48 protein-coding genes, 6 tRNA genes and 3 rRNA genes (1 of these 57 running past the window's edge) are annotated in these 57,671 nt (G+C 39.1%); 27 read left to right on the top strand and 30 right to left on the bottom strand.

Going from position 1 to position 57,671, the window contains the following annotated elements; translation table 11 throughout:
• The 4 genes from PWP26_RS03640 to hemA all read left to right on the top strand — a co-directional run.
• A protein-coding gene (locus PWP26_RS03640) for an ABC transporter permease (protein ID WP_301398964.1) crosses the window boundary here: on the top strand, positions 1 to 375 show its 3' portion. 741 nt of this gene lie to the left of the window's left edge; the window shows 375 of its 1,116 coding nt (coding positions 742-1,116); its start codon lies beyond the left edge, outside the window; it ends in the stop codon at positions 373 to 375.
• A 122-nt stretch (positions 376 to 497) separates the two neighbouring features.
• Positions 498 to 905 carry a universal stress protein gene (locus PWP26_RS03635; protein ID WP_301398963.1) on the top strand — a complete coding sequence of 136 codons (408 nt, stop codon included), beginning with the start codon at positions 498 to 500 and terminating at the stop codon, positions 903 to 905.
• A 9-nt stretch (positions 906 to 914) separates the two neighbouring features.
• Positions 915 to 1,742 carry an inner membrane protein YpjD gene (gene ccsA, locus PWP26_RS03630; protein ID WP_273010811.1) on the top strand — a complete coding sequence of 276 codons (828 nt, stop codon included), beginning with the start codon at positions 915 to 917 and terminating at the stop codon, positions 1,740 to 1,742.
• Positions 1,732 to 3,144: a glutamyl-tRNA reductase gene (hemA, locus tag PWP26_RS03625; protein WP_301398962.1), complete on the top strand. Its 1,413-nt coding sequence runs from the start codon at positions 1,732 to 1,734 to the stop codon at positions 3,142 to 3,144. Before ccsA ends, hemA begins: the two co-directional genes overlap by 11 nt.
• Before the next feature lie 3 nt (positions 3,145 to 3,147).
• Here hemA and PWP26_RS03620 read toward each other — a convergent pair whose 3' ends face one another.
• Positions 3,148 to 3,603 (bottom strand): single-stranded DNA-binding protein, encoded by a 456-nt coding sequence (locus PWP26_RS03620; protein ID WP_273010809.1) that lies wholly within the window; start codon positions 3,601 to 3,603, stop codon positions 3,148 to 3,150.
• Between the two features lie 91 nt (positions 3,604 to 3,694).
• Between PWP26_RS03620 and PWP26_RS03615 the strand changes: the two genes are divergently transcribed.
• Positions 3,695 to 4,453 carry an N-acyl homoserine lactonase family protein gene (locus PWP26_RS03615; protein WP_273010808.1) on the top strand — a complete coding sequence of 253 codons (759 nt, stop codon included), beginning with the start codon at positions 3,695 to 3,697 and terminating at the stop codon, positions 4,451 to 4,453.
• A gap of 27 nt (positions 4,454 to 4,480) precedes the next feature.
• Here the strand turns inward: PWP26_RS03615 and PWP26_RS03610 are convergent, their stop codons facing one another.
• Entirely contained in the window at positions 4,481 to 7,075 is a 2,595-nt protein-coding gene (locus tag PWP26_RS03610) for a calcium-translocating P-type ATPase, PMCA-type (protein WP_301398961.1), read from the bottom strand.
• 121 nt (positions 7,076 to 7,196) lie between these two features.
• On the opposite strand from PWP26_RS03610, the gene recA reads away from it, so the two are divergent.
• The 5 genes from recA to trpD are packed head-to-tail and all read left to right on the top strand — an operon-like array spanning position 7,197 to position 12,931.
• Positions 7,197 to 8,261, top strand: a complete 1,065-nt coding sequence (gene recA, locus PWP26_RS03605; protein WP_287568207.1) for a recombinase RecA — start codon at positions 7,197 to 7,199, stop codon at positions 8,259 to 8,261.
• Between the two features lie 23 nt (positions 8,262 to 8,284).
• Positions 8,285 to 9,289 (top strand): D-glycero-beta-D-manno-heptose-7-phosphate kinase, encoded by a 1,005-nt coding sequence (gene rfaE1 / locus PWP26_RS03600; RefSeq protein ID WP_287568205.1) that lies wholly within the window; start codon positions 8,285 to 8,287, stop codon positions 9,287 to 9,289.
• A gap of 10 nt (positions 9,290 to 9,299) precedes the next feature.
• Positions 9,300 to 10,580 carry a phosphopyruvate hydratase gene (eno, locus tag PWP26_RS03595; RefSeq protein WP_038062675.1) on the top strand — a complete coding sequence of 427 codons (1,281 nt, stop codon included), beginning with the start codon at positions 9,300 to 9,302 and terminating at the stop codon, positions 10,578 to 10,580.
• A 7-nt stretch (positions 10,581 to 10,587) separates the two neighbouring features.
• Positions 10,588 to 11,892 carry a TldD/PmbA family protein gene (locus tag PWP26_RS03590; protein WP_301398959.1) on the top strand — a complete coding sequence of 435 codons (1,305 nt, stop codon included), beginning with the start codon at positions 10,588 to 10,590 and terminating at the stop codon, positions 11,890 to 11,892.
• A 1-nt stretch (position 11,893) separates the two neighbouring features.
• The gene (gene trpD / locus PWP26_RS03585; protein ID WP_038062677.1) at positions 11,894 to 12,931 is read left to right on the top strand and encodes an anthranilate phosphoribosyltransferase; all 1,038 of its coding nucleotides are present in this window, start codon (positions 11,894 to 11,896) and stop codon (positions 12,929 to 12,931) included.
• A 9-nt stretch (positions 12,932 to 12,940) separates the two neighbouring features.
• Here the strand turns inward: trpD and PWP26_RS03580 are convergent.
• The 3 genes from PWP26_RS03580 to PWP26_RS03570 all read right to left on the bottom strand — a co-directional run bounded on the left by PWP26_RS03580 (position 12,941) and on the right by PWP26_RS03570 (position 13,229).
• A tRNA-Thr gene (locus PWP26_RS03580) sits at positions 12,941 to 13,013 on the bottom strand.
• Between the two features lie 35 nt (positions 13,014 to 13,048).
• A tRNA-Ser gene (locus PWP26_RS03575) sits at positions 13,049 to 13,139 on the bottom strand.
• Between the two features lie 18 nt (positions 13,140 to 13,157).
• Positions 13,158 to 13,229: transfer RNA gene (locus PWP26_RS03570), tRNA-Gln, on the bottom strand.
• A gap of 145 nt (positions 13,230 to 13,374) precedes the next feature.
• On the opposite strand from PWP26_RS03570, the gene PWP26_RS03565 reads away from it, so the two are divergent.
• Together PWP26_RS03565 and PWP26_RS03560 are read left to right on the top strand one after the other, a co-directional pair.
• Positions 13,375 to 13,572, top strand: a complete 198-nt coding sequence (locus PWP26_RS03565) for a rubredoxin (protein WP_022855202.1) — start codon at positions 13,375 to 13,377, stop codon at positions 13,570 to 13,572.
• A gap of 92 nt (positions 13,573 to 13,664) precedes the next feature.
• On the top strand, positions 13,665 to 14,042 hold the full coding sequence (locus PWP26_RS03560; RefSeq protein ID WP_273010536.1) for a CGGC domain-containing protein: 378 nt from the start codon (positions 13,665 to 13,667) through the stop codon (positions 14,040 to 14,042).
• 4 nt (positions 14,043 to 14,046) lie between these two features.
• Here the strand turns inward: PWP26_RS03560 and holB are convergent, their stop codons facing one another.
• From holB to pyrR, 14 genes are all read right to left on the bottom strand, one after another.
• Positions 14,047 to 14,994, bottom strand: coding sequence for a DNA polymerase III subunit delta' (gene holB / locus PWP26_RS03555; RefSeq protein WP_301398958.1), 948 nt, complete (start codon positions 14,992 to 14,994; stop codon positions 14,047 to 14,049).
• Positions 14,991 to 16,265, bottom strand: a complete 1,275-nt coding sequence (gene murA / locus PWP26_RS03550) for a UDP-N-acetylglucosamine 1-carboxyvinyltransferase (protein ID WP_038062681.1) — start codon at positions 16,263 to 16,265, stop codon at positions 14,991 to 14,993. Before murA ends, holB begins: the two co-directional genes overlap by 4 nt.
• Positions 16,253 to 17,086, bottom strand: coding sequence for a peptide chain release factor N(5)-glutamine methyltransferase (gene prmC, locus PWP26_RS03545; protein WP_051754550.1), 834 nt, complete (start codon positions 17,084 to 17,086; stop codon positions 16,253 to 16,255). The genes murA and prmC overlap by 13 nt, the downstream gene beginning before the upstream one ends.
• Positions 17,086 to 17,727, bottom strand: coding sequence for a methyltransferase (locus PWP26_RS03540; RefSeq protein WP_051754551.1), 642 nt, complete (start codon positions 17,725 to 17,727; stop codon positions 17,086 to 17,088). The genes prmC and PWP26_RS03540 overlap by 1 nt, the downstream gene beginning before the upstream one ends.
• A 30-nt stretch (positions 17,728 to 17,757) precedes the next feature.
• Positions 17,758 to 18,714, bottom strand: coding sequence for a magnesium transporter CorA family protein (locus PWP26_RS03535; protein WP_287568196.1), 957 nt, complete (start codon positions 18,712 to 18,714; stop codon positions 17,758 to 17,760).
• A 21-nt stretch (positions 18,715 to 18,735) separates the two neighbouring features.
• The gene (locus PWP26_RS03530) at positions 18,736 to 19,947 is read right to left on the bottom strand and encodes a type II secretion system F family protein (RefSeq protein ID WP_287568194.1); all 1,212 of its coding nucleotides are present in this window, start codon (positions 19,945 to 19,947) and stop codon (positions 18,736 to 18,738) included.
• Between the two features lie 28 nt (positions 19,948 to 19,975).
• Positions 19,976 to 21,445, bottom strand: coding sequence for an IMP dehydrogenase (gene guaB / locus PWP26_RS03525; protein ID WP_273010533.1), 1,470 nt, complete (start codon positions 21,443 to 21,445; stop codon positions 19,976 to 19,978).
• Between the two features lie 34 nt (positions 21,446 to 21,479).
• Entirely contained in the window at positions 21,480 to 22,676 is a 1,197-nt protein-coding gene (locus PWP26_RS03520; RefSeq protein WP_273019619.1) for an HU family DNA-binding protein, read from the bottom strand.
• Between the two features lie 11 nt (positions 22,677 to 22,687).
• Positions 22,688 to 23,551: a signal peptide peptidase SppA gene (gene sppA, locus PWP26_RS03515; protein ID WP_287568192.1), complete on the bottom strand. Its 864-nt coding sequence runs from the start codon at positions 23,549 to 23,551 to the stop codon at positions 22,688 to 22,690.
• Positions 23,552 to 23,561: 10 nt separating this feature from the next.
• Positions 23,562 to 25,253, bottom strand: a complete 1,692-nt coding sequence (locus PWP26_RS03510) for a S1 RNA-binding domain-containing protein (protein WP_301398957.1) — start codon at positions 25,251 to 25,253, stop codon at positions 23,562 to 23,564.
• Positions 25,254 to 25,321: 68 nt separating this feature from the next.
• Positions 25,322 to 26,845, bottom strand: a complete 1,524-nt coding sequence (locus tag PWP26_RS03505) for a sensor domain-containing diguanylate cyclase (protein WP_273018852.1) — start codon at positions 26,843 to 26,845, stop codon at positions 25,322 to 25,324.
• Between the two features lie 155 nt (positions 26,846 to 27,000).
• Positions 27,001 to 28,020: a hypothetical protein gene (locus tag PWP26_RS03500; RefSeq protein WP_301398956.1), complete on the bottom strand. Its 1,020-nt coding sequence runs from the start codon at positions 28,018 to 28,020 to the stop codon at positions 27,001 to 27,003.
• A gap of 3 nt (positions 28,021 to 28,023) precedes the next feature.
• Positions 28,024 to 29,334 carry a phosphomethylpyrimidine synthase ThiC gene (thiC, locus tag PWP26_RS03495; protein WP_273010529.1) on the bottom strand — a complete coding sequence of 437 codons (1,311 nt, stop codon included), beginning with the start codon at positions 29,332 to 29,334 and terminating at the stop codon, positions 28,024 to 28,026.
• A gap of 92 nt (positions 29,335 to 29,426) precedes the next feature.
• Entirely contained in the window at positions 29,427 to 29,990 is a 564-nt protein-coding gene (gene pyrR, locus PWP26_RS03490; RefSeq protein ID WP_038061471.1) for a bifunctional pyr operon transcriptional regulator/uracil phosphoribosyltransferase PyrR, read from the bottom strand.
• A 45-nt stretch (positions 29,991 to 30,035) separates the two neighbouring features.
• On the opposite strand from pyrR, the gene PWP26_RS03485 reads away from it, so the two are divergent.
• From PWP26_RS03485 to PWP26_RS03450, 8 genes are all read left to right on the top strand, one after another.
• On the top strand, positions 30,036 to 30,437 hold the full coding sequence (locus tag PWP26_RS03485; protein ID WP_028841522.1) for a thioesterase family protein: 402 nt from the start codon (positions 30,036 to 30,038) through the stop codon (positions 30,435 to 30,437).
• A 35-nt stretch (positions 30,438 to 30,472) separates the two neighbouring features.
• Complete coding sequence (gene ychF, locus PWP26_RS03480; protein ID WP_038061474.1) at positions 30,473 to 31,576, top strand: redox-regulated ATPase YchF; 1,104 nt, start codon at positions 30,473 to 30,475, stop codon at positions 31,574 to 31,576.
• 79 nt (positions 31,577 to 31,655) lie between these two features.
• A complete protein-coding gene (locus tag PWP26_RS03475) occupies positions 31,656 to 33,605 on the top strand; it encodes an amylo-alpha-1,6-glucosidase (RefSeq protein WP_038061477.1) in 1,950 nt (649 codons plus the stop codon).
• 31 nt (positions 33,606 to 33,636) lie between these two features.
• Positions 33,637 to 34,938: a glycosyltransferase family 4 protein gene (locus tag PWP26_RS03470; protein ID WP_287568179.1), complete on the top strand. Its 1,302-nt coding sequence runs from the start codon at positions 33,637 to 33,639 to the stop codon at positions 34,936 to 34,938.
• A 2-nt stretch (positions 34,939 to 34,940) separates the two neighbouring features.
• A complete protein-coding gene (locus PWP26_RS03465; RefSeq protein WP_301398955.1) occupies positions 34,941 to 36,143 on the top strand; it encodes a glycoside hydrolase family 57 protein in 1,203 nt (400 codons plus the stop codon).
• Between the two features lie 2 nt (positions 36,144 to 36,145).
• Positions 36,146 to 38,710: an alpha-glucan family phosphorylase gene (gene glgP, locus PWP26_RS03460; RefSeq protein WP_301398954.1), complete on the top strand. Its 2,565-nt coding sequence runs from the start codon at positions 36,146 to 36,148 to the stop codon at positions 38,708 to 38,710.
• Between the two features lie 52 nt (positions 38,711 to 38,762).
• Positions 38,763 to 39,374 (top strand): hypothetical protein, encoded by a 612-nt coding sequence (locus PWP26_RS03455; RefSeq protein WP_301398953.1) that lies wholly within the window; start codon positions 38,763 to 38,765, stop codon positions 39,372 to 39,374.
• Positions 39,375 to 39,423: 49 nt separating this feature from the next.
• A complete protein-coding gene (locus PWP26_RS03450) occupies positions 39,424 to 39,744 on the top strand; it encodes a YtxH domain-containing protein (RefSeq protein WP_287568171.1) in 321 nt (106 codons plus the stop codon).
• Positions 39,745 to 39,753: 9 nt separating this feature from the next.
• Here PWP26_RS03450 and PWP26_RS03445 read toward each other — a convergent pair whose 3' ends face one another.
• Complete coding sequence (locus PWP26_RS03445; RefSeq protein WP_038061489.1) at positions 39,754 to 40,557, bottom strand: NAD(+)/NADH kinase; 804 nt, start codon at positions 40,555 to 40,557, stop codon at positions 39,754 to 39,756.
• Between the two features lie 185 nt (positions 40,558 to 40,742).
• Here PWP26_RS03445 and PWP26_RS03440 point away from each other — a divergent pair.
• The 4 genes from PWP26_RS03440 to rsmD all read left to right on the top strand — a co-directional run bounded on the left by PWP26_RS03440 (position 40,743) and on the right by rsmD (position 42,742).
• Positions 40,743 to 40,816: transfer RNA gene (locus tag PWP26_RS03440), tRNA-Pro, on the top strand.
• 60 nt (positions 40,817 to 40,876) lie between these two features.
• On the top strand, positions 40,877 to 41,326 hold the full coding sequence (locus tag PWP26_RS03435; RefSeq protein ID WP_287568169.1) for an S-adenosylmethionine decarboxylase: 450 nt from the start codon (positions 40,877 to 40,879) through the stop codon (positions 41,324 to 41,326).
• A complete protein-coding gene (locus tag PWP26_RS03430; RefSeq protein WP_038061492.1) occupies positions 41,323 to 42,144 on the top strand; it encodes a spermine synthase in 822 nt (273 codons plus the stop codon). Before PWP26_RS03435 ends, PWP26_RS03430 begins: the two co-directional genes overlap by 4 nt.
• A 13-nt stretch (positions 42,145 to 42,157) precedes the next feature.
• On the top strand, positions 42,158 to 42,742 hold the full coding sequence (rsmD, locus tag PWP26_RS03425; RefSeq protein WP_051754556.1) for a 16S rRNA (guanine(966)-N(2))-methyltransferase RsmD: 585 nt from the start codon (positions 42,158 to 42,160) through the stop codon (positions 42,740 to 42,742).
• On the opposite strand, the gene PWP26_RS03420 is transcribed toward rsmD, so the two are convergent.
• From PWP26_RS03420 to PWP26_RS03405, 4 genes are read right to left on the bottom strand one after another with little or no spacing between them, the layout of a single operon-like run.
• Positions 42,714 to 43,433 carry a hypothetical protein gene (locus tag PWP26_RS03420; RefSeq protein WP_038061495.1) on the bottom strand — a complete coding sequence of 240 codons (720 nt, stop codon included), beginning with the start codon at positions 43,431 to 43,433 and terminating at the stop codon, positions 42,714 to 42,716. The two genes, rsmD and PWP26_RS03420, sit on opposite strands and share 29 nt — an antisense overlap.
• Before the next feature lie 11 nt (positions 43,434 to 43,444).
• Entirely contained in the window at positions 43,445 to 44,284 is an 840-nt protein-coding gene (locus PWP26_RS03415; RefSeq protein WP_038061498.1) for a fumarate hydratase, read from the bottom strand.
• Positions 44,277 to 45,224, bottom strand: a complete 948-nt coding sequence (locus PWP26_RS03410) for a glycoside hydrolase family 3 N-terminal domain-containing protein (RefSeq protein ID WP_038061501.1) — start codon at positions 45,222 to 45,224, stop codon at positions 44,277 to 44,279. The genes PWP26_RS03415 and PWP26_RS03410 overlap by 8 nt, the downstream gene beginning before the upstream one ends.
• 1 nt (position 45,225) lies before the next feature.
• On the bottom strand, positions 45,226 to 46,353 hold the full coding sequence (locus PWP26_RS03405) for a cysteine desulfurase family protein (RefSeq protein WP_038061504.1): 1,128 nt from the start codon (positions 46,351 to 46,353) through the stop codon (positions 45,226 to 45,228).
• Between the two features lie 105 nt (positions 46,354 to 46,458).
• Here PWP26_RS03405 and rgy point away from each other — a divergent pair, with 105 nt between their 5' ends.
• The 3 genes from rgy to PWP26_RS03390 all read left to right on the top strand — a co-directional run bounded on the left by rgy (position 46,459) and on the right by PWP26_RS03390 (position 51,680).
• Complete coding sequence (rgy, locus tag PWP26_RS03400; protein WP_301398952.1) at positions 46,459 to 49,959, top strand: reverse gyrase; 3,501 nt, start codon at positions 46,459 to 46,461, stop codon at positions 49,957 to 49,959.
• Between the two features lie 84 nt (positions 49,960 to 50,043).
• Entirely contained in the window at positions 50,044 to 50,946 is a 903-nt protein-coding gene (gene ccsB, locus PWP26_RS03395) for a c-type cytochrome biogenesis protein CcsB (protein WP_301398951.1), read from the top strand.
• A gap of 20 nt (positions 50,947 to 50,966) precedes the next feature.
• A complete protein-coding gene (locus PWP26_RS03390; protein ID WP_038061510.1) occupies positions 50,967 to 51,680 on the top strand; it encodes a CBS and ACT domain-containing protein in 714 nt (237 codons plus the stop codon).
• Here PWP26_RS03390 and PWP26_RS03385 read toward each other — a convergent pair.
• From PWP26_RS03385 to PWP26_RS03360, 6 genes are all read right to left on the bottom strand, one after another.
• A complete protein-coding gene (locus tag PWP26_RS03385; protein ID WP_287568162.1) occupies positions 51,666 to 53,546 on the bottom strand; it encodes a PBP1A family penicillin-binding protein in 1,881 nt (626 codons plus the stop codon). The genes PWP26_RS03390 and PWP26_RS03385 overlap by 15 nt on opposite strands.
• 93 nt (positions 53,547 to 53,639) lie before the next feature.
• Positions 53,640 to 53,756 (bottom strand): 5S ribosomal RNA (rrf, locus tag PWP26_RS03380).
• 60 nt (positions 53,757 to 53,816) lie between these two features.
• Positions 53,817 to 56,842: ribosomal RNA gene (locus PWP26_RS03375) — 23S ribosomal RNA — on the bottom strand.
• An 80-nt stretch (positions 56,843 to 56,922) separates the two neighbouring features.
• Positions 56,923 to 56,998: transfer RNA gene (locus PWP26_RS03370), tRNA-Ala, on the bottom strand.
• A 37-nt stretch (positions 56,999 to 57,035) separates the two neighbouring features.
• Positions 57,036 to 57,111 (bottom strand) — tRNA-Ile (locus PWP26_RS03365).
• Positions 57,112 to 57,196: 85 nt separating this feature from the next.
• Positions 57,197 to 57,671 (bottom strand): 16S ribosomal RNA (locus tag PWP26_RS03360); the annotation flags it as partial.

Below are 57,671 nucleotides of genomic sequence, written 5' to 3'. Positions count from 1 at the left end.
AAGGTCCCGATAAAAGGAAGTATCGTTCTATTTGTTGCGGTCACCTGTCTTTATGTGTTTGCCATGTCTTCCCTTGGGATAGCCATCGCAACGATAGTAAACAACCTCTCTCAGGCGATGATGGTAATCATAGTGATTCTCGTACCGATGCTTATGATTTCAGGAGCCTGGACTCCCCCAGAAGCTATGCACCCTGTGATCAGGTCTCTAAGCCTTTTTTCTCCGATGAGGTATTATTTAGAGTTTGGCTACGGGGTTTTACTTAAAGGGGTTGGGATAGAGTATCTCTGGAAAGACATCTTAGGGATTTCAGCCGTAGGAGGGGTAATCTTTCTTTTATCAGCCTTAAGATTTAGGAAAAGTTTTGCTAAATAAAGCTTTAAGTTTGATTAAAATAGTTTTTCGTGCTAAAATAATAAAAACCCTATTTTTAAATTTGATTAAAATAGTTTCTCGTGCTAAAATAATAAAAATCCTATCCTAAAGAGGAGGTAATTATGAAAATAGTGGTAGCTTACGACGGTTCAGCCGACGCTAAGGAAGGATTAAGGATGGCTCTTACTTTTCTAAAAGAGACCATAGATGAAATTATTCTTTTAAACGTGGTAAGAAAAAGAGAAGAAATGTCTAAGGAAGAAGAGGCCAAAGCTGTAGAAAAGGCTAAAGCTTTGCTAGAAGAGGTAGCTAAAGAGGTAAAAGACGGTTATAAAGTAAGACAGGAAGTATTGGTTGATTTTTCCATAGCTGAGGCTATCTTAAACTTTGTAGAACAAGAAGAACCTGACCTTTTGATAATGGGAGCAAGAGGGGTAAGACCTGACATCATCAGATATACCCTTGGTTCTACTGCTGCTAAAGTGGTTAACTTTGCTCCTTGTTCTATCTATATCGCTAAAAAAAAGTAATGCCGTTTAATGGGTGACCTACTTTTTGACCTGTATTTTTTGGTTTACTTTATTTCCTGGATAGGTTTTTATTTTTATTTTAAAACCCTTAAGAAAGAGGCGTTAAAATACGCCCAAATCGTCTTGGGTTTAGGTTTTTTTTTACACACCGTATTTTGGGGGATAAAAGCTTACGAGATAGCGATTTTAAAGGTCTTAACCTTTAAAGAAGTTTTAAACTTCTTAGCTTGGAGCCTTGTTTTAGTTTATTTCGGCTTTTCTTTTTTAAGCCAGGTAAAACTTTATACTGTAGGTTTTTTTATCCTCCCCTGGGTAATTGGCTGTCTTCTTTTAAGCTTTTTTTTATCCTCTGGTAAAGTTTCCCCCTTTTCCCCTTATTTTTATAACCTTTGGTTTCCTATACATGGAATTTCTGGCTTAATCTCCCATGCCTTTTTACTCTTTGGTCTCACCACTTCGATCATGTATATTTTGCAAGAACGAGAAATTAAAAAAAAATCTTTAGGTCTTTTTTATAAAAAACTTCCTCCTTTAGAGTATTTAGACCGGGCAAGTGAAATCTCCCTTTATCTTGGGTTTCTTTTTCTTTCTATCTCGATAATCACCGGGGCTGTATGGAGCAACTTTGTTTTTGGGGACTACTGGAGATGGTCTCCAAAGGAAGTGTTTTCTCTGGTGTTGTGGTTGCTTTATGCGGTGCTTATCCATCAAAGGGTAGTCATAGGCTGGAGAGGAAAAAGGTCTGCTAAGATGTTTATTTTAGGGTTCGGGATTTGGTTTTTAAGCTTCTTTGTGATAAACTTATTTACCAAGGGGTTTCATACTTATGGGTCTTGACCTTGAGATTACCATCCTTCTCGTAGGACTAAACCATAAAACCGCCCCGGTAGAAATAAGGGAAAAACTTTCTTTTAAAGATAGCTCAGTCTTTCCCCTTGAAAAGCTAAAAAACGAGGGATTAAGCTTTAAAGAAGCCTATTTTCTTTCTACCTGTAACAGGGTCGAGTTTTGCTTTGTGTTAGAAAAATCTCAAAAAGACTTTTTCTTATCTGAACTGTTTTCTTTTTTTGAAAAAGAGGTAAAGGTCACACAAAATGAGCTTAAAAAGTACTTTTATCAGTTAGAAAACGACGAGGCGGTAAAGCATCTTTTTGAGGTAGCCTGTGGTCTTGATTCTCTTGTTTTAGGAGAACCTCAAATTTTAGGACAGGTAAAAGAAGCGTATCAAAAAGCACTTTTTTATAAAACTTCAGGGATTGTGCTCAATCGTCTTTTGCACAGATGTTTTTTTGTTGCCAAAAGGGTTAGGACTGAAACCGGCATCGGAGGAGGCGCTGTCTCTATAAGCTATGCTGCCTGTGAACTTGCCAAAAAAATCCTCGGAAGCCTCAAACAAAAGGTGGTGTTACTGGTAGGTGCAGGAGAGATGGCAGAACTTGCCTGTATGCATTTTATCTCAGCCGGGATTAAAAAAGTTTTGATCGCCAACCGAACTATTTCTAAGGCTGTTGAGCTTGCTGACCGGTTTAAAGGAGAGGCTTACAGTTTGGAAGAACTGCCTTATGTACTTACCAAGGCAGATGTGGTTATTTCCTCTACAGGTGCCCCCTCTTTTGTAATTACTAAAAAGATGGTTGCCTCTATCTTAAAACTCAGAAAGTTCCGACCCCTTTTTATCATAGACATAGCTGTTCCAAGAGATGTAGAACCTGAGGTTAATCAGTTGGAAAACGTCTATGTCTACAACATAGATGACCTAAAAGAGGTGGTAGAGGAAAACTTCCAAGAACGTAAAAAAGAAGCCTTAAGGGCAAAGGTTATCATCGAAGAAGAGGTTTTTAAGTTTAAAAAATGGCTTAAACAAATGGAGTTGCATCCTACTATCAAAGCTCTCAGTGAAAAAATGGAACAACTAAGAAAAAACGAACTGGCAAAAACCCTAAAAAAACTTAAAAACCTCTCGGAGGAAGAAAAACAACACTTAGAAGTTTTAACCCAATCTTTGGTCCAAAAAATCATTTACTATCCTATCAAATTTATCAAAAAAGACCATCACGAAAAAGGAAGCAAGGCTATAGGTATAATAAGACAGATGTTTGAACTAGATAGCTTAGAGACTGAAACTCAGTTTAAACAACCAGAGAATTTAGAAAATTCAGATCAAACTGAAAAAGAACTACCCAAAAGAGAAGAAAAACAACCGATAGACCCTTCTACGAAAAAAGTTTTATTACAGTAAAACCTAAAAAGGAATATCATCTTCATCGATCAAAGGTTCTTCTAAAGCCTCAACTTCTAAATCGACAGATTTTTTAGAGATTTTGGGGGAGGTTTCCACATGATAGGATTTAGCAGAATCATTAGAGGTTGAAGACTTTTTATCTAAAATTTGCATGTTTTGAGCGACTATTTCTGTAACATATCTTTGCATACCCTGTTTATCTTCAAACTTGCGTGTTCTAAGTTTACCTTCTATGTAGACCTGAGAACCTTTACTTAGATATTCTCCACAGATCTCTGCCAACCGACCAAAAGCAACCACCCTATGCCATTCAGTAAGAACCTCTTTCTCTCCGTTCCTTACGATTACCTCATTGGTAGCTAATCTAAAGCTGACCACAGGTTTACCATCAACCGTATACCTAATCTCTGGATCGGCCCCTAACCTTCCTATCAAAATAACTTTGTTTATACTCATAGTTTAAATATTAAACCCCTTTTCTCATTTTTCAACCTGACATATAATTAATATCTGATTATATAACACCCCCAAAGACAAGGAGTAAATCATGAAAAAAGGTCCGTTTTATAAAATTCATCCTATCGTGGTTGGAACCAAAGTTTTTGATAAAGGAATGATGACCTATCAACACGATTATGGAAAGGAATATGTAATCCCAATCTATTGTTGGCTGATCGAGGGTTCAGACAAAGTTATCCTTATAGATACAGGTCTTCTTGAGGTAATACAATCTGATTTTAGAGAACAGGCTATCGGTGGAAAGATCTATAAATTTGAAGAAGGGCTTGCTAAATGGGGACTTTCTCCTAAAGATATAGACATAGTAATTCATACCCATCTTCATAACGACCATTGTGAAAACGATTTCAAATGTGTCAATGCAACCTTTTATGCCCATGAGTTAGAGTTTCAATCTGCCTACAATCCCCATCCTTTAGACTTTAGATACATGGTTGAGTTTATAGAAGATTTAGACCAGGCAGGGCAGATGGTGCATATAAAAGAAGAGGTGTTTGAGGTAGCCCCTGGAATTACCATGGTGCACACCCCTGCACATACTAAAGGAGGAATGAGCGTTCTTATCAACACAGAAAAAGGGCTTGTAGGAATAACCGGATTTTGTGTAATTCAGGAAAATTTTGAACCTCCCAGTAAAATAAAAGCCATGGGAATGGAGGTTATCCCTCCTGGCACTAACATAGACCCTTATTTAGCCTATGATCAGATGGTAAAATTTAAAAATACGGTAGACATTTTAATTCCATTACATGAACCAAGGTTTTCTTCTTTAGAAACCATTCCTTAAAGGCTAAAGTAAAAAATTTTAAATGGTTTAAGCCTTAAATTTGGTACTGATCCCTTTATATCGCCTTTTTATAAGCTTTTCTATTTCTACAGCTATAAACACTATAGATGATGCTACAAAGGTAATGATTAACTCTCTTAAGGACAGAGGTTGGGTGTGGAAAAGTTTATTAAAGAGCGGACAGTAGATGATACCCAGTTGTAAAACCACGCTAAAAACTATGGTATAAAAAAGCGGCTTATTAGAAAACAACCCTATCTTAAAAATAGACTCCTTTTCAGACCTTATCGCAAGAGCATGTCCCAACTGACTTAAGCACAAGACAGAAAACACCATGGTTTGCCAGTGAAGGTTGTATTTTATGGCTAAACCTTGAACCAAAAGACAAACTACTCCCATCAACCATCCCACCCAGACTATATGGATTCCAAGTCCATGGGCAAAAAGGCTTTCTTTAGGATGTCTGGGAGGTCTTTGCATTATGTCTTTTTCTTCTCTTTCTCCTGATAAAGCTATCCCTGGAAGGCCATCTGTAATCAGGTTTATCCAAAGTATATGAACCGGTAAAAGAGGTAAAGGAAGACCTAAAAAGGGAGCTAAGGCTACTGTCCAGATTTCTCCAGAGTTGCTGGTCATGGTGTATTTTACAAACTTTCTTATGTTATCATAGATCCTTCTTCCCTCTTTTACCGCTTGGGTAATGGTGGCAAAGTTATCATCAAGAAGTATCAAATCACTTGCCTCTTTAGCTACTTCTGTGCCACTTCCCATGGAAACCCCTATGTCTGCCTTTTTCAAGGCTGGGGCATCGTTTACTCCATCTCCTGTCATGGCCACAAACTGCCCTTTTTCCTGCAATGCCTTTACAATCTTTAACTTTTGTTCAGGAGAAGTCCTTGCATAAACCTTTATCTTCTCTACCCTTTTTTCAAAATCTTCTAAAGACATCTCCTCTAATTCTTTCCCTGTAATCAGCGCACTATCTAAAGGATCATCTTTTTCAACGATTGAAAGGTCCTTAGCGATAGCCCAGGCAGTTACAGGGTGGTCTCCTGTGATCATCACCACCTTTATTCCTGCAGACTTACAGAGAGCTATAGCCTCCTTTACTTCCTTTCTCGGTGGATCAATCATTCCACAAAATCCAAGAAAAATAAGCTTGCTTTCCATAGTTTCGGTTTCAAAAAACTCAGGGATTTCCTTATATGAAAAGGCTAACACTCTCATACCTTTTTTAGCAAACTCTAAAGCCTTGTCAGAGATCTCTTTCTTTATTTCTTCTGTAAGAGGAACTATCTTGTCCTCAAGCAGAATAAAAGCTGACTTTTCAAGGATGGTTTCTAAACTGCCTTTGGTAAAAACAATATATCCATTTTCTTTTTTATGAACCGTGGTCATAGCCTTTCTTTTTGGGTCAAACGGAATTTCAAACACACGAGGGAATTTTTTCTGAAGCTCGACTTTTTCAAAATGGTTCTCTTTCGCATATTCATAAAGGGCAATCTCTGTAGGGTCTCCGGTAGGGTTACCTTCCTCTGTAAGCCTGATATCGTTATTTAAAGCCATACATAAAAAAAGATAGTTGGTCTGTTTTTCAAACGAAAAAACCTCTCTTACTGTCATTTTATTTTGGGTTAAAGTGCCGGTTTTATCTGTACAGATAAAGGTTACCGAACCTAAGGTTTCTACTGCAGGCAAATTTCTTACAAGAGCATTTAGAGCAACCATTTTTTTGGCACCAAGAGCAAGGGTGATGGTCACCACTGCTGGCAAGGCCTCAGGAACAGCAGCCACAGCCAAAGCAACCGAGGTAAGAATCATCCTTAAGGGTTCTTCATCCCTTAAAACCCCAAGAATAAAAATAAGCAAACAAATAAAAAGAATGGCTACACCAAGTTTTTTTCCAAAATCAGTAAGCCTTTTCTGAAGCGGGGTCTTAGTGTCTTCCTGTTGGACCATTTTTGCAATTTTTCCAAGCTCAGTATTCATTCCTGTGGCAACTACCACTCCCTTTCCCCTTCCGTTGGTGACAAAAGTTCCTTTAAAAACCATGTTTTTCTGTTCAGATACAGGCAATTTTTCTCCTGAAATTGGTTCAACCTGTTTTGAAACAGGAACAGATTCACCGGTAAGTAAAGATTCGTCAACCTTAAGTTGATAGGCCTCTAAAAGCCTTAAGTCTGCTGGGATAACCTCTCCTGCCTCGATCAAAACTATATCCCCTGGAACAAGTTCCTCAGCCGGGATTTTTTTAATCTTCCCGTCTCTTATAACTACTGCATAAAGAGAAAGCATCTTTGAAAGGGCTTCCATTGCCTTTTCTGCTCTATACGTCTGGATAAAACCGATAAGACCGTTTATTAGAAGAATAACAGTTATGGTAACTGTATCTATCAGCTCTCCTAAAAAACCAGAAATAAGGGCAGCTACCACAAGAATAAAAACAAGAAAATCTTTAAATTGACTCAAAAATAAAGTTAAAGGAGAGCTTTTCTTTTTCTTTTCCAAAACGTTTTTTCCATAAATCGCAAGCCTTTGGGTAGCCTCTCTTTCTGAAAGACCTGTTGGACCGGTGTTTAAAACTTCTAAAATCTCTTCTGCGGTTTTTTGATAAAACTCCATGAGAAAAATTGTAAAATTAAAGCTTAAAAATTTGAAGATTTTGAGGCTAAAATTCATATCTTTTTTAAAAAAAATTTTTATGGTATGATAAAAAAAAGCAAATAACTGGGAGGTTATTTTTATGGATGTTTCAGAAAAGAAAAAAGCGGTAGAGGCTGCTATTTCTCAAATAGAGAAGATGTTTGGTAAAGGTTCTATCATGAAACTCGGAGAAGGGACTCAAAAAATAGAAGTTTCTGCAATTCCTACCGGGTCCCTCAGTCTTGATATTGCTACAGGTATAGGAGGCATCCCCAGAGGAAGGATAACAGAGATCTACGGGGCTGAGGCTTCAGGTAAAACTACCTTAGCCCTTCACATGGTAGCCGAGGCTCAAAAACAGGGGGGAGTAGCTGCTTTTATCGACGCTGAGCATGCCTTAGACCTAAACTACGCCCAAAAGTTAGGGGTTAACATCGAAGACCTTCTTGTGTCCCAACCAGACACAGGAGAGCAAGCCTTAGAGATAGCAGAGGTATTAGCAAGAAGTGGGGCGGTAGATATCATAGTGATAGACTCAGTTGCAGCCCTTGTACCTAAGGCTGAGATAGAAGGCGAAATGGAGGACCAACAAGTGGGGCTGCAGGCTCGTCTTATGTCTAAAGCCATGAGAAAACTTACCTCTGCCATCTCTAAAAGCAACACCGCTGTAGTTTTTATTAACCAAACTAGAATGAAGATAGGGACTTTCAGCTACGGAGGTCCCCCAGAAACCACCCCTGGAGGTATGGCCCTTAAGTTTTTTGCTTCGTTAAGACTTGAGATAAAGAAAATCGCCTCCATAAAAGAAGGACAAGAACCATTAGGACACAGGGTAAAAGTAAAAGTGGTAAAAAACAAATTGGCCCCTCCTTTTAAAGAGGTGGAATTTGACATCTATTTTGGAGAAGGTATCTCTAAGGAGGCTGAGCTGGTTGACCTTGGGGTAGAGATGGAAGTAATCGAAAAAAGCGGTTCCTGGTTCTCTTATCAGGGAGAAAGACTTGGGCAAGGCAAAGAAAACGTAAGAAAATTACTAAAAGAAAACAAACAACTTGCCTTAGAAATAGAAAATAGAATACGAGAAATGGCAGGATTGCCTTTGATTAAAACCCCCTCTGAAAAACCTGTCGAAAAGGCTCCAGAAAAATCTCAAAAGAGAAAATAAAGATAAAGATTATTATTTAAACCATGAGAAAAGAAGAAACCTTTAACAGAAAGTTTATAAAAACCTTAGAAGAAAGGCTTGAGAAAGTTAAGGTTATCGTGGTAGGAGACTTGATTTTGGACTGTTACTTTTTAGGTGAAGTAAACCGTATCTCTCCGGAAGCTCCAGTGCCTGTTTTTGACCTGAGTTCTACTTATTATACCTTAGGAGGTGCAGCTAACGTTGCTGCTAACTTAAGAGGACTTAAAGTTCAGGTAGAGCTGATGGGGGTAGTAGGAAAGGACGATAAGGGAGAAACCTTAAAAGAGTTAGCTGTAAAACAAGGGATAGGAATTCAAGGGATAGTTGAAGACCCTAAAAGACCTACCACTGTTAAAACGAGAATTATAGCCCAGTCGCAACAGCTTCTAAGGGTCGATTTTGAAAAAAGAGACCCTTTAGACCAGGAAACTATGGAAGTTTTAAAAGCTACCTATCAAAAGGTTTTACCAGAGACAGATGCGGTGATCCTCTCAGATTATGCCAAAGGTGTTCTAAAGGAAGAAGATTTTTGTAAGGAGCTGATAGAAGAAGCCAGAAAAGCAGGTAAAGCGGTTTTGGTTGACCCAAAGAGTATCAACTGGGAGAAATACCAAAAGGCCACAACTATCACTCCTAACCTTAAGGAATTTAAAGAAACAGCCCTTAAAGAAAACCTTTCTACAAACGACTTGGAACAATCTGGGAGGGCCTTGATACAAAAGTTTGGGTTAGACTTTTTGGTGATCACCTTAGGTAAAGATGGGGTATTTCTGGTACACCCAGAAAAGGGTGGGCTTCATCTTCCTGCCCAGGCTAAAGAAGTTTATGATGTGTCTGGGGCGGGAGATACGATGATTTCCTCTTTAACCGCTTTTTATGCCGCAGGAGTCCCGTTAGAAAAAGCCTTAGAACTGGCTAACATAGCCGCAGGCATCGTAGTAGGTAAAGTAGGGACAAAACCTGTTTACTGGGAAGAAATTAAAGCTTTCTTGGACAAAAAACATTAGGAGGGCCTTCATGGGTAAAATAGCAACCATAAGAGCAAGAGAAATTCTTGATTCCAGAGGTAATCCCACTTTAGAGGTAGAAGTATGGTTAGACAGTGGTTTTTATGGAAGAGCTGCCGTTCCCTCTGGGGCTTCTACCGGAAAGTATGAAGCTCTTGAGCTTAGAGATGGAGAGAAAGAAAGATTTTTTGGGAAAGGTGTGCAAAAGGCGGTTTTCAACGTAAACGAAATCATCGCCCCTCAGTTAGAAGGATTAGACTCAGGAAGGCAAACAGAAATAGACAAACTGCTTTGTGAACTTGATGGAACAGAAAACAAATCTAACTTAGGCGCTAACGCTATCTTAGGGGTTTCTTTAGCCTGTGCCAGGGCTACTGCAGAGGAATTAGGAATGCCTCTTTTTGCTTATATCGGAGGGATAAGAGCCCGCACCTTACCTGTACCTTTTATGAACGTCATAAACGGAGGGGTCCATGCAGACAACCCTTTAGATTTTCAAGAGTTCATGATAGCTCCTTGGGGGGCAAAATCCTTTGCCGAAGCTCTAAGGATGGGCGCTGAGGTTTACCATGCCTTAAAAAGTATCCTTAAACAGGAAGGTTTAAGCACCTCCATCGGAGATGAAGGAGGTTTTGCCCCTCAGATAAGACTTCCTGAAGAAGCTTTGGAGTATCTCATAAAAGCTATAGAAAAAGCCGGATATACTCCAGGAGAAGATGTAGCCTTAGCGATGGATGTGGCTGCCTCTGAGCTTTATCAAGACGGGGTTTACTTCCTAAAAGGTATCGACAAAAAACTGTCTACAGAAGAAATGGTAGAATATTATGAAAGATTGGTAAACAACTATCCTATCATATCGATCGAAGATCCTTTATCTGAAGAAGACCCAGAAGGATTTAAATTAATTACCCAAAGAATAGGGAATAAAGTTCAAATAGTAGGAGACGACATCTTTGTGACCAACCCTAAAAAGATAAAATGGGGTATAGAAAACAAGATGGCTAACGCGGTTCTTATAAAACTTAATCAGATAGGAACCCTTACAGAAACCATAGAGGCAGTTGAACTTGCCTACAAACATAAATGGAATTGTATGATATCTCACAGGTCAGGAGAAACAGAAGATACCTTTATCGCAGACCTTGCGGTAGCTCTTAACACCGGTCTTATTAAGACTGGTGCTCCTGCCAGAGGAGAAAGAGTGGCAAAGTTTAACCAGCTTTTAAGGATCGAAGAATACTTAGGGGATGCTTCAATCTTTGCAGGAAAACAAATTTTATCTAATCTGTAAGAAGACCATGGATATAGAGGCCCTTATAAAATTTGTTGATAAGGATCCCGGTCTTGAGTTTTGGATAGAAAAAGAAAAAGGTAAATCCTTAGAAAAAAAAGAGGGAAAAATCTTCTTAGAAGAGGAATACCGAGACGAAAGCCTTACGGTTAGATATTTAAATCCAAACGGAAGAGCTGGGCTTTCTTATACCACCTCTTTAGATGAAACTAACGTTGAGCTTGCGGTAAATAAAGCCAAAGTCCTTTCAGACAAAGGAATGCCTGCTTCTTTTCCAGAAGAGGTTCCTTCTAAGGTGTTTTCTCCTAAAGTTTCGATCCCAGATGAGGACTTTAAAGCCTTTTTAGAGGAGCTTGAAGAAACAGCCTTAAGCTTTGACCGAATCAAAAAAGTAGAAAAAATCAAACTTTCCTGGGGGAAACATAAAATCGCCCTTTTAAGAAAAGGGATTTTACTGGTCTGGGAAGAGCCTTTTTATACCTTTTTAATTTCAGTGATAGCAGGGGATAGAGAAAAAGAAGCCTCTTCTTATGAATGGTATGAAGGAAGAAGGTTAGACAAAGAAGAATTAAAACAAAGGGTAAAAGAGGCCTGTGTTCGAGGTTCACTCTTAAGTCAAAGCCACAAGGGAGTTAACCTAAAAATTCCGGTGCTTTTCCCCCCTTTTATGGCTGTAGACCTGTTAGAGGTCTTGGAGTTCTCCTTTTTAGGAGAAGAAGTTATAAAAGGCAGATCTTTTCTAAAAGATAAGTTAGGAGATAAGTTCTTTTCTGAAAACCTTACCCTGATAGATGACGGGTTAACCGAAGGGCTTATCGAAAGCCGACCTTTTGACGACGAAGGTGCCCCACAAACCACAAAAACCCTTTTAGAAAGGGGAGTAATAAAAGGTTATCTTTTTGATACCTACTGGAAAAAACAGGCTGAAAATCTTGGATTGGGGCACTTTACCTCAGGAAATGCACGAAGGGATGATTTTAAAAGTAGTCCTAAAGTAAGTTCAACCAACCTTTACTTTAAAGGAGGACCTTATACTAAAGAAGAGCTGCTTAGATTTTCTTCTGAGGTATTTGAGGTGTTAGAACTTTTGGGAAGTCATACGGCAGACCCCATCTCTGGTGAGTTTTCGGTAGGAGTTTCTGGGGTTTATTATAAAAACGGAGAGCCGGTTAAGGTTTTAAGTGAGATGGCTCTTTCAGGAAACATTTTTGAGATGTTTAAAAAAGTGGTGGCTGTAGGCCAAGACCTTCGTTTTTATGGAAGTGTGGGTAGTCCAAGCCTTCTGATAGATAAGATGGATTTAGGAGGATAAAATGACCCTTAAAGAAGGGATTATAAAACTTAAACAAAATCAACATCTTACCCAAGAAGAGGCTTATCATATCTTTAAATCGTTAGCTACAGACGACTTCTCTCCCGAAGAGGTAGAACTTTTTTTAGAACTCTTAAGACAAAAGGGAGAAACCTGGCAAGAGATTACCGGAGCGGCTTTAGCTTATAGAGAAGTGATGACTAAACTTCCGTTTAATCCCCCTGAAGGAGCCATTTTGGTAGACACCTGTGGAACAGGAGGGGATGCTAAAAATAGTTTTAACTTTTCTACGGCTGTAGCCATCGCCCTTTCCTCGGTAGAGGGAGTGTATGTAGCCAAGCATGGGAACCGCTCTGTTTCCAGTCAATCAGGAAGTGCTGACCTTCTTGAGGCCTCAGGGATTCCCCTTGACCTATCCCCTGAAGCCTCAGCCCAAGCTTTAACAGACCTGAAATTTACTTTCCTGTTTGCTCCCTTATACCACCCAGCCTTTAAAAAAGTCATCCCCATCCGCCAAAAACTTGGTAGAACCATCTTTAACCTTTTAGGACCGCTCTTAAACCCTGCCTCTCCCACCCATCAGCTGATGGGGGTTTACAGTTACGTGATGACCGAAAAAATAGCTTATGTGCTTGACGCCTTAAAGGTAAAACGAGCACTTGTGGTCTTTGGAGAAGAAGGGTTTGACGAGGTTACCATCACCGGTTCAACCAAGATTTCAGAACTAAGAGACGAAAGGATTACCACCTACTTTTTAGACCCCGAAGATCTGGGTTTTGAAAGATGTGAGAACTTAGAAGAATTACAGGTTAAAAGTCCACAACATAGCCTTGAAATATTAGAAAAACTCTTTAAAAATCAGCTTGAAGGTCCTGTAAAAGACATGTTTCTTTTAAATTTAGGGGCAGCACTTTATCTTTGTGAAAAAGCAATAGACATAAGATCAGGTGTAGAAAAGGCCAAAGAACTTGTAAGGTCTGGGCAAATCTGGGATAAGTGGCAGGAAATAAAAAACTATTATAGAAATCTGAAGAACTAAAAAGTTAAAAGCCGGCGGAGGGACTTGAACCCTCAACCCTGGGATTACAAATCCCATGCTCTGCCGATTGAGCTACGCCGGCAGAGAATTTATATAAAGAATTTTCCTCCCCAGAAACGGAGGAGGCGGGATTCGAACCCGCGGTACGGGTTTTAGCCCGTACACTCGCTTAGCAGGCGAGCGCCTTCGACCTCTCGGCCACTCCTCCAAAAAAAAATTTAAAAAATTCCGGGGCGTGGATTCGAACCACGATTCTGGGAGCCAAAGTCCCATGTCCTGCCAGTTAGACGACCCCGGAATTGTTCCACATACCTTTTGTATAAAATATAACATATTTTCTGGTTTTGTAAAGTTAACCTTTCCTCTTATTACTTTAAAAGAAAAATATTTAATTTATAATTTATTCTAAGTAGTAAAATCAAACCTATACAGGAGAAAAAACTATGAACAACTTTGAAGGATGTTGGGTATGTTCTACTTCAAATTGTGGTTATATCTACAATCCCTCTAAAGGGGACCGAAAGGGTAAAATCCCTCCAGGTACACCTTTTGAGAAACTGCCTGAAGACTGGAAATGCCCAATCTGTGGAGCAAGCAAAAAAGCTTTTAGACCGATGGAACAATTAGAAGAAAAACCTTAAAAAATTTGACAAAATTAAAATCTTATTTTATAATATTTATAATGTTAATCAACAATATACTTTAGCTTCTATGATAAAGGAGGGGGGCGACTATGAAAAACATCGTTTTAGTAAAATGTAAGATGATCTCTGAACAAAACCTGTGTCCAGGGGATGCCAAATGTTTTGTAGCTTTAAGTAGAAAAGAAGGAGAGTTTGCAAGATATCAAGAGGAGGGTGCTCATATTGTAGGTATCGTAGACTGTGGAGGTTGTGAAGGAAACAAAAATAGGGTAATCTGTAGCTTATTGCTCTTAAAAATTCAATTAAACGCCCTCAACGAAAAGGTAGACGCTGTACATGTAGGCACCTGTATCATGAAGTTCTGCAAAAGAAAAGACGACCTAATTGCTGCCATCAAAGAAAAAGCCGGAGTAGAGGTGGTAGAAGGCACCCATCCTTATGCACCACCAAGTATATTTGGGGATTAAACCTTTAACCAAACATCCTTAAAAACAACCTGTAAAACACCAGCTCTGGGTTAAGGTAGCGGTCTAAGGCTTGTAAGGTTTCTTGAATTAAGGAAAAAGCTGGATAGGGCTCTTTAGGATAAATCTCTTCTGGAAAAGCTTCTGGATAAGGATAGTCGATTAATCTTTTTAGATAAGACCTCCATATCCAAACTAAGACCAAATAGAATATCACTTCTAAATCTTGGTAGTTGAAGCTGGCAAACCTTTCTGCTACCCTAAACCTTAGGTATGGGCTGTTAGAAAACCCTGCCTTTACAAAACTGTTAAGCTCTTCCAAAAAACCTTTTTCTGCAATGGTTAACGCTCTTCCTAAGCTACCTTGAGAAATCTCTGCTAATGTCTGAGAAACTTGTTTTTCAAATCCATACCGTTCGGTTAAAACTCTATAAACTGTCGTTTTGGGTAAAGGATGAAACCTGACCACTTGCGACCTTGAAACCACCGTCGGTAAAAGCTGAGTAAAATTTTCTGTAATAAGAATAAAGATTCCATAAGAAGGAGGTTCTTCTAAGGATTTTAGAAGAGCATTGGCTGCCTCAAGGTTCATCCTTTCCGCATTCTGAATTAAAGTCACCTTATACTTTGCCTCTATAGGACGGTATCTCAAAAAATTGATGATCTCCCTTATCTGGTCTATTTTTATCTCTTTTTTTTCAGGACTAATTTTCAAAACATCAGGATGAGTTTCCTTGGATATCTTCTTACAGGCTACACAAACTCCACAGGGAGAAAGGGGGTCTTTTTGACAAAAAAGATGAAAAACAAAGGCATAAGCTGTAGTTTCTTTTCCTACTCCCTTAGGACCGGTAAAAAGATAGGCATGGGATAAACGGTCTGTAGATAGAGCCCTTTTCAGTAAGGTCACAGCAGGGTTTTGATTTAAAATTTGATCCAAAGTTATTACATTCATAAGGTTTCAACTTCTATTTTTGCACCTAATCCTTGTAATTTTTCTACAAAGTTTTCATACCCTCTCTCTATTAGCTCTACGTTATACACGGTGGTTGTGTTTTCAGCACAAAGGCCTGCTAAAACTAAAGCGGCCCCAGCTCTTAGGTCTGTTGCTTTTACCGGGGAGCCAAAAAGAGGGGTCACACCATTAACAATCGCAGTCCTGTCCTCTAACTTAATGTTTGCTCCCATCCTGTTTAACTCAAAAACGTATAAAAACCGGTTTTCAAAAAGGTTCTCTACCACCAAAGACATGCCTTGAGCTTGGGTTAACAACACCGTAAAAATAGGCTGCAAATCTGTAGGGAAGCCAGGATAAGGGGCGGTAACTATTTTGGTAGCCTTTAAACTTTTCTCCCTTTTAACCAAGCAAGACCTTTTACCTGTTTTTTCTACATAAACCCCTATTTCTCGAAGCTTAGAAACAGGAACCTCTAAGTAAGATAGGTTTACGTTTTTTATCTCTAACTCGTTTTCTTCTAAAAGCCCTCCTAAGACTAAAAACGTACCAGCCTCTATCCGGTCGGGGATAATTTCTATGTGTGCAGGTTTTAACTTTTTTTTACCTTTCACATATATGGTATCCTCTCCCTCCCCTTTTATATGGGCTCCCATACTTTTTAAAACCTCAGCTAAAAAAACAACCTCTGGCTCTTTAGCTGCATTTTTAATAACCGTCTCTCCTTCTGCTACAGAAGCTGCCATAAGTAAATTTTCTGTAGCAGTTACTGAGGGAAAATCAAGCACTATCTCGCATCCCTTTAGGTTTAAAGCCTTTACCCTCAGGTTTCCATGATACAAAGAGATCTCTGCCCCTAATTTTTCCATTCCTTTTAAATGCAGGTCTATCGGCCTTTTACCGATAGCACATCCTCCTGGAAGAGGGACCTCAGCCTCTCCTTTAGCCCCTAAAAGGGCTCCCAAAAACAACACCGAAGCCCTTATTTGAGTAGCCAGTTCATAAGGAACTGAAGTTTTGTTTATACCTGAGGTATTTATTATAAGTGCGTCCTTTTCAAAAGACCAGGTAGCCCCTAAAAACTCTAAAATCTTTAGCATGCAAAAAACATCCCTTACCTTAGGAACCCTCTTTAACCGATACTCTCCTGGTGCAAGCAAAGTAGCAGCAATCGCAGGCAAGGCAGCATTTTTAGCTCCGCTAACCTCTACCACCCCTTTTAAAGGGTATCCACCTTTTATCACATACCTTCTTTCGCTTACTCTTTCCATAACACCACTACCCTCTCATATCCTCTTAAGTCACGATAAAACTTAGCTTCCCAGTTATGTTTTTTAGCCAACTCTCTAACTTTTTCTCCCTGATTATAGCCTATTTCTAAAATTAAAAAACCTCCCCTTTTTAGGTAATAAGGAGCCTCTTGCATCAACCTTTCGTGAAACTCTGTTCCTTTTGGACCTGCAACCAAAGCCTCCTTAGGTTCAAAAACACGGACTTCCTCTTCCAGGTTTTCCCATTCTTCTAAACTGAGATAGGGCGGGTTAGAAAAAATCACATTAAAATAACCAGATTTTTTAAAAGGAGTTAAGCCATCTCCTCTTAACAAAAACAACCTTTCTTCTACCTGGTAGAACCGAGCGTTTTTATCAGTTAAGGCAAGAGCCTTGGGATTTATATCTACCCCTACACCTTTTAGTCCTGACTTTTCTAAAAGTAAGGTAATCACTATCACCCCTGACCCTACCCCTAACTCTAAAACCCATCCTTGTTCTATATTTAAATCAAGAAAAGCCTCAACTAAAGTTTCAGTATCTTGCCGTGGAATCAGCACCCCCTCTTCTACCTTAAATTTTCTACCCCAAAAATAGGCCTCTTTAAGGATATAAGCTAAAGGCTTTCGTTTTAACCTCTCTTCGAGAATCTCCCAGAATTTTTCCTCTGAAATCTCCTCATCAAAATAAAGATACACTGAAAGAGGTTTTACCTTTAAAATATGAGAAAGGATTAACAGAACTTCCCAAGTAGCATACTCAGGGTCTTCAATCTGAGAAAGAAGTGTTCTTCCTTGACTAAAGGCCTGAGAAACCTTCATTAATTCTTTTTAAAAACAAGCTTATTTAGGATAACCTCCTGGGTACCTTCTTTTTCTTTTAGTTTTCTTATGCTGGTTAACACCTCAAAATGTTCTTGAGCTTTATACAGAAAAGGTACTAACAGTCTTTTTCTATCGCCGCTATGAGCAAGAATTACCTCCCCTTGGTCTACCAGTAGATTTTTAAAAAGTTCTAAAAGAGGGTCAAAAAGGCTTTTTCGAAAAACTATCTCAGCTCCTAATATCACATCAAATTTTTCTTTAAGGTTTACTGTTCTCCAGTCTAACACCTGAGTTCTTATAGAAAGGCCATTTTCTTTAGCAGAAAGTTCTAAAAATTTTAAAGGGACTTCATCATAATCTGTGGCTAACACCTCATGCCCGAAACCTGCAGCTACCAGGCTAACCACCCCAAGCCCAGCCCCAAGCTCCAAAATTTTTTTAGAGGGACTTAACCCTGCCACATAATCTGCCAACACTAAGCTTGCTTCCCATACCTTAAACCAAAGAGGAAACTTCTCTACCTCTAAAAAGGGATCACCCTCAAAAATTTCTTCAAGTTTGGCTGGTCTTATTATTTTAAATGTCTTGTCTCTAACCGTGATTTTCTCAGTTTCTAAGGTAAGAGTATCAATTTGCATGGTTGATCTCCCTTATCCAAAATAATATTATTAGAGATAACGCTTTTTTCTAAAAAAAAGAAATAACAGAAACATGATAAAAAGAGTTATTAAATTCACAAACAGAAAGGCATAAGAGGTACCTTTAAAAGGTGGAAGCTCTTGGAAAGGAAGGGGTATATTCATTCCATACATGCTGTAGATGGTAGTAGGAATGGAAATGATGATAGCCATACTGGCTAAAAACTTCATGATAAGGTTAAGGTTGTTGTTTATGATAGAAGCATAGGCATCCATCGTATCAGAAACGATGTTTAAAAAGACTTTAGTCATCTCTATAGCTTGTCTGGTTTCTATTTGAAGGTCTTCTAAAACCTCCTGGTCTTCTTCAGTTAACCTTACATATCTTCCGCTCTGTATCTTAGTAAGCACTGTATCGTTGCCTTGCAGAGAGGTGTTAAAATAGGTTAAAGTTTTTTCTATGCTAAGCATCTTGATAATTTCTTCGTTTTCTATAGCCTTAAAAATTTCCTCCTCATATTCTTCAAGGGCCTTGTCTATGTTTCTCAAAAGTTTAATGTACAAAGAGGTAGCACTTAACATAAAATTAAGCAAAAAATTCACAGGATTTCTAAGGTCAAACGTCTTACTTTTATTGGCAAAGGTGATAAAGTCTTCAAAAATAGGATGGTCTTTAAGACAAACTGTGATGATATAATCGTCTGTCAAGATGATCCCTATAGGTATGGTTTCATACCTTACAAAAATTCCTTTGGAAATAATGTCTGGTACCCGTAAGATGATAAGAACCTGTTGTTCCTCTTTTTCAATCCTTGGCCTTTCCTCTTCATCAAGAGGATATCTAAGAAACTCCGGAAAAATATGACACTTTTTCTCTAAATAAGACATCTCCTCTTCTAAAGGATTAAAAAGACAGATCCAGGTATGAGGAATAATAGACTCAGCCGGTAATAATATGCCATTTTCTGATTTATAAACTCTGAACATATTTCTCCCTTAACACAACTACTACCGCATTCCACCGATAACTTCACCAAGCTTAAAGATAGGTAGATAAAGGGCTACCAAAATACCACCTACTATCACACCTAAAATCACGATCAAAATAGGTTCTATCAAGGTAGAAAGGGTGTTTACCATTCTATCTACTTCCTCTTCAAAAAATCCTGCCACTTTATTAAGCATTTCTTCAAGTTTTCCCGACATTTCGCCTACCCTTACCATTTCTACCATAAAAAAAGGAAAAACTCCGGTTGCCATCATCGGGTCTGCGATAGACTGACCTGCAGAAACGTTAATCCTTACCTCTTCCATAGCCTTTTCTATAATTTTATTACCTGAAGTTTCACCAGCTATCGTAAGAGCAGGAAGCAGCTGAACCCCACCCCCTACCAGGTTAGCTAAAGTTCTTGCAGTTCTCGCAACTGCCGCTTTCAAAAATAACTCTCCTAATAACGGTAGTTTTAATAAAAACTTATCGGTAACATATCTTCCTTGCTCGGATCTCCTATAAACTTTTATACCCAAGCTTAAACCTATTCCTAAAAGGATTAAAAAAATCAGTATTTTCCCGAAGTTTTTACTGATGTTAATAACTATCTGAGTAGGCCATGGTAAAGCTTGGCCTGCACTTTCATAAATCTCTGCAAACTTAGGAATAACAAAAAGCATGATAACAGAGATCACTATTATGGTCACTGCCACCACCACAGAAGGATAAATCATTGCATGTTTAACTTTACTTTTTATCCCCACTACCTTTTCTATATAATCAGCCAGACGATGTAAAATCATGTCTAAATTACCGCTTGATTCTCCAGACCTTATCATCTGAATGTAAAGATTGTTAAAAATCTTAGGATAGTGAGCCATTGCCTCACTTAAGGCAACTCCTGTTTCTACTTTATATTTAATATCTCTTATAACCTCTTTAAAATACCTATTTCTTTGCTGTTCAGCCAAAATTTCAAGACATTTTACTATTGGGAGTCCTGCCTCTAAGACAACTGCAAACTGTCTGGTAAACCCCGCTAATTCCTTATCAGAAACGGATTTAAGTTTAAAAAATCTAAGGGAAGTTTGTTTTTTTTCGGTGATTTTTATCGGAGTAAGGTTGAGACGTCTTAGGTAAACCTCTACCAGTTGAGGATTGGCAGCTTCTAAAACCCCCTTTCTTATTTCTCCGGTAACCGACCTTCCCTCCCATTCATATAAAGGCATCGTTTGCCTCTCTTAATGCATTAAAAACCTATTTACCTATCCAGTAATTTGGAGCTTCTCTTAATATCGTTACATCGTGTACATGGCTTTCTCTATAACCTGCAGGGGTTATCTTAACAAATTTAGCCTTTTTCCTGAGTTCTTCGATGGTTCTACATCCACAGTATCCCATACCTGAACGAATACCACCTACTAATTGATAAATCATGTTGGCAACAGGACCACGATAAGGCACCTTACCTTCTATTCCTTCAGGTACAAGCTTAGAAAGATCTTCCCCTTCTTGTCCATAACGTTCACTTCCACCTCTTTTAGCCATAGCAGAAAGAGAACCCATTCCCCTGTAGACCTTATAAGTTCTACCTTCATAAAGAATTGTTTCTCCTGGGGCTTCTTCTGTTCCGGCAAAAAGATTACCTATCATTACTGCATGAGCACCTGCAGCCAACGCTTTAACAATGTCTCCTGAAAATCTAATACCTCCATCAGCTATCACAGATATACCATATTTTTCTGCTACTACCGCACAGTTGTGAATTGCAGTAAGTTGAGGGATCCCTACTCCAGCTACAATCCTGGTAGTACAGATAGAACCAGGCCCTATCCCTACCTTTATCCCGTCTGCCCCAGCCTTTATCAAAGCCTCAGCCCCTTCAGCAGTAGCCACATTACCTGCTATCAACTGACAATCAGGGAAATGATACTTTATTTCCTTAATGGTCTCTATCACATTCTTAGAATATCCATGAGCTGAATCAATAAACAAAACGTCTGCTCCAGCCTTAAGTAATCTTTCTGCTTGCTCTAACCTATTAGCCCCAACCCCTATAGCTGCTCCAACCCTCAACCTTCCAAGTTCATCTTTACAGGCATTAGGATATTTCTTAAGTTTTTCTATATCTTTTATGGTAATCAATCCCTTAAGACAAAAATCATCATCTACGATAAGAAGCTTTTCAATCCTATGCTCGTGTAAGATCTTAATCGCCTCTTCTAAGCTGATGCCTGGTTTAGCAGTAACTAAATTTTCCTTTGTCATCAACTCTCTAACCGGGCGCTCAAAGTTGGTTTCAAACCTTAAATCTCTGTTGGTGATAATCCCCACCAGTTTTTTGCTTGGACCCTCAACCACAGGAATACCAGAAATCTTAAACTCTTCCATCAGTTTGAGAACTTCTTTTATCGGAGTATCCGGAGAAACAGTTACAGGATCATAAATCATCCCGCTCTCTGATTTTTTCACCTTTTCCACTTCTCTTACCTGTTCATCAAGGCTCATGTTACGATGAATAACCCCTAAGCCACCCTCTCGAGCCATACTTATTGCCATTCGACTTTCAGTAACCGTATCCATCGCCGCAGAAATAAGAGGGATATTTAGCTTTATTTTTGAAGTAATGTAGGTAGAAACGTCTACATCCTTAGGTAAAACTTCTGAATATTCAGGTACTAAAAGCAGGTCATCAAAGGTATAGGCTTCGTATAAGATATCTAACATACACCTGAACCCCTTTAGGAGATAAAAATTTTTACTAATTATACCTCTCTATTAAAGAAAGTAAAGCGCCCTCTAAAATTCCATATACACTTAAGATAAGAAAATCCTTTTTAAAATATTCTAACACAGACCAGCAAATAAGAGCCCCTGGAAGGGCGATGTCTTCCCTTCCTTTTTCCATCCCTTTTATCTTGGAAATCCTCTCAAGGTCAGAATTGGCTAATTTTTTGACTATCATTTCTATGCGATCCTTAGAAATTTTATGACCGTTTAACGGATAAGGAGAATAAGTCTTTAGCTTTAAATCCAGAGCCCCTAAAAGACTCGCAGTTCCTCCGGTAAAAATTACGTAATCTACCTCTTCCTTAGGTAAATCAACCAATTTATCCGAAAGATATTCCATGATAGACTTAAAAACCTTAGAATTTACCGGATACCTTAGTTGAAAAAGGTCCTTTAACCAAACCGCCCCTATGTCTAAACTTTTAATCCATTTAGGCGTTCCTTTTTCACTTAAAACAAACTCAGTAGAACCTCCCCCTATGTCTACCACCAAGAATTTCTTGTCAACCAACCCTTGAGATTGTAATCCATACAGCACCCCTTTTAAAGAAAGTAAAACCTCTTCCTCTGGAGAAATCACCTCTATGTCTATACCTATTTTCTTAGCTTCCGCTAAAAACTCCTGAGCATTCTTAGCTTTTCTAAAAATTGCCGTACCTACAGCCCTATAATCTTTTACCTCATAGGTTTCCATCAACTCTTTAAAATTTCTCAGGGTCTCAATCCCCTTTTTGAAAGCTTCTTCTGTAATTTCCTGGTTAACCAAACCTTCTCCAAGCCTTACGTTTTCTCGGTTTCTTATCAAAAAATATGTCTGATCTTGTATTTTCTTTCCTAAACAAATTCTAAAGGTTTGAGTTCCCAGGTCTAAAGCCGCAAAAAACGGAAGGTTTAACCTTTCTTTAAACTCTTTTCCCAGTTTAAAAATTACCCTCAGTTTATTTTTAACATAATAGCTTTGTTGGTTTTTAGGATTTTTAAAAATAAGTCCTTTATTTTTTTTTAGCTCAAAAACTCCAAAATCCCTAAACTCTATACGATTACCTTTTTTTATTTCTTCTTTTAGAGTTTCAAAAAAAAGCTCAACTATTATTTTTAAGTCTTCTTTCTCCAATTCTAAATCTGAAAACTTTAAGCTTAAACTTTCTATCAGATCACTTCGGTTCATGGTCTTCACCTTTAATAAGGGAAAAACCAGGGTTTAAGATAAAAAGACTCCGCTAATCCAGAGGCTTTCTCCTCTAACAACTTCCAAAAACTAACCTTTTTCTCAGGAAGATAAATCAGTTTGGCTTCTTTTATTCGGGCAAGCCTTTTTACTTCTTCTACAGCATCCCAAAAACTACCAAGTTTATCTATCAAACCTAACTTTAAGGCCTCTTCTCCGGTAAAAATTCTTCCGTCAGCTAACTCTCTAACCTTGTCCTCAGGAAGCTTTCGTTCTTTGGCTATAGCTTTTATAAACTGCTCGTGAATAATCTTTATTTTTTCCTGGAGATAAACCTTTTCCTTAGGGCTTAATGGCCTGTAAAAAGACCCGGTATCTTTATATTCTCCACTTTTTATCACCTCTGCCTCAACCCCAAGCTTTTTTAACAGTTTTTCCAGGTTAGGCACCTGAAGCACCACCCCAATACTTCCTGTAAGGGTCCCAGGAAGGGCAAAAGTTTGGTTGCCTCCAAGAGACACATAAAAACCACCAGAAGCTGCGATGTTGCCCATAGAAACTACCACAGGCTTTATGGTCCTAAGTTTTTTCAGCTCTTCAAAGATCTCTTGAGAAGCTCCTACAGAACCACCTGGGGAGTCTATACGAACCACCACCCCTCTTATACTTTCCTTCTCTTTTAAAAACTTTATAGCCCTAAGAAGTTCCTCTGGATCTGCAATGACCCCTTTTATTTCTAAAACCCCTATCTGGGGTTTCCCAAAATCTATATCCTTAAGCTTTATCAAAAAAGAAAGGATAAAACTCAACACAAACAAAAAAACTACCAACCCACCCACAAAAGCCAGTCCATAAACCAACCAAGGACGTCTCATAAAACTCCCCTTAAGCTCTCTTTAATTTTTGAGCCAATAAATCCCCTAACCTTACCCCTGTTCCTTCTTTTTGAAAGGCTTCTTTGTAGGTTTCTAACTCTTGCTTTTCAAGGTCTTCTAAATATTTCAAACAAGAAAGATGGAGTTTTCTGTTTTCAGGGTCTAACACCATTATTTTACCTTTTAACCGATCTCCTGTTTTATATTTTTCAGCTATCTTTTCTAGTTTAAAGGAACTCTTTCCTTTAAACTCTTCAGAAAGTTCTTTAAAAGGAATAAAACCTTCTATACCTTGAAAAACTTCAACAATAACCCCTGTTGAGGCCATCCGTTTTATCACCCCTTCTACCACATCTCCTATCTTATGAGAAGCCACAAAATTTTCCCAAGGGTCTGGGGTTAGGTGTTTAACACTTAAACTAAGCTTTCTTTTTTCAGGATTTATCTCAAGAACCTTGGCAATAACTTCTTGTCCAGGACTAAACTTCTCTTTTAAATTTTCTATCCTTTCCCAAGAAAGGTTGGACACATGAATAAAACCTTCAACCCCCTCTCTTACCTCAACTAGCAACCCATGATTCAATACCTGTTTTATTTTCCCTTTTACTACAGCACCTACCTCTACCTCTTCTACAAACTTTTCCCAGGGACTTGGTTCAAGACGCTTTAAACTAAGTACCATTTTCCTTTCAGAAGGTTTTATTTCGAGGATTACAGCCTCTACCAGATCTCCCAAATCTAAAATGTCCTTAGGTTTTAAGTTTTTATTCCATCCTATCTCACTTCTTGGTACCAACCCTTCTACTCCAGGTTCTATCTCTAAAAAAGCCCCAAAATCAAAAATTCCTACTACCTTCCCCTTAACCTGCTGACCTTCTTGATAACGATTGGCTACCCCTTCCCAAGGGTCAGGCTCTAAGGCTTTTAAACTAACCTTAAGTTGTTCCTTAGAAGGATCAAAGGAAAGTACCTTAACCTTTATTTTATCTCCTATCTTTAAGAAAGTCTCTGGGTCTGTTATCCTAAACCAAGAAAGTTCTTTGTCAGGAAGGAAACCCTTTAACACCCCATCAAAATCTATCAAGAAACCTCCTTTCACCCTTTTAAAAACCTCTCCTTCTAATATACCTTCTTTTATCTTATCTAAAACCTCTTTTTTCTTTAGTTCATATTCTCTTTCAAGCAAAGCCCTTCTTGAAACCACCAGGTTGTCTTTGTCAAATTTAACCACCAGAGCCTCAAACTCCTTTCCGATAAGAGCCTCAGGAGAATCAAGTTTTTCTCTAAAATGGGCCTGGGAAAAGGGAAGAAATCCTGGAACAAAGCCCTCAACCTTAACCGTGTATCCTCCTTTTATCAAAGAGACTATTTTTATCTGCACAGGAAGCCCTTTTTCAAAACTATTTTTTATCCTTTCTTTAACCTTCTTTTCTCTTATTTTTTGATAGGAAAGCAAGTATCCACCTAAGGGAGCTCTTCCTATCACCAAAAATTCTCCTTCCTCTCCATCACTAAACTGAAATCCCCCTTTTTCGTCTTTTATCTCATCCACAGGCAAAAGGGCCTCCCCTTTTAACCCCACATCCACAAACGCGTATTCTTTCCCTATCTTAACCACCTTTCCTTTAACTACCTCTCCAATAGCGATCTCTTGAAAAGACTTATTTAAATACTCTTCGAACTCCTTTGCCCAATCTGTCATACCAACCTCTCGCAAGTTACGACTATTTTTTTCTCAAGTATACATAGACTTGTAAAGTTTATCAAGCTTTATAAGACTATTTTATTTTTACCAGACCTTTTTGCCTGATACAACCTTTCGTCTACTTTTTTAAGGAGAGCTGAGAGTTCCATACCTTGCTGATATTCTACCACCCCACCACTTATGGTAACTTTTCCTACTTCCTCAAAAGGGTAGGTCGCTATACTCTGTCTGATTCTTTCAGCTATAACCAAAGCTTCTTCTTTAATAGTCCTAGGACAAAGGATTACAAACTCCTCTCCTCCCCATCGAGCTGGCAAATCGGTTTGCCTGATGTTTTCTTTTATCAAACGGGAAACCTCTTTTAACACATAATCTCCCCTATCATGCCCATAAGTATCGTTAATAACTTTAAAATTATCGAGGTCAAAAAGAATCAAAGAAAAAAGAGTCTTATAACGATTATAATGGTTGATCTCCTTCTTAAGTTCCTCTATAAACTTAAACCGGTTAAAAAGTTGGGTCAAAAAATCCCTTTCGGCAAACACCTTAAGTCGCTCGGTCAATTTTTCTAACTCAACTTTTCTCTTAAAAAGCTCGGTTGAAGCAAGTTTTTCTATCTCTTTAGCAATGACACCTATCTCATTTTTAGGATAGTTTCTAAACTCCTCGGGAATTTCAATCCCCTGAGAAATACTTAAAAGATTTTCTTTAAGAAGGTTAATCGGTGAGGTAATGTGCTTAGTCAGCCAATAACTTACAAACCACCCCAAACTAAAAGCAATAGAACCTATCATCATCACAGACATCCCTATGATAACCAAAACAGGCATCAAAAGTTCGGCTTTGTCTACCACCGTTATAAGCACCCAATTCAAAATTTCCAATCTTTTGTAATAGGCTATCTTGGTTAAACCATCTTGAACAAACTCTACCTTCCCTTCAGGATTAGACAGAAACTCTCTTAAAGGTAGATTTTCCATCTTTTTACCTAAAAGTTTCTCATCTGGATGGATAAGAACCGTTCCATCCTTTTTAATCACAAAGCTATAGGCTGTCTCATAAATCCCTATTTTTTCTCTAAAAACCTTTAATAAATTTTCTAAAGAGGTATCTATGGCTACAACCCCTACAATCTTGTGGTTTTCATCAACCAGAGCCTTACCTAAGGCTACCAACCATTCTTTAGTCCCAAACTCTTGATATACCACTCCCTCGCTAATCTTAGAAGAATACCTTACAGCCTCTTTATACCAAGGCCTCTCAGTTGACTTGTATCCCTCAGGTGTATCATAGTTATATATCAAAAGAGAATCATCTTCATACCCAGCATAGATATATTTAATGGTAGGGTCTATTTGATTAAAAGTATAAAAATGTTTTAATACCTCAATTTTATCTTTTTCAGAAAGTTTATAAGCCTTAATCACCTTAGGATCTTTACTCAGGTATTCTATCATCACGATAAACTTAGAAAAAAAACCCTCTATGTAATTGGCTAACACATGTGTTCTTTGCTGAAGAAAAATATCTCCCTTAGAAAATTCGTACTTATAAAATACAGGACTGCTAAGGAGAACAAAAGTTAACATAATAAAAAAACTCAATCCCAAACTAAAATAAAAAATTTGCCTCTGTAAGCCTTTCATAAAATCCTCTATTTATAATATCGGATTTTTGTGAAGTAATATTAAACAAGAACTGATTAGCTTTTGAAATAACACTTAATTCAAACAAAAATCCTCAACTAATTACAACCTTTTTCGATAAGACAGGCCTCTCCTTTACCCTCTTTATCTCCCACTTTGGGAGGTAAGAAAGGTAAAGAAGAAGGCTTTTGAAGAGATGTGGCGTTTTCTGTAGAGGATTTTTCTGTAGAAACCTTTTCTGTAGAGACTACTTTTTCCTTTGTAACAGGCTCTTTTTTATCTTGAGGTTTTTCTGTAGAGGCATTAACGGTGAAATCTTTTTCCTTCAAGTTTTTAGAAAATTCTCTCCCCTGAGAGAGCTCCAACATCGGATAATTTTCTTTTAGCCAGTTGAGGATGGTATTTTTACCTACCAAAACCAAAAGGGAGTTATCTTCTCTATAAAGAAGGGTAGGGACTTCTCGAATTCCTGCTATCCTCATCAAGGCATAAACCTTAGATACCTCATAAAACCTTACAGGTATTTTGTTATTAATAACATACTCTTCAACCACCTTACAGTTAGGACAATTTTGTTGATAGACCACCACAGGATAATCTAAGAAGATGGGCTTAAGGCTTATATTAACCAAAAAAACTGCTGTAAAAAGAGCTAAAAACCCTGAAAAACATAAGAACCCCCAGCTAAATGCTTTCTGAGAAAATACGTCTAACACAAAGGCTAAAAAAATGGTCAAGGCTACCACCAAACAAAACTGACAATATTCCTGAAGAAAAAAAGCCTGAAAACCGATGAAATACCCTTCCACAACCAAACAAAGACCTAAGATAAAGAGTCTTAACCTTTTTAGGGCATAAGATTTTATCTTTAAATCAAGAAGGGTTAACCCTAACACCACAGCAAACACCAAAACCCCTAAGTAGTTGAGAATCCCTAATCTATCGAAAAGATGTATCATTAAACAGGCGTCCGTTTTACATAAAGAACTGTTTTTAAATTGCAGATAAACTTCATATAAATTAAGAACAAAACCAAAAAAAACTACAACTAGCAAAAGATATTGGTTAAAAAAAGTAGACTGAGAGTAACCTTTTCTTTCTTCTATGATCAGCCTCATTCTTTAGCCTTCCCCTCCCCTGATTTTAAGTAGGTTGAAGGCATGTTCAAAGACCTTTATAGCACAGTAGGGGCCACACATCGTACAAGCTTGACTTTTAGAAACCCCTCCTTCGAGCCTATACCGCCTTGCCTTTTCCTGGTCTATAGAAAGGGAAATCTGTTTTTCCCAGTCAAGCTCAGCCCTGGCCTTAGCCATAGCCAAATCCCATTCCCATGCACCTTTTATTCCCTTAGCCAGGTCTGCTACATGAGCAGCGATTTTTGAGGCTATCAAACCTTCTTTTACATCCTCTAACGTAGGAAGCCTTAGATGTTCTGCAGGGGTAAGATAACAAAGAAAGTCAGCCCCATAATAAGCAGCCAGTGCCCCTCCTATAGCTCCTACCAAATGGTCATAACCTGGGGCTATGTCTGTGGGAAGAGGGCCAAGCACATAGAAAGGAGCACCATGACAAAGCCTTTTTTGTAGTTTTATGTTGGTCTCTATCTGGTCTAAAGGTACATGTCCAGGACCTTCTATCATTACCTGAACACCCTTTTCCCAGGCCCTTAGAGTTAACTCTCCCAAAATCATCAACTCATGGATTTGAGCTCCATCTGTAGCGTCTGCAATACAACCAGGTCTTAACCCGTCTCCTAAAGACAGGGTAATGTCATATTCAAAGGCTATTTCAAGAAGTTTATCAAAATGCTCATAAAAGGGATTCTCCTTTTGGTTGTAAACCATCCATTCTACTAAAAAAGAGCCTCCTCTGGATACCACTCCAAGCACCCTAGGCTTAATTTTTAACCTCTCTATACCCGCCTTGGTAAGACCACAATGAATGGTCATAAAATCTACACCATCTTCTGCCTGTTTTTCTATCACCTTAAACATCTCATCAACCGTCATCTCAACAATCGACTTATGATGCTTTTCTACCGCTTCTATCGCCGCCTGATAGATAGGAACTGTACCTAAAGGAATAGGAGAGTGAGCTCTGATAACCTTTCTTATCTCGTCTAAATCTCCTCCTGTAGAAAGGTCCATCACAGTATCCGCACCATACTTTAAAGCTATCTCAAGTTTTTTTAACTCTTCTTCTACATAAGGCCTATCCTTAGAAGTACCGATGTTTACGTTTACCTTAGTTCTAAGTCCTTTACCTATAGCACAGGGTCTTTCTATCTTAGACTTTTTATTTTTACACACAACTATCTCACCCCTAAGAATACCTTCTTTGAGAAATTCTTCACTAACCCCTTCCACCTGTGCACAAATTTTAACTTCTTTCGGAATTATACCTTTACTAATCAAGGTTTTAATCGTCATAACTTTAAAAGGCCTCCTTGTTTTTTACAGAAATTTTAACATAAAATCTTTTTTGATGACAAAATAAAAGAAAATTTTCACAAATCCAGAAACTATTCATAGACTTCTAACACGATCTTATCTTTTCCATGAGTCTCAAGAAGGTATACAGACACATATTCGTTATACTGGATGTTTTTTATGGTAAGGGCTTTGTAAGTTGGCTCTATAGGGAATTCTCTACCTCCGCGGTCTACCAAAACAGCAAGTTCTATTTTCTTTGGTCTACCTATGTCTATCAACGCATCCATCGCCGCTCTGATGGTTCTTCCGGTATAGATCACATCATCTACCAGGATAACGATCTTATCTTCAATTGAAAAAGGGATCTCTGTCTTTTTTACCTTAGGATAGTTGGTAATCCTGGTCCAATCGTCTCGGTAAAGGGTTATATCTAAATAACCTACAGGAAGTTCTATGTTGGTCTTTTCTAAGATAATATTTTTCAACCTGTTTGCTAAAGGGGCTCCCCCTGTCTGAATACCGATAAGAACTACTTTTTCTAAATAAGGTTGCTTTTTTATGATTTGGTCAGCAAGCTTTTCGACAAGTTTTTGAATTTTCTTAGGCCCTGCTATTACTTTTTTAATTTTTTGAGATAAAATGGCAGTATTCATAAGATTTAAAATAACTCTTATTATCTATTTTGCAAGAGGTAAGAGATGGTAAGCGAAATAACCTATAGGGTAATCTATGGGGACACAGACAGTGGAAAGGTTATGTATTATGGCAACTATCTAAGGGTGATGGAAATAGCAAGAACAGAGTTTATCAGAAATAACGCAGGTATTAGTTATAAAGAGATAGAAGAAAAATACAAACTTTTACTTCCTGTAGTAGAAGTATATGTTAGGTATAAACATCCTGCTTTTTATGACGACCTTTTGGTGGTGGCAACCAAGATCAAAGAGCTAAAACCACACAAAATTATCTTTGAATACACCTTTAAAAGGCAAAACCTATTAGTAGCTGAAGGTTATACAGTTCATGTTCCCATCAACCATCAGGGTAAGCTTATAAAATTTCCAGAAGAGCTTTTCAACCTGCTTAAAAATTTAGTATAAAAAACTGTAAAGAGGGGGCAAGGTTTCAGATGAAGATGAACATAGGTATAGTGGGATTGCCTAACGTAGGGAAGTCTACCATTTTTAATGCCTTGGCTCAAACAGCAAAAGCTGAGGTTGCTAACTATCCTTTTTGCACCATAGACCCTAACGTGGGGATAGTTAATGTGCCTGACCCAAGGCTATATGAGATAGCTCGGTTAGAAAAAAGCAAAAAAATCACCCCTGCTACCATAGAGTTTGTAGATATAGCAGGGCTGGTAAAAGGAGCCTCAAAAGGGGAAGGACTTGGCAACCAGTTTTTATCTCATATAAGGCAAGTTTCGGCTATAGCTCATGTGGTCAGATGTTTCGAAGACCCTGACATCGTACATGTAGAAGGTTCTATAGACCCTGTAAGAGACGCAGAAATCATAGAGTTAGAGCTTATCCTTGCAGACTTACAAACCATAGAAAGACGGTTAGAAAAAACTGCGAAGCTTGCTAAAAATGATCCAAAAGCTAAGGCTGAGCTTGAAACCTTAGAAAAGGCTAAAACTCTGTTAGAAAACTTTAAAACTCTAAGGCCTAACCTAAACCTTTTTTCTCCGGAAGAAAAAACCTTTTTAGAAAAGGTACTCTGTCTTTTAACGGTTAAACCTTTGATGTACATCGCTAATATCTCAGAAGATTTTCTCCCAGAAGGCAAAGGAAACCCTTATGTAGCGCAACTAAGAGAAAAAGCCCAAAAAGAAGGAACTCCCCTAATGGTCATCTGTGGGAAGATAGAACAAGAGCTCGTCGAACTTACCGAAGAAGAAAAAAAAGAATTTTTAGAGGCCTTAGGTCTAAACGAACCAGGGCTTCACAAACTAATAAGAGCAGGTTATAAACTTTTAAACCTTATCACCTTTTTTACCGCAGGACCTAAGGAAGCCAGAGCCTGGACCATAGCCAAGGGGACTAAAGCTAAAGAAGCTGCCGGAGAAATTCACTCTGACATAGAAAGAGGTTTTATCGCGGCTGAAGTCATTAACTATACAAAATATATAGAAATAGGGTCTTTCCAGAAAGCCAAAGAGTTAGGAGCTGTTAAACTCGAAGGAAAAGATTATGTCATAGAAGACGGAGACATCATATATTTTCGTTTTAATGTTTAATTTTATATTATTTTATTTTTAACTTGATTTTTTATTGTCTTGTGATTATTTTGTAAAAAAAAAATGTGATTATCATGTGATGTTAACAGAACTTTTTGAAAGGTTTACTCCTGATGAATGGATAGTTTCTAATCAAAAAGGAGGGTATGCGTTAGGTTCTGCCTTTTTAGCTAATCTGAGAAAGTATCATGGACTTCTGATCGCAGGTTATGAAAAAGGGAAAAGAATTCATCTGGTTAGTTCAGCTGAAGAACAGGTCTTTTTCCCTTCTGGATTAAGTTATTTTCTTGATACCAACTTTTATCGAGACACCCTTTTTCCAGAGGGATTCAAGCTAATAAAAGCTTTTTTCTTTAGACCTTTTCCTCAATTTTATTTTTTCTGTCCAGAAAGTAGGGATTTTTTCTTGAAAAAAGAAATCAAAATGCATCCTCTTAAAAACCTGGTAGTTATCTCTTATGAAAACATAAGCTCCTATCCTTTTCGAATAATAATAAGACCTAAGTTTAGTTTTAGAGACCATCACAGGGTTACCAACAAAACTGAATGGGAAAAGGAATTTGTAGAGGTCGAGGTAGAAGATAAAACAGGGATGGTAGTAAAAGGATCCTTCTCTATTTTTGTCTATCTTTCTAACGGTAGCTTAACCAGAGAAGAGCTATTTTATCATCAGGTGTTTTATCCTATAGAAGAAATAAGAGGATATGAGGCTACTGAAGACCTTTATGCCCCCTTTAAAATAGAAGTAGAACTAAAAACCAAGGACTGTTTTAAAATCCTTTTTTCTGATGAGCCTATAAAAGACTTAGAGAAGGTTTTGACAGAGGTTGAAAGAAGATACGAAGGACTACCTGTCCTCATCCCTAACAAAAAAGAGTCTTTTTCGCGAAACGAATACCTAAGGATTTTAAAAAAAATGGTGGAAGATTTTCTGCTTGAAGATGACATAATAGCAGGATTCCCCTGGTTTTATTGCTGGGGAAGGGACACCTTCATAGGTCTTCCTGCGGTTTTTTATTTAGACGGAGGTAAAGAGAAGGCTTTAAAGATTTTTAAAAACTATGCCAAAAGAATGGTTAACGGGCTTATACCAAACGTGATAGGAGACGAACAGGAAACCAACTATAATTCTGTGGATGCCTCTCTGTGGTTTGGTCTGAGGATTTTTCAGTTTTTGGAAACCTTTCCTGAAGTTCTGAACTCCTTGGAAGGAGAAATATTACTCTTAGCTGTAAAGGAAGTGATTAAAAACTTCTGCACCAACCCAGATCTCCCATTTTTACTGGACCATAAGGATGGATTTATCGAAATTTTTCCTCAAACCAACAAAGCCTTAACCTGGATGGATGTGGTCTTAGATGGAGTACCTGTAACCCCTCGGTATGGGAAACCCATAGAAATACAGGGTTTGTGGTATAACCTTTTAAAGTTTGCAGAAAAACATTTAGAAAAGTCTTTTTTAGAAAATTTTAGGGTCTCAGAACTGATCAGTTTACAGGAAAAAAACTTTATCAGATTTTTTGATGGTAACGCCTGGGCAGACAGGTTGTTTAACGATGAACCTGTTTTTGAAATCAGGCCTAACTATATTATCGCCCTTTCTTTGCCTTTTGACATCACAGACAAGCCATCTCTTCTTAAAGGAGTTGAACTGGCTAAACAAGAATTAGTTACTCCTTTTGGGTTAAGGAGTCTCTCACCCAAAGATCCCTCGTTTAGGAGAAAATACTTTGGAACTCAAAGGATGAGAGACCTTGCCTACCATAATGGGACAGTCTGGGTGTGGCTCATCTATCCTTATGCTGAAGTATTAAAAAAGGCTTATAAAGAAGACAAAGAAGGGCTTAAAAGGGAGCTTGAAGGATTGGTGAGAGTTTTTAGAGAAGGAATATGTAGAGGTAAAATGGGAAGTATTCCTGAGTTGTATGACGGCGAAAATCCTAAACATCCTAAAGGTGCCCATGCTCAATTTTGGTCTGTAGCAGCTGTTTTTTTGGTAGAACAGATGATAGAGGGGCTTAAAGTTTAGCTTTAAAAAACTTTAAGAAGGAGCCTGAACAATGAAAGTTTTGATGTTAACCTGGGAATATCCTCCGTTTATAGTAGGTGGGCTTGGAATGGCCTGTTACGGGCTTTTTAAAGCTTTAGCTGAAAAGGGAGTAAAAATCTATATGATTCTCCCTACCAAAGAAAAAGTGTTTTTTGAAATCTCTTCTGGGTGGGAGGCAGACTTTCCAGTAGCTAAGAGCCCTCACCAAAGGCAACTAAAGCCTTTACCTTTAAAGTTTTATCAAATAGGTTATTTAGCCCCCGAAGGGGCTTACTTAGACACCTTAAGACTGTTTTCTTATCAACCTGAAAACACCATAAACTTTTTGGAAGAAAAAAAGCCGTTAACTCCGATTTCTGAGAAAGTTTTAAAAAGGATAGAAAATCTACTTAATAAGGAGAATCACACCTTATCCCGGGTTCAAAGATACCTGCAAAATGTTTTAGAGGTTGCCAAACATTTAGAGGTTGACTTGATCCATGCTCATGATTGGATGACCTACCCTGCAGGACTCTTTCTTAAACACCTTCTCCAAAAACCTCTGGTTGCTCATGTGCATGCTACAGAGTTTGACAGAGCGATCGGATACGGACATCCTGTAGTCCATGAGATAGAATACCTGGGATTAAATTTAGCAGACCGAGTAATCGCTGTTTCTAACTACACCGCTCAGGTGATAAAAGAACATTGCAAAGTACCTGAAGAAAAGATCCGGGTGTTATACAATGCTTTTACCGTTTATACCAAAGAACCCAAAAAGACAAAAAAATTTAAATGTCCTGTGATTTTATTTTTAGGAAGATTAACCCCTCAGAAGGGTCCCAAGATTTTTTTAGAAATAGCAAAAAAAATCCTTAGGCAATATCCTAAGAAAGTAAGGTTTTTGATCGCTGGTGCAGGAGAAATGGAAAGAGAACTTATGTTTGAAGCCGCAAGCGAAGGTTTTGGCACCCAGGTTTTGTTTACCGGTTTTCTTACCAGACAAGAAGTAGAAGAAGCCTTAAGTTTAGCAGACATAGTGGTTATGCCCTCGGTTTCTGAGCCCTTTGGGATCGTAGCCTTAGAAGCCATGTATTTTGGCTGTGCCCTTATCATTTCCAAACAATCAGGGGCTTCAGAAATCTTAGAAAACGCTTATAAAGTTGATTTTTGGGATGTTGACAAAATCGTAAACATCATCGTAGACCTCTTAAAACATCCAGAAAAACTAAAAAACCTTCAACAAAAAGTTAAAGAAGAAGTTAAAAAGATTTCCTGGGATATAAGAGCCGAAGAACTGATAAAAATCTATAACGAACTTTTGATAAACTAAGTATGCTTTATATTATATTTTATTTCCAGGTGCATCAGCCCTTTAGGGTCAAAAATTTTAATGTTTTAAAAACAAAATCAACAGTCGAGTATTTTGACGATAGCCTTAACGCAGCCATATTTAACAAGGTAGCAGAAAAGTGTTATCTTCCTGCCAACGCCCTTTTTAAAGAGCTGATAGAAAGGTCTGACGGAAGATTTAAGGTCTCTTATAGTCTGACAGGCACGTTTATAGAACAAGCTAAAAAATTCCGTCCTGAGGTTTTACATTCCTTTTTAAACCTAGTGAAAACCGGAGGGGTAGAGCTTCTTAACGAAACTTACTATCATTCTCTTAGCAGTATCTTTGATTTAGACGAATTTATAGAGGAGATAGAAGAACACGCTGAGATCATCAAAAAAGAATTTGGGATGCTACCTACCACCTTTCGTAATACCGAGTTGATCTATTTTGACAAAATTTCAAACTTACTTTTTGCTACCATGCCTCAGATAAAAACCATCCTTATAGAAGGGGCTGACAAGATTTTAAAAGGAGAATCTCCTCTTTATCCCAGGGTCTCTGCCAATCATGCCCATCTTTTGCTACTAAAACATTATAAACTTTCAGACGACATTGCCTTTAGGTTTAGTGATAAAAGTTGGGATGAATATCCCCTTACCCCTAAAAAGTATTTGTCCTGGATAAAAGACTTGATGCTAATAGAAAAAACAGGAAAGAATCTCTATTTAAACCTTTTTATGGATTATGAAACCTTTGGAGAACATCAATGGGCTGAAATAGGAATTTTTGATTTTATAAAAGAGTTTGTACTTTTAGCTTTAAAGGAAAAAAATTTACAGTTTCTTTGGCCTTCTGAGGTAAAAACCACCTTAAACTATACTCCTACCCCTATCTCTGTTCCTAACCCAACTTCCTGGGCAGACACCGAAAGAGACCTTTCTGCCTGGCTTTCTAATCCCCTTCAATGGAATGCCATGAAGACTTGCTATGAGTTAATCAAAAAAGCCAAAGACCAGAAACGGTATGATCTTCTCTCTATCCTTAAAAAACTTTCTACTTCAGACCATTTTTACTATATGTGTATCAAATATTTTCAAGACGGAGATGTACATAAATATTTTTCCCCATACTCTTCTCCAGAAGAAATTTATCGGTATTATATGAATATATTAGCAGAAATAGAAACCAATTTAGAGGGATAAAAATGCCTTTCAAAAAATTTTTTGTTTATCCTTCTATACCGAAGGAACTTGACAAACTTTTAAAAATTTCTAAAAATCTCTGGTTTTCTTGGAATTATGACGTTCTTTCTTTTTTTTATAAAATAGACCGAGACCTTTTTAGACAGGTTGAACATAATCCCTTTAAACTTATCTACTACCTTCCTAACATAAGGTTAAAAGCGTTGGCCCAAAATCAGACCTTTCTTATGGATTTAGAGGACCTCTGGGAAGCATTTCAAGAATATAAAGAATATGTCCATCCAGAAGTCAAAAAACATCGTATAGATCCAGAAGACAAAATAGTTTATTTCTGTACCGAGTTTGGGCTTCATCCTACTTTGCCTTTTTATGCAGGAGGATTAGGGGTTTTAGCCGGGGATTTTTTGATGTCTGCTTCAGACTTAGGACTTCCGATGATAGGGGTAGGTCTTGCATATCAACATGGCTATCTAAAACAAACCATAGACCCTAACCAAAAAACACAAACAGAAAATCCAGAAATTTTAGACCTGTTTTTAAACTTTTTAGAGGAGGTAAAAAACCCAGACGGCACCTCTATGGCGTTATCGATGAACCTTATGGGAGTAGAGATAAAACTTAGGGTATTTAAGTTAGAAGTAGGTAAAGTACTCTGTTATTTTTTAGACTCTACCCATCCTGAGAATCCTGAAGAAATAAAAGAAATACTTAGATATCTCTACCCAGGGGAAATAGAAAAAAGGATCCAACAAGAGATTATCCTTGGTATCGGAGGATATAAATTACTGAAAGCATTAAACCTCAACCCCAAGATATATCATCTTAATGAAGGTCATTCTGCGTTTGTCCTTTTAGCAAGATTAAAGGATTTATTGTCTCAAGGATTTTCCTTAGATGAAGCCATCATGCTTATCAAAGAGACTACTGTTTTTACTACTCATACACCTGTTATTGCAGGTAATGAGCATTTTCCTAAAGAGTTGATTAAAAAATATCTTTGGGAAGAGTTAGAAGAGTTGGTTGAACTAACCAAAAATGAAAACATTATTCTGGAATTTTATAAACAAGGCACCCTAAAGGAAAATCCTGAAATTTTCTGGTTACCTGCTTTAGCCATCAACTATTCCTCTAACGTAAACGCTGTTTCTAAACTTCATCAAAAAACCACCAAAAAGATGTGGCATCCCCTTTTTCCCGAACTTCCAGAAGAAGAAGTTCCCATAGAGTATGTAACCAACGGTGTTCATTGGAGATGGCTAAGCGAACCTTTTTATGCACTTTTCAAAAAATATCTTGGAGCAAATTTTATCTATATGTCTCCTGAAGATTCAACCTGGGAGGAAATACTAAAAATCCCAGACGAAGAAATATGGGAAGCCCATAAAAAAAACAAGTACAGACTTTTAAACCTTATCAAAACCCAGTTAAAAGAGGAATCTATTAAGTTAAACCTCTCAGAAGAAAAACAAAACTATCAACTTCCTAAAGCCCAAGACCTTATCATAGGTTATGCTCGAAGGATGACCGGTTATAAGAGAAACTCTCTTATTCTGTACCATAAAGAACGAATACTAAAACTACTAACAGAAAAAGATATTGTGCTGGTGTTTGCAGGTAAAGCCCATCCTAAAGATGTAGAAGGTAAAAACATAATCCGTGAGATTTTAGAGTTTAGAGAGACTTACCAGCTTTACAACAAAATTATTTTCTTAGAAAACTATAACCTTCATTTAGCCAGATATCTTATCTGGGGGTCAGACGTTTGGTTAAACACCCCTTTAAGGCCTATGGAGGCTTGCGGAACCTCAGGGATGAAGGCTGCCATGAACGGGGTTTTAAACTTAAGCGTTCTTGACGGATGGTGGCCAGAAGGATACAACCAGCTTAACGGTTGGGCTATAATCCCTAAAGAAGGATTACCACCTTATAATCACTATGAAGCTCATCAAATATACACTCTTTTAGAAAAAGAAATTTATCCTCTCTTTACCGAAAGAGACGAAGACGGGATTCCAAGAGATTGGGTAAAGATGATGAAACAAAGCATGTACATAGCTTGTAAACAGTTTTCTACCAACCGTATGCTCCTTGAATATATAGATAAGTTTTATTCACCTATCATAGAAAGACTAAAACATCTTTCTCAAAAAGATTTTTCTCTTCTTAAGGCTTTAGCAGAAGAAAAAAGGATTTTGACCGAAAATTGGGAAAACATAAAGTTTATAGAAGTAAAAGAAAATTTAGAAAAAACCTTTCTACAAGAAGGCCAGGAAGTAAAGGTATCGGCTAAAGTCTTTTTAGGTAACATTAACCCTGAGTTAATAGAAGTACAGTTAGTAATTATAGAGGAGATAACTTGTGTATCCAACCTCGGGGAAGAAGAAGATAGAGAAAGTTATGTCAGGAGTTTTCCCCTTAAGCTGGTAGAGTTTAAAGATGGTGTTGGAGTTTATCAAAAATCTCTTCCTCTTTATGGACCTGGAATTAAAGCTTATAACTTTAGGGTGGTTCCTAAAAACTTCTATCTTAGAAGATATTATCCCAACTTGGTTAAGTTGACTTTTTGATTTTTATGCTTATAATTAATTTTAATTTAAATAGCCTTTTAAAGGAGGGTTTATGGAAACCCTATTGTATCTCTTGATTCTTTTCGTAGGCGTTTTAGTAGGTATAGCTATTTATATCTTTTTTAAGGTTAATCAAACTTTAGACCGTGTAAACCTAAGGTTAGAAGAACTATCTCCTGTTTTAAAAAATCTTAAAGAAACCACCGAAAAAACCTCAGAGACCTTAGACATAGCTAAACAAACTATCTCTAACCTAAACGAACTTATAACCGGGCTTAAGATTGTACCTAATATTATAAAAGAATTAGGAGAAAGTATAAAAGATTTCGAAACCTTTTTGAAAAACCAGACAGAGATAGTTGCAGATGAAGTAAAAGAAATTTCCAATAAGTTAAAAATTAACTTAGAAATTGCAAAAAGCAATTTAGAAAATATAAAAAATACCACCTATCAGGTAAAAGAGGTGACAGAAAAGGTTAGCCATAGTTTAAGTCCTATGATAAACTCTCTTGCTGAGTTAAGTGAAACCTCTAAGTTAGTCTTAGACCAGATAAACCAACAGATTAAAAAGGTCTATGTAGAAGGTAGTTCTCTAATCTATGGAGCTAAGGAACTGATACAACAGTTAAAGAAGATGATACCTTTTCCTAAATTTAAAAAATAAAAACCTTTAGGTTAATAGTTAAAAAAATTTCACTAAAAGGAGGTGGATTATGGAAGGAAAAAAAACTACGGTTTTGTTAGCTTTTCTTGGTGGGGTGGTAGTAGGGGGGATTGCAGCCCTTCTTTTGGCACCAGCCAGTGGCTCTGAGGTTAGAAAAAAGATTAAAGAAGAAGTGGACGAAGCCTTAGAGAAAGTTAGAGCTGAAGCAGAAACTTTAAAAGCTAAAGGAGAAGAAATCACTTCCAAAGCTAAAGAAATCATCGAAACTAAAAAAGAAGAACTTAAAGAAGCTATAGAAAAAAGTAAAGAAACTTTAAAAGAAAAGAAAGAAGAATTAGCCTCTAAACTCTTAAAAAAAGAGGAGGTTTAAAAGACTTTTTTACCAATTAAACTTAGACTTTAAAATTTTTAGATAATTTTTCTCTGGTAAGGTAAGAATTTTAAGAGGTTTTGGGGCTTTTTTAAAACGAAGAGGTTGATCTTCCTGCACTACTAAGTTAATCTGTCCGTCGATGAGAAGATGAACTTCTTCGTTCTCCCCTTTCCCTTTTTTGTTTAAGATTACCACGGTTTCAAAGTTATCTGGAATAACAAAGGGACGTAGGTTTATTTTAAAAGCACAGATCGGTGTGCAGACAAAAACTTGTGCCTCTGGATGGATAACCGGACCTCCGGCTGAAAGATTATAAGCAGTCGACCCGGTTGGGGTAGAGATGATCAACCCATCACCAGGGATGGTAGTAAGATGATAGCCCTCAACCTGCAGGCTCAAATATATCACCTTACCCAAAGGACCTTTCATGATAGCCCCTTCGTTTAGAGCAACAAAGGTCTCATTCTGATAGGTAATCTCAAGAAGCGTTCTTTTTTGAATTTTAGCCTCTCCTTCTTTGATTAGCCTTAAAAGATATGGTAATTCTTCTAAAGAAACCTCGGTTAAAAAACCAAAATTTCCCAGATTAACCCCTATCAAAGGAAGGTCGTAAGTATAGGCGAAAGGGACAGCCCTTAGGAAGGTGCCATCTCCTCCTAGCACCAAAATGGCATCAAAGGTTATAACCTCTTCCTTAGGAAGTTCTGAAATTTTTTCTAAAGGAACCAAAATAATCTCTTTTGAGTTAATCTTTTCAAAAACTTGCGGGAGGTTTCGCGGGTCTTTTAATAAGTAAAAAAATTTAAGCATGATATAATTTTATTCTTGAACCTTGAGAAAAGCAATAACTTTGATTAAGGTTTATAAACCTTAAAAAAACGTAAAAACTCTTTAGAAATCTGAACAAACAAAAATTTTCCTTAACCTCTTGACATTTTTTAAAGATTTTTTATTATAGAGTTTAAACTTAAATAGGTTATTTTTGTCTTCTTAATCGGGACGTAGCGCAGCTTGGAAGCGCACCCGCTTGGGGTGTGGGGGGTCGGCGGTTCAAATCCGCCCGTCCCGATTTTTTTATTGGAATACTAAAAACTAAAAACCGGGCACCTTGCCTGGGAGGAGGTGAAACATGAGTACAGTCCAAACCGTGTGTCAGTTTGAAAGGTTGAATACCTGCCCTACCCAGCAAGGTGCACTTAAACGATGTGTTTGGTCCTATCATATCATCGCTGAGTTTTGGGGTTCCCCTTTTGAACTTTTGGCTGAAGCTCCGGTGGTTGAACAAGCTTTAAAAGAAGCCATAGCACCTAACGGTGCGTTAAAAGAGGTTTCTGCGGTAAGTTATCAGTTTCAGCCCTTTGGGGTTTCTGCTCAGGTTAATTTAGGTTCTTCTTATATCTATATCCATACCTGGCCAGAAAAAGGATACTCTGCCTTAGACATCTTGGCAGAAAATAAAGAAAAAGCTCATAAAATCTTAGCCAATCTTCAACGTAATCTTCGTCCGCAAAATGTCTATATCGCTGAGTTTGCAAGAGGACTTTCTCAGGATACTTTATCAGATGGAGGCGAAACTTGACTGGAAGTTTTTGGTGGCGAGAAAAAATCTTTAAAGATTTTGGACATTCTTACAAGGTTGAATTAGTCTTTGAAGAAAAAGGATTACAAGAAATACAAATCTTTAAAAACCCTTCCTGGGGTTATTTTTTTGTTTTAGATGGAATCGTTCAGTTTACAGAAAAAGACGAGTTTATATATCATGAGACCATAACCTATCTTCCTATAAGCCTTCTCCCTACCCCCCCTGAAGAGGTTGTAATAGTTGGAGGGGGGGACGGAGGAGTTCTAAGAGAACTTCAAAAAATCCCTACTATAAAAAAGATCATTCAGTTTGAAATAGATACCCTAGTGTTTGATTTATGCCAAAAATACTTTTTTAAAATTTCTGGAGATTATAACGACCCAAAGGTCAACTTAGTGATTAAAGACGGCTATTTAGGGCTAAAAGAGAGCCCTTCAGAGGGGTTTGATTTGGTAATAGTTGATTGTACCGACCCGGTAGGACCTGCTAAAACCTTATATACCGTTGAGTTTTATCAAGAAGCTTTAAAGGTGCTTAAACCTTATGGGGTATTTATCCAGCAAGCTAGTCTACCGATTTATTTTCCTCATATCATAAAAGAAGCCTATCCTAAAATTTCTCAGGTCTTCCCTTATGTAAAGATAGTACGCTGCTATGTTCCTTGCTATGGAGAAGAGATCGCCTTTTTCTTGGCTACCAAAGAGCCAAAAGATTGGCTTAATCCTAAACAACTACTTTCTGGTAAATATTATCATCCTGGGTTGAATCCTTATTATTTTTCTTTACCTCAGACCTGGTTAGAACTTCTAAAATAAAGGGCCCTTTAGTTTGAAAATCACCGGAGGCTATTTAAAAGGACAAAAGCTTTTTCTTCCTCCACCTAAAGACTTAAGCATCCGCCCTTTAAGAAGCAGGATCAGGAAATCTCTTTTTGACCTTTTAGGACAAGACCTTTCTGAGGCTAAAGTGTTAGACCTGTTTTCAGGGACAGGAGCTCTTGGAATAGAAGCACTTTCAAGGGGGGCGGATCTGGTTTTTTTTGTAGACTTTAGCAACTTAAGCCTTTCTCTGATTCATAAAAATTTAGAAAAACTTAAACTTACAGAAAAGGCCTTGGTTTTAAAACTTAAACTACCAGAAGGTCTATCTAAGCTTAGCCAAGCCTATCCTCAGGTTAAGTTTGATTTGGTCTTTATCACCCCACCTTATAAAACCGGGCTGAGCCTTAAAACCCTTAAGGCCTTGCCTACAGAAATTTTAGACCAAGAAGCCATAATAATGGTAGAAGAAGCTACAGGAATACCCCTACCAGAAAAAACCGACCGGTTTGTCTTGATTAAAGTCAAAACCTACGGAGAAACTACTCTGTATTTTTATCAGCCTGTTATTCCAAACACAGAGGAGGACTCTTAGGACCTGGGATCTGAGTGCCTCGAAAATTCAAAATACTTCTTATCCGATAGCAGGTCTTATTAACATCTGATAGTTTTTCAAAAAACTCTTCTTTTCTCACATAAAAACTCTCAACCTTAGGGCCAGAAATTTTTTCAATCTCATAAGAGATTGGGTAATCGATAGAAAGGCCTTCTATGTCTTTTTCTGGCTTTTTCCAGGTTAAAAGCACCGCCTTTTCTGGTAGAACCTGAAAAGAGATGTTCTCAGGGAAAAGAGGAGGATTATGCCAGTATAAATATTCAGGAAACTCAAACCAATCGGTCTTAACTAAAAAATCTTTCTTTATTTTAATCCTGTATTTATATCTATGACGATGTTTAACCTGATAGTCGTGATACACGTATAAATTTCCTGCAGAATGAAGTTTAGGGGAAAGTTTGATTTCATAAATTTTAGGTTTAGCCTTAGGAGAATCTAAAGATATCTCTTCTTTTTCTATGATAAGAGAACTAATTTTTATTAAAGGATAGCCTCCCTTAGTCTCTGTAGGAAGATAAACTATCAGGTCAAAACCTGCCTCTGTAGGTTTTACCTCAAAAGAAAACTCTTTAGGAATACTTTTAGAGGGAGGTAAAGGTGGGTTTTTCTTTCCGCAGCCACCTAAAAAAAATACCAAAAAGATAAAAACCATCCAGAAATACTTTTTCATGTTTGCTCCTTTTATAAAAACTTTATTTTTGCTATCCGATAGGCATGACATTGAAAGTTTACGGCTACCGGAAGGCTGGCAATATGAGAAGGATAAGTCTCTATATGAACGGCTAAGGCGGTAGTTTTACCTTTTAAACCCAATGGGCCAATCATAAGAGAATTTATCTCAGATAAGAGCTCCTTTTCAAGTTTAGCTATCTCCTCCTCTGGATGAAAAGTCCCAAAGGGTCTAAAAAGTGCCTTTTTGGCTAGAAAGGCTGCTTTTTCAAAGGTACCTCCTATCCCCACCCCTACGGTTACAGGAGGACAAGGATTAGGACCAGCTTTTTTAACAGTTTCCACCACGAATCTTTTAATCCCCTCTACCCCTGCTGAAGGAGGTAACATGGCAAGGGCACTCATGTTTTCGCTACCACATCCCTTAGGAAGGATGTGTATTTCCAAAACCTTACCTGGGACTAATTCATAATGGATTACCGCCGGGGTATTGGTTCCGGTGTTTTTTCTGGTAAGCACTTCACATACCGAAGCCCTAAGTAATCCTTCTTTGTATGCTAAAAAGAGACCTTCGTTGATAGCCTTTTCTAAATTTTTTATACACACCTCCTCTCCGATTTTAACCCAAACAACCGGAATACCTGTGTCTTGACAGATAGGAAGATCTTCTTTTTTAGCGATTTCTGCGTTTTCTATCAACACCTCTAACCCCGCTTTAGCCAAAGGTTCGGTCTCTTCGTCTAAAGCCTTGGTTAAGGCCTCTAAAACCTCTGAAGGAAGGCTTTTGCAAGCTCTTATGTAGGCCTCTTTTACTTTATTGACTATCTCTTGGTAGCTAATCTCTTCACTCATAAATCCACCTCTTAACCCTATCTAACACATAAAAACTTTCAGAAAGCCTTTCTCGTAAGGTTGGGCTTTTTTCAATCTCGGTTTTAATCTCAAACAAATGATAAGCTAATTCTTCGAAGGTTCCACAAAATATAAGAAAGTTGTGTCCACTTGCCAAACTTAAAACAATCCTTTCAGAAAGTTCCCATTTTCCTAAAGCCCCCATGTTTAAATCATCGGTGATGATACAGCCTTTAAACCCGAGATTATCTCTTAACAGCTTTATCACTTTTAAAGAAAAAGTAGCTGGTAAAACGTCTAAACTTTTTACTATTAGGTGAGTAGTCATAAAAAAAGGAACCCCCTTTTCAGCAAAAAACCGGAAAACTTCAAGGGAAGAAGAATTAATTTTCTCCTTTTCAGGAAGGTCTTTATGAGGGTCTATGGTAACCTCATCTAACCCTGGAAAATGTTTAACGCAGCAGAAACACCCCTGTTTTTTATGTTCTGAGATGAAAATCTCTCCTAAAAATTTAACCAGTTCAGGGTCGTTTCCCAAGGTACGAGACCTTAAAAACTCTGGAGCTTCCTCTCCTGCTAAATCTACTACAGGAGCAAGGTTAAGGTTAAGCCCTTTTTCAACCACTGTTTTCGCAAGACTTTGAGCCCATTTTTTTACCAAAGATAGATCTTTATTTTTTTGATAGTTTAGACTGATCTCCAGAGGAGAAGGGAATTCTCCTGGTATACGACAAACCCTCCCCCCTTCTTGGTCTATAGCTAAAAAGTTAAAACTATCTACTGAAGCTTTTAATCTATCTAAAAACTCTGGAAAATCTTCCTGAAAATGTTCTTTGAAAAAAATAAAATTAGTAAACTGGAGGTCTCGATAGAGTTCCTTTTCTTCGGCAGAAAGGCTACCTGGTTTTACTAAAAAAACCTGACCTATGGTTTTAAACATGTTAATTTTTTAATCTAAAATAACCTTGAAAAATTTTTATAACCTTTTCTATGTCTTCGAAGGTAGTATATCTACCTAAGGAGAACCGGATGGTGCCTTGAGCTATTTCTTCAGGCACTTTTAAAGCGATCAAAGTATTTGAACCTTTCCGGTCATGGCAAGCAGACCCGGTAGAAGCACACACCTCTGGGAGGTCTTCCAAGATTTTACTCCCTATTTTACCTACGAAAGAAACAGTTAAGGTATTGGGAAGAGTTTTCTCAGGAATCCCGTAGCGGTAAATTTTTGGATAAACCTCTTTAAGACCCTCATAAAGGGTTTCTCTTAAGTAGATAAGTCTTTCTGCCTCAAAACTTACGTCTTTTTTAGCTATCTCTGCTGCTTTAGCCAGGGCAGCTATCAGACCTACCGGTTCTGTCCCAGGCCTTATCCCTTTTTCTTGTCCTCCCCCTAAAAAGAGAGGGGATATAGAAAATCCTTTTTTTATAAACAAACCTCCTATCCCCTTAGGTGCATACATCTTGTGACCTGCAAAGGATAGAAGATCACACCCTATTTTTTTTACATCTACCGGTATCTTACCTACAGCTTGACAGGCATCAGTATGAAATATTATTTCCCTTTCTTGACAAATCTTAGCAATTTCTTCAACTGGTTGAATGGTACCTATCTCATTGTTGGCTAACATCACAGAAACTAAAAAGGTGTTTTTCTTGATTCTTTTTTGGACTTCTTCAGGGTCTACATAACCTTGGGAATTCACAGGCAAAAAATCTACCTCAAATCCCATCTCTAACAGCTTCACCGCTGGGTTTAACACCGAAGGATGCTCAAAGGAACTCACCAAAATATGACCCTTCCCCTTTGCAAGAGCTACTCCTAACAAAGCCAGATGATTAGATTCTGTTCCTCCTGAGGTAAAAAATATTTCTTCGGAAGAAGCATTTAAGAGGCTTGCTACCTCTTCTCTAAACTTTTCAAGGGCTAACTTAGCCCTTTTACCTAATACATGAGCAGAATTTGGGTTAGCGAACTCTTCTGAAGAATATTTGTTGAACACATCTAAAACTTCTGGTAAAACAGGAGTAGTAGCGTTATAATCTAAATATATTATGTTTGAGTATTGCATAAATTTTAGTTTAAACTATTTTATAAAGATTACAACTGAAACAAATTTGCTATGTTCCTTATGTTTCAAATAAACAACATTAAAAACATTTTAAGAGGGTGAAAAATGCTTTATTTTTTGGAAAATGGGTGCCCTAACTGTAAAGGGATAGTCTCAGATGAAAGACTTGGTAAAGGAATTCCTTGTGAAAACTGTCTTCCCGAAGGAAAAATACCTTCAAATCCCTCGATCTTAAAGATTTGTGAAATTTTAGAGAAAGAAAAAACTTTAAAACAGTTAAAGATCTTTGGAGAAGTAGAAAAACAAGTTTCTAATTTTAGTAAGTTGTTTAAAGAAATCATCGGGGCTAAACCTTCTTCTTTACAGATAAACTGGGCTAAGAGGTTATTTTTAGGGGAATCTTTTGCTATCATCGCCCCTACAGGAACTGGAAAATCAACCTTTGGTCTTATTAGTGCTCTTCTTACCCCCAAAAAAGCCCTTATTATCGTACCTACCAAAATGCTGGTCAATCAGGTAGAAACCAAGCTAAACGACTTTATAGATAGAACCTCCTCCCTCGCTTTAAAGAAAAAAAGAATTCTAGCCTATACCGGGCAAAAAAAAGAAAAAGAAATCTTAGAAAAACAGAATTTTGATGTGTTTATCTGTACTTCCGCCTTTATGCATAAAAACTTTGAAATCCTTAAATCTTTAGACTTTTCTCTTATCTTCGTCGATGACGTAGATTCTTTTTTAAAAAGCAGTAAAAACGTAGACAACTTGTTTTTATTACTGGGGTTCTCTGAAGAAGAGATAAAGCTGGCTTTAAAGAGAGATAAAACCGAGGAAGACTATTCTGAGCTTTTAAAAATCAAAAAAAACCATCGAAGTACTCAAAAACAGCTCATCATCTCCTCTGCTACATTAAAACCAAGAACCAACCGAGTCCTTCTTTTTCAAAACTTGCTTGGGTTTGAAATAACACGTTTTGTCTCCACCCTAAGAAAGGTAATCGACACCTATCTTGACGTCGGAGAACCAAGAGATATACAAAGACTTTCTGAAGAAGCGGTAAAATTGATAAAAGCCTTAGGTAAAGGAGGGCTTGTTTTTGTAGAAGAATCTTATGGAAGGACTTACGTAGAGAAGTTTACAGAACAGCTCAGAGAAAACGATGTAAAAGCGATTTCTTACTTAGAGGTCAGTGAAGAAGACCTTTTAAACAAGTTAAAACAAGGAGAGGTAGAGGTTGCAATAGGGTTATGTCATCTTGGTAACCCCTTGGTCAGAGGATTGGATTTACCTGAGATTTTGAGATACGCCATTTTTTTAGGAGTACCCAAGCATGTTTTCCCCCTTATGAAAAACGAAGTAAGCTTTTCCCTTTCTGTTGCTCCTCAATTTTTGTACAGTTTGCTTTTATCTCTTATGCCTCTTTTTAAAGACGACGAACGGATAACCGCCTTATCACATGTAAACTACCTTAGAAGATTTTTAACCTTAAGAGAAGAAGACCTCCCTAAGTATGAAGGGTTGTATAAAAAGGTATTATCGATCAAGGAATTTATAGAAGAACGGCTTAAGAACCCTGAGTTCATAGAAAAACTTAAAACCAACGAAGAAGTTTTCTTAGAACGGGACGAAAACGGAAATTACCATCTTATCGTGGGAAACGCTTCTTCTTACCTTCAGGCTTCAGGAAGGGTTTCAAGGCTCACTACTAAAGGACTTATGCCAGGACTTTCGGTTATCTTGGTAGATAGTTTTAAAGCCTTAAACAGTCTTAAAAAAAGACTAAGGTTTTATTTAGGGGATGAAGTAGAGTTAACAGAGGTGAATTTTGAAAAAATAATCGAGCTTGATACCCAAATAAAACAAGAAAGAGAAAAAATTTCAGCTGAAAAGATAGATTTTAAGAACTACCTTCTTATCGTAGAATCCCCTCATAAAGCCAAAACCATAGCTAGCTTCTTTGGAAAACCCTCGGTTAGAAGGTACACCAACCTATGGGTTTATGAAATACCGATGGAAAATACCCTGCTTTCTGTCTGTGCTTCTTTAGGGCATCTTTATAACCTTTCCAGAAAAAAGGGGATATTTGGAGTTTTAAAGAATAACGGAACTTTTCATCCTGTTTTTAATACCATAAAAATAGACAGAGAAACAGGAGAACAATATGTGGATGAAGAAGAAATAAAGGATAAAGAAAACATCTTTGACAAAGCTGACATTGTAGACGGGCTTAGGATCCTTAGTTTTTGTTCAGACCAAACCTTTATTGCCTCAGATCCTGACTCAGAGGGAGAAAAGATTGCTTATGACATTTACATTAATCTGAAACCCTTTCAAAAAAATATTAAAAGACTAGAGTTTCACGAAGTTACGGTAAGAGCCCTTAAAAAAGCCTTTGAAACCCCTCAAGAAATAAACCTTCCTCGGGTTAAAGCCCAGTTAGCCAGAAGGGTGGCAGATCGTTGGGTAGGGTTTTCTCTTTCTCAGGAATTATGGAAAGTTTTCCACAAAAACTATCTCTCAGCAGGTAGGGTGCAAACTCCGGTTTTAGGATGGGTAATAGAAAGAGAAAAACTAAGTAAGCAACACAAATATCGAATAAACTTTACGATAAATGAATATCCCCTTTTTATCGAGGTAGAAGAAAAAGAAATTGCAGAGAAATTAGAACAACACCTACCTCAGGCTAAAATTACCTTAGAAGGCCAAAAAGAAGATGAACTTTCTCCACCTCCTCCTTATACCACAGACACCATACTGGAAGAAGCCTATAATTTCTTCAGGTTTTCTACCTCCTATACCATGTCTCTTTTGCAAGAACTCTTTGAACTCGGTTTAATCACCTATCATCGAACAGATTCAACTCGAATTTCAGACGTAGGACGGTTTCAGGTAGCTAAACCTTATATCTCAGAACATTTTGGAGAAGAGTTATTCTATCCGAGAGAATGGTTTAGTGAAGGAGCCCATGAAGGTATAAGGCCTACCCGTCCCTGGGATGTAGAAGAACTAAAACTAAGGGTAGCCCACGGATTAATCTCTTTTAAAAATTATAAGGATAGTTTTAGATTGTATGACCTTATTTTTAGAAGATTTATAGCAAGTCAGATGAGAAAAACTAAAGTCTTAAAAAAGAACCTTAAGTTGGTCCTTCCCTTTTTCGCCTGGGAAGAAGAAGTGATAGTAGACATACTTTCAAACGGTTATGATTTAGTTTGGACCAAACCACATCTTTTCCCCGTTTCTCCTTCTTTTACCATAAACAACATTAAGTTACAAAAAATACCTAAAGCTTTTCTTTTTAATCAGGGGACTCTGATCCAGGAAATGAAAAAAAGAGGGTTAGGTAGACCATCTACTTATGCAGAAATTGTTTCTACCCTTTTAAATAAGTATTATGTTTATGAGCTGAAAAACGGAGGACTTGTTCCTACAGCCTTAGGAAAACAGGTATACGAATATCTAAGGTCAAGGTTTGAAACCTATGTATCTGAGGAGTTTACCAGAAAACTTGAAGCCTTTATGGACGAGGTAGAAGAAGGTAAAAAAGATTGGGTAGAAATTTGTTATACCCTTTTGCCTCTTCTAAAAGAATTGAACATCATCTTGTAAAATTTAAAAATGTTATTAGGTTGTTGTTTTTTTTGTTTTTTTAAGTATACTTTTTTTAAACTATAGCTTTCCGGGAGGAGCTTGATGAGATTTAAAAATGTTATTTTTGGTTTTTTGTTAGCCATAATCTTGTATATAGCTATTTTCCGAACTTTACTTCCAGAAAACAGTTTAGTTTTTAGTTTAGCCACTTTTGTCTATTTTGTTGCGGCTTTAATTTATTTTATACATTGGGTTTTTAAGTGGGATTGGGGAGGATTTGTAGGTTCTACCATTGGTTGGGCTGGGTTGTTTTTAAACCTCGCGGCTTTTTTTATTAGATGGTATCAAACCCATCAAGCTGGCTTTGGCTACGTTCCTCTTTCCAACCTTTATGAATCTTTGGTCTTTTTTGGACTATGTATTGCATTAATTTATCTTGTTATGGAGTTTAAATTTCCTTCTAAAGCCTTAGGAAGCATTACCTTTACTTTGACTGCTTTTATCATGGCCTATGCCTCTCTTAAAGCTCCTGCTGAAATCAAGCCACTTCTCCCAGCCCTAAAAAGTAATTGGTTGATAGCCCATGTAGTTACCTGTTTTTTGGGATATGGGGCTTTTGCCGTTACCTTTGGTCTAAGCCTGTTTTATCTCATCGGAGCTAATAAAACTCTCTCAGCCTCTTTGCAGGTTTCCTTAGAACATTTTATCTACAGGCTGATGCTTTTTGGTTTCTTTTGGCTTTCCTTAGGTATCATCACTGGAGCTGTTTGGGCTGAACAAGCCTGGGGAAGTTACTGGAGCTGGGACCCTAAGGAAACCTGGTCTTTTATCACTTGGCTTATTTATGGCGGAGCCATCCATCTTCGTTTAATAAAAGGTTCTAAAGATTGGGGAGGGAAAAAACTTGCCTGGCTAAACATCATAGGGTTTGCCTCTGTACTTTTTACTTATTTTGGAGTAAACTTTTTATTGTCAGGATTACATAGTTATGCAACTCCAGGCTAATAAAACTGGAGGGGATTAAGATGTTAGTAAAAAATTGGATGACTGAAGAAGTGATTACCTTAGAAGAAGAGGAACCTATAACCAGGGCTATTCAACTTTTAAAGGAACACCAAATACGAAGGATTCCCATAACCAGAGGAGGAAAACTAGTAGGAATTGTTACCCAAACAGACATAAAAGAGGCTACCCCACCAAAATTCGTAGGGGTTGACCTAAAAGAACTTTATGACCTTTTTTTAAACCTAAAAGTAAAAGACATCATGACCCCAGACCCTATCACCGTATCTCCAGAAGATACCATAGAAAAAGCTTCTGTCCTTATGCTTGAAAACAAAATCTCTGGACTTCCGGTAGTTAATGAAAATAATTATGTTATAGGGATTATCACTCAAACAGACATTTTTAAACTTTTTGTTCAACTAACTGGGGCTTATTTCAGTCCTTATCATGTAGCCCTTTATATCAACTCACCCTATCAACTTCCTGAGATTTTAGAAATTTTTAAGAATTTACAAATAAATATTTATACCATTTTTTGCTGGAGAGACGAATTTTGTATAGATGATACCTGTAAAAAAAGAGTTTTTATTCGTTTCCAAGCTGTTGAAGAGGCTAAAATAAAGGAAGCTTTGGAAAAACTTGAGACTAAGTTTGAAATAGCTGAATTTAAGAAAGACAATATAAAAGATATCCCCCAAAAACGGAAAGAAGAAAAAAATTTATTGGTTTTCTAAATTTTCAGTATTTTCTTGATTCTGAGTCTCTGTATTCTCTGTATATAAAAAGAACCCTTGAGGTTTATGATTAGTTCCTTTCATTACGCTTAACCAAACAGGACAAGCAACCCTTCCTCCTGTTTCCCCTCTTTCTAACGTCTTACCTGAATCATAACCAACCCAAACACCACAAGTATAGGTAGGTGTAAACCCCACAAACCAAGCATCTCTATATTCCTGGGTAGTACCGGTTTTTCCAGCTACCGGCACACCCAATCCCCTGGCACAAGTTCCTGTTCCATAAAGAACTACTGCCTGTAGGAAATCATTCATTATAGAAGCAGTGTAAGGAGAAATTACCGGCTTAGCTACCACATCAGTTTTGTAAATAGGGGTTTTAGCAAACAAACTATCTCTCACTTCTTCTATAAACTTAGGTTTTACCATACGACCTAAGTTAGGGAAAATAGTAAAGCTCCTTGTGAGCTCTATCGGAGTTAATTCATAAGAACCAAGGGCTATACTATAATTAAAATCTCTAGGGATGTTAAGTTCTAATTTTTGAACCATATCATAAATTTTTTCTCTTCCTAGCATCAAAGCAAGCCTTACTGCTACTACGTTTCTTGACTTGGCTAAGGCATCCCTTAAGCTTATAGGACCTAAATACTGCCCATCATAATTTCTAGGTGACCAATCTTTGCCCTGGTCGCCTCCAGGAAGAGTTATAGGTTCATCGGGAATTACATCCTCTGGAGAGACTACTCCATCTTCAATAGCCTTAGCCCAGATAAAAGGCTTAAACGCAGACCCAGGTTGTCTTTTAGCTAGAATAGCTCTATTATAAGGAGAAGCCAAATAGTTTCTTCCTCCGATAAGAACCCTTACTCCTCCGTTTTTGTTTTCCATACAAACTACTGCTATCTCTGGAGGTTCTCTGTTCGTAAACATACGACTAAGGGTGTTCATAAGGTTTTCATATGCCTTCTTTTCCCACTCTAAATCAAGAGTAGTATAGACTACAAGTCCCCCCCTCTCTACTACCTCAGAAGGGAATAATTTTTTAAGTTCTTCTTTTACCACATCTAAGAAGTAGGCTGCATAAACAGGAATGTTAACATTTTTAGGGTTTAAATGTATAGGTTGAGATGAAATAGCCTGAGCTTTTTCAGGAGAAATAAAACCTACCTCTGCCATTCTTTTAAGCACATAGTTTCTTCTAGCTATAGAAAGATTATAATTTTGAAGGGGATTATATTTAGAAGGGGCTGCCGGTAAACCTGCCAAAACCGCTGCCTCGTTTAAGTCTAACTCCCAGACATGTTTGTTAAAATAAGTAAGGGCAGCAGCTTCTACTCCATAAGCCCCTCCCCCTAAGTAAATATGATTCAAATATATGGTTAGAATCTGATCTTTGGTTAGATATTTTTCAATTTGCCAGGCCAAAAACATCTCTTTGATTTTTCTTCTAAGCGTCCTTTCAGGAGAAAGGACAAGGGACTTAACTACCTGTTGAGTAATGGTACTACCGCCTTGGACTATCTTACCATGAACGATATTTTTGTAAAGTGCCCTTAATAAACTCCAAAAATCTATCCCTTTATGTTTATAGAAATTAGCATCTTCTGCAGCTAGAAAAGCTTGGATTACATGAGGAGGGATTTTATCTATAGGTACAAAAACACGCCTTACTGGACCGATAAAACCTACCAGATTTCCATGAATATCGTATACCAAATTTGTTTGTTCTGGTCGGTAGTTTTTAAGCTTAGAAATACTTGGGAGACTAACCTTAAGATAAATAAACCCAGCTACTAAAATTATAGAGAAGAAAAGAAAAATCGATAAAAACAAAATACCTAGCAACTTAAAAACAGAATTCATAAAGATTTATTATAACCTTAGTTTTTGATTTTGAGAACTTTTTAAAGAGATTTTTTAAAAAGATTTAATTTAGGTATAAAAATAAAAAAAAATCCCGGGCACCGACCTACTCTCCCAGGGAGGTAACTCCCCAGTACCATCGGCCCTGGAGGGCTTAACTTCCGTGTTCGGAATGGGAACGGGTGTGGCCCCTCCGGTATAGGCACCCGGGAAACTTTAATATTTTTAACAAGTGAATAGGGTATCCTTTGGAACTTTTAAGCTGGTACTGCAGCCAAGCCGCACGGGCGATTAGTACCAGTAGGCTCCACCCATTGCTGGGCTTCCACCTCTGGCCTATCAACCAGGTAGTCTCCCTGGGCCCTTCAGGGGGTGGGTTGCCCCACCCTCGGGAGGCCTAATCTTGGGGTGGGCTTCCCGCTTAGATGCTTTCAGCGGTTATCCCTTCCGCACATGGCTACCCGGCTCTGCTCCTGGTGGAACAACCGGGACACCAGAGGTGCGTCCACCCCGGTCCTCTCGTACTAGGGGCAGCTCCCCTCAAGCCTCCTGCGCCCGCGGTGGATAGGGACCGAACTGTCTCACGACGTTCTGAACCCAGCTCACGTACCCCTTTAACGGGCGAACAGCCCGACCCTTGGGACCTGCTCCAGCCCCAGGATGGGATGAGCCGACATCGAGGTGCCAAACCGCTCCGTCGATGTGAACTCTTGGGAGCGATCAGCCTGTTATCCCCGGGGTAACTTTTATCCGATGATCGACGGCCCTTCCACTCAGGACCGCCGGGTCACTAGGCCCGGGTTTCCCCCCTGCTCGGCCTATCGGCCTCGCAGTCAAGCCCCCTTATGCCCTTACACTCAACGGTGGATTTCTATACCACCTGAGGGGACCTTTGGGCGCCTCCGTTACTCTTTAGGAGGCGACCGCCCCAGTCAAACTGCCCGCCAGGCACTGTCCCTCGGAAGGCTTTCTTCCGCAGGTTAGAACCCTGAGGCAGGAAGGGTGGTATCTCACCGGTGGCTCCACAGGAGCTGGCGCCCCTGCTTCACAGCCTCCCACCTATCCTGCACATCCTACCCCAAGGTTCAATGCCAAGCTGCAGTAAAGCTCCACGGGGTCTTTCCGTCCCACCGCGGGTACTCGGCATCTTCGCCGAGACTACAGTTTCGCTGGGCCCCTGGCCGAGACAGCGCGGCAGTCGTTACGCCATTCATGCAGGTCGGAACTTACCCGACAAGGAATTTCGCTACCTTAGGACCGTTATAGTTACGGCCGCCGTTTACTGGGGCTTAAGGGCAGAGCTTCGCGGAATTAATCTCCGCTAACCCCACCCCTTCACCTTCCAGCACCGGGCAGGCGTCGGGCCCTATACGTCCTCTTACGAGTTAGCAGAGCCCTGTGTTTTTGGTAAACAGTCGCCACCGCCGTTTCCCTGCAACCCGCCTCGGCTTCGACCGCAAGGGCCTACACCTAACGCGGGCACCCCTTCTCCCGAAGTTACGGGGCCAATTTGCCGAGTTCCTTAGCCAGGGTTGCCCCACGCGCCTTGGCAGATTACTGCCCGCCCACCTGTGTCGGTTTGCGGTACGGTCACCAGAGCTTCAACGGCCACGAGGCTATTTCTTGGCAGCGTGGTCCGAGCTCCTTCCCGAGAGCCGTAGCTCTCGGTTACTTACTCCCCCTCACCCTCCGGACCGGGATTTGCCTCGGTCCATCATCGGGCTAGAGGTTTGGAGGGCCAACCATACAGCCCCGGAGCCCTTCCCTTCTGCGTCACCCCTTGGCCTCCACTCTGGTGGCGGGGGAATATTAACCCCTCTTCCCATCCCCTACGCCTTTCGGCCTCAGGTTAGGGGCCGGCTAACCCTGGGCGGACGACCCTTCCCCAGGAAACCTTGGGCTTACGGCGGGAGGGATTCTCACCCTCCTTATCGCTACTCGTGCCCGGATTCTCTCCTCCAGCACCTCCAGTAGCCCTTACGAGCTACCTTCATCGGCAACTGGAGTGCTCCCCTACCGCTGAAAGGCTCAAAGCCTTTCAGCCCGCAGCTTCGGCGCCTGGCTTAAGCCCCGTGTAATTTTCGGCGCACCCCCGCTCGCCCAGTGAGCTGTTACGCACTCTTTAAATGATGGCTGCTTCTAAGCCAACATCCTGGGTGTCTTAGCAGGGGCACCTCCTTTACCACTTAGCCAGGACTTAGGGGCCTTAGCTGGCGGTCTGGGTTCTTGCCCTCTCGTCCTAGGACGTTATCGCCCTAAGACTCACTCCCGAGCTGCGCTTGCCGGTATTCGGAGTTTGCCTGGGTTCGGTAGGCTGGTAAGCCCCCTAGCCCAAACAGTGCTCTACCCCCGGCAGCGACCACTCGAGGCTGCACCTCAATGCATTTCGGGGAGAACCAGCTATCACGGGACTCGATTAGCTTTTCACTCCTACCCACAGCTCATCCGAGGAGTTTTAACCCTCCACCGGTTCGGGCCTCCAGTGGGGATTAACCCACCTTCACCCTGGCCATGGGTAGATCGTCCCGCTTCGGGTCTGCCGCCAGCGACTTAACGCCCTATTCGGACTCGCTTTCGCTACGGCTCCGCCTCAACGGCTTAGCCTCGCCACTGACGGCAACTCCCGGGCTCATTATGCAAAAGGCACGCCGTCAGGAAGGATTTTTCCTTCCCTCCGACTGCTTGTAGGCTAGCGGTTTCAGGTTCTATTTCACTCCCCTCCCGGGGTTCTTTTCACCTTTCCCTCACGGTACTAGTGCACTATCGGTGTGCGGGTAGTATTTAGCCTTGGAGGGTGGTCCCCCCAGATTCACACGGGATTCCACGTGTCCCGTGCTACTCGGGATCTACACCCAGGGAGACCGCCTTCCTTTCGCCTACGGGGCTTTCACCCTCTCCGGCGGGCCATTCCAGGCGCCTTCGGCTAGAGAGGCGGTTTTGTAACTCCCCGAGAGGTCCGTGGCCCTCTCCGGTGTAGTCCCACGACCCCAGACAGGCAACGCCCACGGGCTTCTACACCTGCCTGGTTTAGGCTCCTCCCCTTTCGCTCGCCGCTACTCAGGGAATCTCGGTTGATTTCTTTTCCTCGGGGTACTGAGATGTTTCACTTCCCCCGGTCTCGCCTCCATGGGCTCTTAACCCATGGATGACTGGGTATTACCCCAGCCGGGTTTCCCCATTCGGGCATCCCCGGATCAACGCCTGCTTGCGGCTCCCCGGGGCTTATCGCAGCTTGCCACGCCCTTCATCGCCTCCCGCACCCGAGGCATCCACCGCTAGCCCTTAGTAGCTTGACTACAGGAACCAGCTTAAAGATGCCAAAGGATACCCTTATTCACTTGTCAAAGATCTAATTTTTCCACCACTTTTCATTAAGTGGTGGAGGTGAACGGATTCGAACCGTCGACCTCCGGCTTGCAAAGCCGGCGCTCTCCCAACTGAGCTACACCCCCACGCCTTCCTCCTAAACCCATCCTCTAATCAAGAGAATGGGCCTAGGAGGATTCGAACCTCCGACCTCACGCTTATCAGGCGTGCGCTCTAACCTGAGCTGAGCTATAGGCCCGTAATCCGCTCACCCATTCCTTTCAAAGAACATAAAAAATTTATATAGAATAGCGTCCGCAAGGAGCCCCTAAAATTCTCCTTAGAAAGGAGGTGATCCACCCCCACCTTCCGGTAGGGGTACCTTGTTACGACTTCACCCCAGTCACCAGCCCCACCGTAGGCGCCCCCCTCCAGGCAAAGCCTGGTTAGGGTAACGACTTCGGGTGGAGCCAGCTTCCGTGGTGTGACGGGCGGTGTGTACAAGGCCCGGGAACGTATTCACGGCGGCATGCTGATCCGCCATTACTAGCGATTCCGGCTTCACGGGGTCGAGTTGCAGACCCCGATCCGAACTGAGGAGGGCTTTCTGGGATTAGCTCCCCCTTGCGGGTTCGCAACCCTCTGTACCCCCCATTGTAGCACGTGTGTAGCCCTGGGCATAAGGGCCATGAGGACTTGACGTCATCCCCTCCTTCCTCCGGGTTATCCCCGGCAGTCCCCTTAGAGTGCCCGGCCGAACCGATGGCAACTAAGGGCAGGGGTTGCGCTCGTTGCGGGACTTAACCCAACATCTCACGA

This window comes from Thermodesulfobacterium sp. (assembly GCF_030445475.1).
Classification (GTDB): Bacteria; Desulfobacterota; Thermodesulfobacteria; order Thermodesulfobacteriales; family Thermodesulfobacteriaceae; genus Thermodesulfobacterium; species Thermodesulfobacterium commune.
The sequence above is the reverse complement of the archived record's forward strand: the minus strand, read 5'-3'. Positions and strand labels throughout refer to the sequence as shown.

Bases quoted from the DNA above. Each gene is read 5' to 3' on its own strand.
- PWP26_RS03540 (WP_051754551.1), bottom strand. From the start codon at position 17,727: ATGCAAATTGATACTCTTACCTTAGAAACTGAGAAAATCACGGTTAGA.
- PWP26_RS03390 (WP_038061510.1), top strand. From the start codon at position 50,967: ATGTTAGTAAAAAATTGGATGACTGAAGAAGTGATTACCTTAGAAGAA.
- PWP26_RS03615 (WP_273010808.1), top strand. From the start codon at position 3,695: ATGAAAAAAGGTCCGTTTTATAAAATTCATCCTATCGTGGTTGGAACC.
- PWP26_RS03520 (WP_273019619.1), bottom strand. From the start codon at position 22,676: ATGAACCGAAGTGATCTGATAGAAAGTTTAAGCTTAAAGTTTTCAGAT.
- PWP26_RS03510 (WP_301398957.1), bottom strand. From the start codon at position 25,253: ATGACAGATTGGGCAAAGGAGTTCGAAGAGTATTTAAATAAGTCTTTT.
- murA (WP_038062681.1), bottom strand. From the start codon at position 16,265: ATGGAAAGAGTAAGCGAAAGAAGGTATGTGATAAAAGGTGGATACCCT.
- PWP26_RS03560 (WP_273010536.1), top strand. From the start codon at position 13,665: ATGAAAAACATCGTTTTAGTAAAATGTAAGATGATCTCTGAACAAAAC.
- PWP26_RS03500 (WP_301398956.1), bottom strand. From the start codon at position 28,020: ATGAGGCTGATCATAGAAGAAAGAAAAGGTTACTCTCAGTCTACTTTT.
- PWP26_RS03415 (WP_038061498.1), bottom strand. From the start codon at position 44,284: ATGAGTGAAGAGATTAGCTACCAAGAGATAGTCAATAAAGTAAAAGAG.
- PWP26_RS03620 (WP_273010809.1), bottom strand. From the start codon at position 3,603: ATGAGTATAAACAAAGTTATTTTGATAGGAAGGTTAGGGGCCGATCCA.
- thiC (WP_273010529.1), bottom strand. From the start codon at position 29,334: ATGACGATTAAAACCTTGATTAGTAAAGGTATAATTCCGAAAGAAGTT.
- recA (WP_287568207.1), top strand. From the start codon at position 7,197: ATGGATGTTTCAGAAAAGAAAAAAGCGGTAGAGGCTGCTATTTCTCAA.
- ccsB (WP_301398951.1), top strand. From the start codon at position 50,044: ATGAGATTTAAAAATGTTATTTTTGGTTTTTTGTTAGCCATAATCTTG.
- prmC (WP_051754550.1), bottom strand. From the start codon at position 17,086: ATGAAGGTTTCTCAGGCCTTTAGTCAAGGAAGAACACTTCTTTCTCAG.
- trpD (WP_038062677.1), top strand. From the start codon at position 11,894: ATGACCCTTAAAGAAGGGATTATAAAACTTAAACAAAATCAACATCTT.
- ccsA (WP_273010811.1), top strand. From the start codon at position 915: ATGGGTGACCTACTTTTTGACCTGTATTTTTTGGTTTACTTTATTTCC.
- PWP26_RS03445 (WP_038061489.1), bottom strand. From the start codon at position 40,557: ATGCTTAAATTTTTTTACTTATTAAAAGACCCGCGAAACCTCCCGCAA.
- PWP26_RS03535 (WP_287568196.1), bottom strand. From the start codon at position 18,714: ATGTTCAGAGTTTATAAATCAGAAAATGGCATATTATTACCGGCTGAG.
- hemA (WP_301398962.1), top strand. From the start codon at position 1,732: ATGGGTCTTGACCTTGAGATTACCATCCTTCTCGTAGGACTAAACCAT.
- eno (WP_038062675.1), top strand. From the start codon at position 9,300: ATGGGTAAAATAGCAACCATAAGAGCAAGAGAAATTCTTGATTCCAGA.
- PWP26_RS03635 (WP_301398963.1), top strand. From the start codon at position 498: ATGAAAATAGTGGTAGCTTACGACGGTTCAGCCGACGCTAAGGAAGGA.
- guaB (WP_273010533.1), bottom strand. From the start codon at position 21,445: ATGTTAGATATCTTATACGAAGCCTATACCTTTGATGACCTGCTTTTA.
- PWP26_RS03420 (WP_038061495.1), bottom strand. From the start codon at position 43,433: ATGAAAAAGTATTTCTGGATGGTTTTTATCTTTTTGGTATTTTTTTTA.
- PWP26_RS03505 (WP_273018852.1), bottom strand. From the start codon at position 26,845: ATGTTAACTTTTGTTCTCCTTAGCAGTCCTGTATTTTATAAGTACGAA.
- PWP26_RS03435 (WP_287568169.1), top strand. From the start codon at position 40,877: ATGAGTACAGTCCAAACCGTGTGTCAGTTTGAAAGGTTGAATACCTGC.
- PWP26_RS03610 (WP_301398961.1), bottom strand. From the start codon at position 7,075: ATGGAGTTTTATCAAAAAACCGCAGAAGAGATTTTAGAAGTTTTAAAC.
- pyrR (WP_038061471.1), bottom strand. From the start codon at position 29,990: ATGAATACTGCCATTTTATCTCAAAAAATTAAAAAAGTAATAGCAGGG.
- PWP26_RS03410 (WP_038061501.1), bottom strand. From the start codon at position 45,224: ATGTTTAAAACCATAGGTCAGGTTTTTTTAGTAAAACCAGGTAGCCTT.
- PWP26_RS03405 (WP_038061504.1), bottom strand. From the start codon at position 46,353: ATGCAATACTCAAACATAATATATTTAGATTATAACGCTACTACTCCT.
- PWP26_RS03565 (WP_022855202.1), top strand. From the start codon at position 13,375: ATGAACAACTTTGAAGGATGTTGGGTATGTTCTACTTCAAATTGTGGT.
- PWP26_RS03485 (WP_028841522.1), top strand. From the start codon at position 30,036: ATGGTAAGCGAAATAACCTATAGGGTAATCTATGGGGACACAGACAGT.
- rfaE1 (WP_287568205.1), top strand. From the start codon at position 8,285: ATGAGAAAAGAAGAAACCTTTAACAGAAAGTTTATAAAAACCTTAGAA.
- glgP (WP_301398954.1), top strand. From the start codon at position 36,146: ATGCCTTTCAAAAAATTTTTTGTTTATCCTTCTATACCGAAGGAACTT.
- PWP26_RS03590 (WP_301398959.1), top strand. From the start codon at position 10,588: ATGGATATAGAGGCCCTTATAAAATTTGTTGATAAGGATCCCGGTCTT.
- holB (WP_301398958.1), bottom strand. From the start codon at position 14,994: ATGAATGTAATAACTTTGGATCAAATTTTAAATCAAAACCCTGCTGTG.
- PWP26_RS03465 (WP_301398955.1), top strand. From the start codon at position 34,941: ATGCTTTATATTATATTTTATTTCCAGGTGCATCAGCCCTTTAGGGTC.
- PWP26_RS03475 (WP_038061477.1), top strand. From the start codon at position 31,656: ATGTTAACAGAACTTTTTGAAAGGTTTACTCCTGATGAATGGATAGTT.
- PWP26_RS03470 (WP_287568179.1), top strand. From the start codon at position 33,637: ATGAAAGTTTTGATGTTAACCTGGGAATATCCTCCGTTTATAGTAGGT.
- rgy (WP_301398952.1), top strand. From the start codon at position 46,459: ATGCTTTATTTTTTGGAAAATGGGTGCCCTAACTGTAAAGGGATAGTC.
- PWP26_RS03385 (WP_287568162.1), bottom strand. From the start codon at position 53,546: ATGAATTCTGTTTTTAAGTTGCTAGGTATTTTGTTTTTATCGATTTTT.
- PWP26_RS03455 (WP_301398953.1), top strand. From the start codon at position 38,763: ATGGAAACCCTATTGTATCTCTTGATTCTTTTCGTAGGCGTTTTAGTA.
- PWP26_RS03450 (WP_287568171.1), top strand. From the start codon at position 39,424: ATGGAAGGAAAAAAAACTACGGTTTTGTTAGCTTTTCTTGGTGGGGTG.
- sppA (WP_287568192.1), bottom strand. From the start codon at position 23,551: ATGAGACGTCCTTGGTTGGTTTATGGACTGGCTTTTGTGGGTGGGTTG.
- ychF (WP_038061474.1), top strand. From the start codon at position 30,473: ATGAACATAGGTATAGTGGGATTGCCTAACGTAGGGAAGTCTACCATT.
- PWP26_RS03530 (WP_287568194.1), bottom strand. From the start codon at position 19,947: ATGCCTTTATATGAATGGGAGGGAAGGTCGGTTACCGGAGAAATAAGA.